Here is a 57,671-nt window from a genome sequence, read left to right as displayed (position 1 = left end):
TCCGATCGAGGCCCAGCGCCTCGGAGAGCAGCAACTCCGCATCGAGGCGCGCGCTCTCGATCTGTCGTCCGCGAAAGTCGTCCGCGGCCCACGCCAGGACTCGCGCCACGGTCCAGTCATCGGTCGCCTGCGCTTCACCCACTCCGCTCATCCGCGCCGGCTCTCCGTGGCCTCGCGCGACGCAGCGAGTGCCGCCTCGACCGTGCTCCGGACCTCGGCCAGGCGGGCCGCTGTCGGTGCCTCGAAGCGCACCACAATCACCGGTCCGGTGTTGGAAGCTCGCACCAGTCCCCAGGCGCCGTCTGGGTAAGTGATCCGGGCGCCGTCGATCTCGTTCAGCTCGCCGGTGCCGCGGAGCCGCTCGATCACCCCCGCGACCACGTCGAACTTCAGCGCGTCCGGGCACTCGACGCGGATCTCGGGCGTGCTCACCCCCTGCGGCAAATCAGCCAGCAGCTCGACCACCGTCTTGCCCTCGCGGGCAAGGATCTCGAGCAAGCGGAGCGCAGCGTAGATGCCGTCGTCGTACCCGAAGTAACGATCCGCAAAGAAGAAGTGCCCGCTCATCTCGCCAGCGAGGGCCGCGTTCTCCTGCTTCATCTTGGCCTTGATCAGCGAGTGCCCCGTCTTCCACATGATGGGACGGCCCCCGTGTTTGCTGATGTCGTCGTAGGTCGACTGGGAACACTTGACCTCACCGATGACCGTTGCCCCCTTCTTTTCCGCCAAGATCCCCCGGGCAAACAGCGCCAGCAGCCGATCCCCCCACACGATCTCACCGCTTGCGTCGACCACACCCATGCGGTCGCCGTCACCGTCCCAGGCGATGCCGACGCGGGCGTGTTTCTCGCGCACCGTCGCTATTAGGACCTCGAGGTTCTCCGGCACCGTCGGGTCCGGGTGGTGATTCGGAAACGCGCCGTTCATGTCGCAATACAGGGCCACGGGCGCAAGTCCCGCGTCCCGCAGCGCGCGGACACCCAGCGGACCCGCTGCCCCGTTGCCGGCGTCGATCACGACCGTCATGTCGGTCTTGGCCAGCCGAATGCCCTTTCTGAGCGTCTCGAGGTAGGCCGCGTCGATCGGACAGGTCTCGAGCGAGCCCTGCGGGCCCAGCGGCTCGGTGCTGGTCTCGGTGTATTCGCGCAGCTTCTGGATGTCGGCGCCGTAGAACGACCCCTTCGCTTTCATGATCTTGAAGCCGTTTTCGTCGCCCGGGTTGTGGCTGCCGGTGATCATGACCCCGCCATCGGCCTCGAGGTGATGCACACCGAAGTACATGAGCGGCGTCGGTCCGACGCCAATGTCCACCACGTCCGAGCCGGCCTCGGTCAAGCCGTGCACCAGCGCGTCGAAGAGCCGCGGACCCGAGCGACGACAGTCCCGGCACACGACCACGCGGGGGGGAGCCTTCGCCGCTGGGTCCGGTCGCAACATCTTGCCCAGACCGCGACCGATCTTCTTGACCAGGTCGTCGGTGAGGTCACGGTCAGCGACGCCTCGAATGTCGTACTCGCGAAACACGTGGGCAGTCATGGGATCGCGGGACCATACACTCAAAATCCGAGATCGTCAGGCGTGCCTCGCTCTGCCAGGCACCCGAGACCGGCCACTCGCACTGGCGCCCGCGCGGCGGCCCGTGCCCGTACCACGCGGCGGGACTGAACCGGCGGCTCGGCTCCCCGTGGCAATCGGCAGAACTTGATAGGCTGCGAACGGCCGATGACCCCGCCTGCACGCATCGAAGCTCGCGCGCTGTCCATCGGCGCCGCGCTCGTGGTGCTCGCGTTGTGCGCCCGCGCGCTGGTCCGACCCGACCCCGAATGGGACGCCTGGGCCTATCACCTGCCCTTCGCTGCACGACTCTGGGACATCGTGCCCCGCTCGAGCTTCGAGCTCGACCAACATCTCGAGCTGCTGTTCCGCGCTTATCCCGTGGCCATGGAGTGGCTGCAGGGATTGCTCTGGAGGCTGACCGGACACCTGCAGTCCAGCAACTTGGTCGCGCTGGGCTCGCTGCTCTTGTTCATCGAGCTGCTGAAGCGCCGCTTCGGCGTGAGCCGACCCAGAAGTGTCTTCGCGCTGCTTGCGATCCCCATGGTGCAGATCCACGCAACGAGCGCGTACGTCGATCTGCCGGCGAACGTCGCTGCGGCCAGCGCAGTCTTGCTCAGCTACCGCGCCGTGACCGCACAGCAAGCCGAGCCGTCGGAGCTCTCCCTGGCGGCGGCGTGTGCGGCCCTGGCGGCGGGTTCGAAGTTTCAGATGCTGCCCATCGCAGGCCTGTCACTGGCAGTGATCCTCTTCGTCTCGCTGCGGCAGAACACGGCCCGCACACCCACCCGGCTCGGGATCTTGCTCCTGGCGCTCGCCTTCGCCGCGTATCCGTACGTGCGGAACACACTCACCTTGGGCATGCCGTTCTATCCGGTCAGCGTCTCGGGCTTGTGGAGCCACGGACCGCTGCTCGATTACGAGGGTCCGCGCGAGCTCGCGAAGCTGCCCGGCGCAGTGCGCTGGTTGGCGTCACTGCTCGGTCGCGGCGAGCTGGACCCGTCCCGCGGTTATTTCAGCGTGGACGCCACTTCCGGCACGGCCGGAGGCCGGACGTACCAGATGGGCGGGTATTTTGCGCCCTGGGTCTGGTGTCAGCTGCCCTTCGTCTGGCGTCTGAATCGAGGAGGGTCGCGCGCCGCGCTCGGAGCGTTGGGCGTCTTCGCACTGCTCACAGTGCTCGTCGCGGTGTCACCTCAAGCGCATCAGTTACGCTATTACTCGTACTGGATCCTGGTCGTCGTTGCACTGAACCTCGCGCGGGCGGAGACCCTGCGCCAAGGAGCGGCGTTCGGCGGACGATTCTACACACGCCTCTCGGTGCTTGCGTTCGCGAGCGTGCTGCTCCTGACCCGCGCCCGCTTTCTCGATCCCGGTTCAGCGCAGCGGCCGCTCGCGCGTTTCCTCGAAGAACGCACACCCATCGAGGTCTTGGCTCGCTTGCGCCCCGGAGGAAATTACTGCCTGGTCGGCGAGCCGTATCCGCCGTTTGCCTTCAGTAGCGAATTCGTGCGGAGCCAGCCGTATTCGCTGAAATCGAGCTACTTCGCCAAGAACTGCGGCGCGCGGGAGATCGTGCCGCTGACCCCCGGCGCGGAGCTCCGGCGATGACCCGAACGCTGACCGTGTCTCTGTTGGTGTTGGGTTTGCTTGCACTCACCCTGCGCGGCCGGCGCCGGGGCATGACCTGGGGAACGACGCTGGGTGTGGTCCTCGCGGTCGGCGCGTCGTTCTCGGTGCTGCAACTGGCGGCGCCGGGCGGCAGGTTCGTGCCCGCGCTCGCCTTTTCTCTGCTCGGAGCCTTGGCCTGGCTCTCCGTCGCGGCCCTTCAGCGCATCGATGACCGCCTGGTGATCGCGATGCGCGTCACGGTCTCACTCGCGATCGCGCTGCTCGAGCCACGCGCCCTTCCCGTGGTGCTGGCCCTGGCCGGTGAGCGCCACGTGGAGCGGCTGCCGTCGTCGGTGGTGCGTGTGCTGCCGCTCGCCGCAGCGGGACTATTGCTGTTCCTCGCTTGGCTCAGCGGCGGGCCACTCTCGACCCGCGCCGTTGGCGCCATGCACGACGCTTGGCTCACGCAGCTCGCCGACCTTCGACACGAACAGGCCAGCCTCGAAGGCGCCATCGCAATGCTGTGCACACTTGCCCTGTTCACGCTTGGCATCACCAAGCGCGGCGAGCTCTGGCTGCTCGCGCTCGTGTGCGAGCTCGCGTGCCTGGCTGTGTTTCCCGCAGGAGAGCAGGCACTGTTCCCTGTTCCCGTCGTGCTCGCGCTGCTGCTCACTCAACGGCCCCCCGACGGCGCAGCTCGCCCCGCGCGCTCGGAGCCTCGGAAGACGGCCTGGGCAGCGGCGGTGGCGCTGCTCGTCGCCAATGGGGTGATCCCGCTGGTAGCCAAGGACCGTGCACTGTTCGCGTCCGCCGCTCGCGCACACACCACATTCAAACCGTCGGACGTGCTCCTGTTCGCGGAGCGACCGAGCTTCGAGCTGACGCTGTACGCCGAACTGCCGAGCGTCGCCTTCTCCGACGCACGGCGGCGCGCTCCCGACCAGCCGCCCATCGAGATCTTGGGCAAAGAACACTGGGCCGCCCATCTCCGGGGAGCGCGACTCTGGGCGGAGGTCGATACCGAGGGCCAGCCACGGTTCGCCGACGCGAGTGATGCCTGGAGTCGCATCGTGTGGGGGGTCACCGTTGCCAGCGCCGGCTCGCGCCTGCGAGAAGTGCGGGGGCTGACGTCGTCAGTGCCCTGCCGAGCGCCGGCGATCGCGACGCGAACGCCTGGCAGGCAGGCTTCGGCCAGCGCGTACCTGGAGCCCGGACCTGTGCGCCGCTACGCGCCCGAGCGAGCCTTCGACGGCGACGCAACGACCGAGTGGCTCGCGCCTGTCATTCCGGTGCCGTGGCTCGATCTCTCGCTGTCCAAGCCTCGTACCGTCGCAGGCGTTCGACTGCTCGGCGCCCAGAATCTGCCGTACCGCGACTTCGAGCCGCGCGGCGTCCGAGTCGAATTGTACCGGAGGGCGACGCTCGCACGCGCGATGGACGCGAGTCTGACCGCGGGCCAAGCTCGAGACGTCGTGATCCGCGGCGACGACATCGACTGCGTTCGGCTCTTGATCCTGTCCTATCGTGGCCGCGGCGGCGGGCTGGCGGAGGTCGAGCTCCGCTGAGCGATGTTCACTTGCCCGGTCGGTACTTCTCGGCAGGCTTCCCGCAGGGAACGGGCGTCGCACAGGCGGTGCGCGCCTTCTCCGGAGTGAGCTCATCGACGTTGTCCGGGAACCAGTGCCAGCGGAGAAGCTGCAGCGCACCCGCCTCGGGCCACGAGAGTGTTGGCCGCGCGAGGAAACAATCCTTGGGAGGCACGACCCAGCCACCCGCGCCCCACACCCAGCGACCGCCGACCCAATCCCAGTGGCCATCGAGCCAGACGCAGGCCTCGTTCTCTGGCTGTTTCGACACCACCTCCGCCTGAGCGGGCGGCGGGGGGTAGTCCACACTCTGAAGCAGGGCGGCCTCCGGCGGCTGCGGACCGAACTTGGGCACCGGCAGACTGGAGGAGCAGGAGAGCTGAGCGGGGGCGACCAGCAACCCGAACAGAAGAGCGCCCCGCATCAGAGAACCCACACGTAAGCGAGGTAGGTATCCACGATCACCCGACCGAACAACATGAACTCCAGGGTCGCGAGCACCAGAAACGGGCCGAACGCCAGTCGAGACTGGCCGAGGCCCGGTTCGGCTTCATGTCCGATCGGATCGAGCTCCAGCTCTGCCTCGAGCTCGGCGCGTTCCTCCTCGGTTTCTGCCTCGGTGATGGCCTGCATGAGCTCTTCGCGTTCCCGTTTCACCGCGTCGGGCTCCTCGATCTTCCCCTGAGCCACGAACACGACGATGGCCGCGATGGTGCCCTGAACCGCCCCGGCGAGCAGCGCGAACACCGCGCCCTGCCAGCCAAACCAAGCGCCTGCGAGCATCGTCAGCTTGGCGTCACCCAGCCCCATGCCGGCCCTCCCACGGAGCTTTCGGTAGAGCACGTCGAAGGGCAGCCAGATCATCACGAAGCCGATGGCCGCACCAGTGATCGACTCGACCCAGGTCAGCTCGTGACGGAGCGGCACGCTCAGCACACCGAGCAGGGTTCCGCCAAGAGTGATCTCGTCCGGCAAGATCATGTGTTCGAGGTCGATGAACGCCGCCGCGATCAGCCCGAGTGCCAGCGCGAAGTACGGCAAGAACAAGAAGAGCGCTCGCCACCACACGGTGTCCGGCGGAAGCGGAGCCACACGTACCTCGAACACGGCCCAGGCGGCGAGCCCGCCGAGCGCTTCCACCAAGGGATACCGAGGAGAAATCCGCGCTCCGCAGCAGCGCGCCTTGCCGAGCAAGAGCAACCAACCAAAGACCGGGATGTTGTCGAACGCGCGGATGCTCTTGCCACACGCCGGGCAACGAGACGGCGGGTGTGCCAGGTTCTGCCCGCGCGGCAGCCGATAGATCACGACGTTGAGGAAGCTGCCGAAGGCGAGACCCAGGGCCACGACGGTTCCCACGATGAACCAGGGCGGGAGGTCGGCGAGCGTGGGCACGAGCTCGAGTTACTCTCCCGCCAACAGGGCGTCGAGCTTCCCCGCGCGCTCGAGCAGATGAAGCTCGAGGTACCCGCCGATGGGGCGGTCGTCGACGAAGATCTGGGGCACGGTGTGCATGCCCGTCACCTCACGGAGCCGGGCTCGCTGCTCGGGATCGCGGCTGACATCTATTTCCTCGAAGACCGCCCCCTTCTTGGTCAGCAGGCGCTTCGCCAGCATGCAGTACCCGCAATAGGGGGTGCGGTACATCACGACCCGGGCCGGCATATTCCGGGGCAAAGCCTACGGCGCTCTCCCCGTTCTGCCCAGGTCGAGATAAGTTCCACGGACAATGCCGAGCTCGGACACGACCACCCTCTCACTCGAACGCTACGCCCCCGATGCCAAGGCGCTGGTAGCCGGGGCGCAGGCCATCGCGGACGGCCGCAAACATCCAGAAGTTCTGCCGTTGCACCTCTTGGCCCGCATGCTGGAGCGAGAGACGGGGGTGGTCGCGGTGTTCCGCTCGGCGAACGTCGATGTGGTGGAGCTCCAGTCGGCCTGCGAACGCTCGCTCGCGCAGCTGCCCGCCGGTCGAGAGCCCGCGTACCTGTCGTCCGGCATGCTCGATCTGCTCGAGCGCGCGGGACGCGAGGCCGAACGAGAGCGCTCCGGCAACGTGCTGGTCGAGCATCTGGTCAACGCGCTGTCGCAAGAGATCCGTGGGCCCGCCGGTGACATCCTGGGCGCGCTCGGCATCGCACCCGGCTCACTCCGAGGTCACCTGGCGGTGCTCCGCTCGCAGCCCCGCAGCGTGCCCAAGAGGCCGAGCAGCGGCGTGACCAACGCGGAGACCTACACTCACGACTGGGTCGAAGACGCGCGAGCCGGTCGGCTCGATCCGGTGATCGGCCGCGACACCGAGGTGCGGCGCCTGACTACGATCTTGGAGCGGCGCCAGAAGAACAACACACTCTTGGTGGGCGAACCCGGGGTGGGCAAGGGCGCGGTGATCTCCGGCCTCGCGCAGCGCATCGCCGATGGCGACGTGCCGACGAGTCTGGCGGGCGTCCGGCTGCTCGAGCTCGACGCGGCTGCGCTGGTCGCCGGGACACGCCTGCGAAGTGACGTCGATGAACGCATGCGGGGTTTGTTGTCGTCGCTCGCCGACGACCGACGCGGCCAATCCGTGCTGATCGCGCGGGGCGTCGAGCAGCTGTTTGGACAGGGGCCGGCCGGATCCGGCGTCGGAGACTTCCTCAAATCGCCGCTCTTGCGCGGAGAAATCCGCATGCTGGCCACGACGACGCCGGAGGGCCTGCGGAAGATCGCCGACAAGGACGCCTCGATCCTGCGCGCGTTCACCAACCTCCCCATCGACGAACCCAGCGTGGACGGCGCGGTCGAAGTGCTGCGCGGCGTCGCGAGTCGTTACGAAGAGCGCCACCAAGTCGAGATCAGCGAAGGTGCGATCAACTCGGCGGTGCGACTGGCCAAACGCTATTTGCAGGACCGTTTTCTGCCGGACAGCGCGGTCGATCTGCTGGACGAGACTGCCGCGGGAAAACGCGTCGAAACGGACGGGATCCCCGCCCCCGTCGATGCCGCCATGCGCCGTGCCGAGTCACTCAAGGCGCAGCTGCACTCGCTGGAAAAGACGGACGACGCGGCCACCCGGGCCACACGCGACAAACTCTCGGCTGAGCTGGCGGGGCTAGAGCCCAGGGTCGTCGAGATGAAGAGCAAGCTCGAGTCCCGGCGGGGCGCCGTGGCCGCTGTCCGTGCGCTCAAGAGCGAGGTCGACGCTGCGCGGGCGGCGCTGGAGGACGCCCGCGCAAAGAAGGATTTCGCCCGCCTCGGCGAGCTCGAGCACGTCACGCTGCCCGATCTGGAGAAGCGCCTCGCCGCCGCCGAAGAGGCCGCCCGGGGCGCGGGGGTGGTCGACGGCTCGCGCGACGTCAGCGAGAGTGATGTCGCGGCGACCCTGGCCATCTGGACCGGCATCCCGGTAGCAAAGATGCTGGAGGGCGAAGCCGACAAACTCTTGAAGATGGAGTCCCGCCTCGAACAACGTGTGGTCGGGCAGGACGAAGCGGTGAAGGCCATCTCGCGGGCGGTGCGCCGAGGGCGAGTTGGCCTCAGGGACCCGGGCAAGCCCATCGGCAGCTTCTTGTTCCTCGGACCGAGCGGCGTCGGCAAGACCGAGCTCGGCAAGGCGTTAGCCGAGTTCTTGTTCGATGACGAGTCCGCGCTCACACGTCTCGACATGAGCGAGTTCATGGAGCGCCACATGGCGCAGCGACTGATCGGTGCCCCGCCGGGTTACGCCGACAGTGACCAGGGCGGATTCTTGACCGAGGCGGTCCGCCGCCGCCCGTACTCGGTGCTGCTGTTCGACGAGGTCGAGAAGGCACACCAGGACGTGTTCAACCTGCTGTTGCAGGTCCTCGACGACGGACGACTGACGGACGGGCGCGGGCGCAGCGCCGATTTCTCCAACACCGTGGTCATCATGACCAGCAACATCGGCTCACAACGCATCCTGGAGACGGATCCGAAGTTGTTCGAGTCCGAAGACGGACGCGAAGCGCTACGCGACGTGTTGCTCGGACAGCTCGGCGAGTTCTTCCGACCGGAGTTCTTGAACCGCATCGACGACGTCGTGGTGTTCCGCTCCCTGTCGAAGACCGACCTCAGGAAGATCGTCGACATCCAGCTGCGCAAGCTCGAGAAGCTCCTCGCGGACCGGCGCGTGAAGGTCGAGCTGACGGAACAGGCCAAGGGGCGCCTCGTCGAGCTGGGCTACGAGCCCGCCCTCGGAGCTCGGCCGCTGCGCCGCGCCATCCTGAAGCAGGTGCAGGACCCGCTGGCCGAAGCGCTGCTCGGAAATCGCTACCCAGAGGGCACCACAATCAAGGTCGACCTGGACGGCGACAAGCTGAGCTTCAACGTTTGAGTGGCAAAGCGTTGACGTTCGAGCCACGCTTGATCGACCATCACTCGGGCAAGAGATGAGCGAAGATTCGGTCAGTAGGCGCAGCGTGCTGGGCTGGGCGGGGGTCAGCGCCGCCGGCGCCTCGCTCGCCGGCGCCGCAAACGCGGCCGAGCGCCCCCCGGTTGGTGCCGGAGCCGAGGCACCTCCCGCCACACACCTCGTCGCCCCACTGCGGGTCGGGTCGAGCCTCGGCGCGTGGACCATCGCCAACCTCGTCGGCGTCACCGACGGCGCGCTGAGTGTCATCCTCAGCGACCGCGCGGGCATCGAGTTCCAACTCGACATCTGCGCGCGCGACCACTCTTCGTCCGCCCCGCGCGGACCGGCGGCCACCGAGTTTTTCGAAGTCTTCCTGGCCAACCGCGGCGACGGCGCCACGGGCACCCACGAAGACCACGGGCTCGCGGCCATGGCCCTGGCAGAAGTGATCCGCTCCAACGAGGCCGCCGCCGATCGCAGCGAGTTCCTCACGCTGGCGGAGCGCACGAGCCCACGACGGCACGTGCGTTGACCGGTTTTCTCCAGCGGATAATCGCCCGTCGCGGGCCGCGAAAGACGCTAAGCTCCGGGTGATGGCGGAGGCCGTGGTGACACAAGCGGACGACGGGTTGCTCGTCGAGCTCGACGAGGCGCTGTATCCGAAGGATGCGATCTACGGAGCCGCCTACGTCTTCATCGACCGTTGCTACGTACGCCTCGACCGCCCCGCTCCGGGTCGCATCTCGATCCGCTTGAAACCCAAGGCCGGTGAGAAGACGCCGGTAGAGCTCTTGGCCGGCGAGCTCGAGAACGAGCTGCTCGGGCAAGCGTGGCGGCGCCTGCTGGTGGAAGACAACCGACAGCTGGTCGAGACCGTCACGACTCAGGCACTCGGGGGCGCCGCCGGGCCACCGGGTCTCGACGACCTGCTCGAGATGGACGCGGACGAACAAGCGGCGTTCGACGATCCACTGGGAATTGCCGTCAGCTGGGAAGAGAAATACAAGAAGAAGCCGCCGAAGTCCGGGGACGGCGAGCCGTGATCGAGCTGAGATTTCCCTGCGATCTCTACTCGGGTGAAGCCGTCGACGCGGCGGTGAAAATGTACGCCGAGTTCGCGCGTGCCGAGCTCGAGAAGACCGAGCAAGCGTTCGTCGTTCGGCTCGAGGCCCTCGCTGACCAGGATCTCGGTCTGGTCGCAGACGAGCTGGCGAACTATGCGCTCGGCGCGACCATCGAGCGGCGCGACGGGTGAGCGCAGCCGTGCGCTCGAACTCCTTCAACCTGGTGCCCGCGCGTGACGTGAAGCGCGCGCCGGGTGAGGCCTGCCCACTCAAGGCGGAGGTGGGGCCAATGACGCTGCTCGAGGTCTCGGACCCGGCGCGCGCGGTCTTCCTGCGCCTGCGCGATCGCATGCGCCTGTTCGTGACCACCAGCACCGATTTCGACACAGCGGAGCTCCGCGAGGTCAAGGCGCTCGGGCAGCTCTACGTGGACAAGAGCAACAAACGCTCACCCGACGATTTCGCGCGGGACCTCGGAGCCCTCACTCGCGCCGACGAGTGTGGGCCATGCCCCCGCGCGGTTCACTGCCCGGGAGCGTATGTTGCCGCCAAGGCCAACGTGTTCGGCGTCGACGACGCCCGCACACGGGAGCTGCTTCGGGGGCTGACCGGTGACGTCCTGGACATTGGTGCGGGAGAGGTCCCCTACGCGGCGGAGCTCGCACCCGCGGTCGTGAGTGGACGCGCGCGTTATCTGGCGCTCGACCCCGACGCGCAGCGCTTGAACCTGGCCAGCCGCGCGCTGCCCTGGCTGGAAGCGTGTGTCGGCTCGTGGGACGCGGTGGACGAACGGCGACACTTCCGCCACGTGCTCTTCCTCCGCAGCCTCAACCATCTGCCGGATCCCGATCAAGCGCTGGCCTTTGCGGTGAGCCGACTCGAGACCGGAGGCTCGCTGCTCTTGATCGACGACGTCGCCTTCGGCCTGATCCGCAGCAGCGAACAGGCGGCCCGCGCCGAGGGCGGCGGCGCCGACTTCGAGCACCACCGGAATGACGGCGCAGAGGCGACGGCGGCGCGTGTCGCAGCGCTGCCCCTGCGCTTGCTCGAACGCCGGGACGTGCGCCCGGGGGGTAGCAATCAGTGGCTCCTGCGTTATGAAAAGCTCGAGGTGAGGGAGTGAGTCTGGAGCACGACGCGACGTTCTCGGACGACCCACGTCCAGGCGGCGCGGGCAAGGTCGTCGCACACGAAGCGGCCGCTCACGAAAAGCGCAACTGGGTGCGCCTGACCTACGACTGCAACAACCACTGCGTGTTTTGCCTCGATACGCTGGCCCACAACGGCACCGTACGCTCCGGCATGGACGTGAAGGTGCAGATCGTCGAAGGCCGAAAGAAGGGAGCAACCCGGCTGATCTTGTCCGGGGGTGAGCCCACCATTCACCCGCAGTTCCTCGACTTCGTGAAGCTCGGACGCCGCGCCGGGTATCGCCGAGTCCAGACCGTGACCAACGGAAGAATGTTCGCTTACCCCGAGTTCCTGGAGCGGGCGGCGGAGAACGGTCTCGACGAGATCACGTTCAGCGTGCACGGGCACACCGCCAAGCTGCACGACGCGCTGGTGGGCACACCGGGCGCGTTCGAGCAGGAAACCGCCGGCCTGCGCGCAGCGCTCGCGAGCGGGCGGTTCATCGTGAACGTGGACGTCGTGATCAACAAGATGAACGTCAAACAGCTGCCGGAGATGCTCGAGACCTTCATCAGCTGGGGTGTGCGCGAGTTCGATCTGTTGCAGGTCATTCCGTTCGGAAACGCCTGGGGCAAGGCCCGCGAACACCTGTTTTACGACCTCGACGGCCATGAAGAGGTGCTCGCCCGCGCCTTTGCCATCTCGCGGCGGCCGGACATTCACATGTGGCTCAACCGATTCCCTCCGCCGTACGCCGAAGGTTTCGAGGAGCTGATCCAGGATCCGTACAAGCTCAACGATGAAGTGCGGGGACGCCGCGAAGAGTTCGACCGCTTCCTTTCGCATGGCGAGAAGCTCCACTGCCGCCAGCCGGAGCGCTGCAAACACTGTTACCTCGAGCCGCTGTGTGACGAGCTCGATCGAGTGCTGGCGGACCGCATCGAGCCGGTGGTCGACGTGCTCGAGCTGTCGGAGCAGAGCCCCAGGGCCGAGCTCTTGCCCAGAGCGCGGGCGGTACACGTGATCGCGAGCAGCGCCCCGGCCGCCGCGGCGCTCGCGGCACGCGCGCCAGAGGCCGAGCTCTGGCTCGAGCTGCCCACGCTCGAGGCGCTGACCGGCCCCGCGCTGCATGGGCGACCGGTGACGCGGGTCTTCCTCGGCGACCCGCGGGACGTGGACCGCGTCCTGTCGTGGCCGGGCGACGTCGAGATCGTCGTCCCGCTCTCGAAGAACATGGCAGAACACCTGCCGCGACTCGTGCAGCTGGGCGCTCGCTTGCTCGTGCAGGCCCCGAAGTACGAGCGGGTCACCGATCAGCGCGAAGGCGATCTGGACCTCCACGCCACCTGCGAGACTCTGCCCACCGAGGTGAGGTCCCTGGACATCCCCGTGTGTCTGGGCGGACGACAGCCAGAGCGCATCGGCAAGAAGCTCGACGCGCGGATGCTGGGGGCCGACGCCCGACTCGACATGCCGCGCTACACCGAGCGCTTCATCGCCGATCGCTTCATGACCAAGAGCCGGCGCTGCAAGAGCTGCACACATGACGCAACCTGCGCCGGAGTTCACATCAACTTCGTCCGGGCTCACGGCTACGCCGCGCTCCGCCCCATCGAGTGACTGCCCGGCGCGAGCGGTCTTGGTATGCTGAGTAAAGCTCGGTGAAGACGAAACCCCTCTCGGAAGTGTGCGGCCCGTGAGCGCAAAGGCCGTCGACTACGACGTGATCGTGATGGGCGGCGGCCCGGGGGGCAGCACGCTCGCAACTCTGGCGGCAACAGCCGGACTGAGGGTGCTCGTGCTCGAGGCGGATCGTCACCCCCGCGCGCACGTCGGTGAGAGCCTCTTGCCCGGCATCATCCCCATCTTGAACGAGATGGGCGTGCTCGATGAGGTCGAGCGCGCCGGCTTCGGCAGGAAGTCCGGGACCACACACAAGAAGTGGGGGCGCACGCCCGAGTGGGATCTCTGGTTCTCCGACACCGAGAGCTACGACCATGCCTGGTTGGTCGATCGCTCGCGTTTCGACGAGCTGCTGTTCCGGGCCGCTGCGCGAGCGGGCGCGACGACCCTGGAGCACGCAGCCGTAAAACGGCTCGTCTGGAGCGGCGACCGACTCGAAGGTGTGTGTTTCCAGAGACGCGACGCCAGCGACCTCGAGCTGGCGACGGCGCGCTTCGTGGTGGACGCCAGCGGGCAGTCCGCACTCCTCGCGAGAGAGCTCGGTCTGCGCGAGGTGATCGACGGGCTCAGACACCAGGCCAGCTGGGCGCACTACGAACATGCCGGCGCGCTCGCCTTGCCCAGGGAGAACCAGGCGCTCTTCGTGGCAGAGGCTGGGCATTGGCTGTGGCTGTTTCCGATGGGGGGCGGCCACGCGTCCGTGGGGATCGTGCGGCTCGATGAACGCGCCGCCGTGAACGAGCGGGACCGCACCGCAGCTTTCGAGCGAGACGTGGCCGCGAGCCCCGAGCTCAGCCGAGTGCTCGGAGCCCGGGCGCAGCGCGTCACCAAGGTGCGAACCGAACGGGACTGGAGTTATCGCATGCGGCGCGTTGCCGGGCCCGGGTGGCTCCTGGTCGGCGACGCATCGGGTTTCATCGATCCGGTGCTCTCGACAGGCGTCTTCCTGGCGATGCACGCAGCCCACCACGCGGCCCGCACTCTGACCTCCGTTCTGCGCGGCGAGCGCACCGAGCTCGACGCCATGAACGCCTACCAAGCTCACCACGCCGAGCTGTTCGGGGATCTGCTGCGCATGGTGCGCTTTTACTACCAACAGAACCTGCACGTAGAAGACTACTTCTGGGAGTCGAAGCGGATCTTGCTGCGCCCCGAGACGGAGCTCAAACCTCAAAAGGCGTTCCTGATCTTGACGAGCGGACTGGTGAAGAACCTCTCCTTCGACGACCTGGAGCAGAGAACCCATGAGCGCCGCTTGGGCGAGGTCGACCAGAGCACCGCCGCCGGCCTGGAACGGGAGGAGCCCTCGCGGCTCGGTTTCGTGTGTTTTCACTTGCAGACGCAGCACGACGGCACCCCCGCACAGCTCTACTTGCTGATCGAACCCACCGATGCCGCGGCACCGTCGCTATTTCGGACGCCGAGCTTCGACGTGAACTGCCTGGCTCCGCGCTTCGACAACGATCCAATCCGTGTCCCAGGGGTCGCGGAGCCGCTCCGGCAGATCCACGAGGCAGTGCGCGCCGCCGACACGACGACCGGCGAAGCACTCGCCAGCTTCTGGCGTCGAAACCGCGCGCGCCTGCTCGAGGCCGTGCGACGCACCGAGCCGAACCTCGTTTTGATCCGGGTGTTCGGTGAGTGAAGGGCGCGCGGAGCTCAGCGTCCTTGCGCGTACTCCGGTGGATCTCCGAAACGCGCTTGCGCGTCGAAGTTGACCCAGCGCACCCGCGCCTCACCCTGATGAAAGAGATCCGATAGCCCTAGCGTGCGTTCGATCACGTAATCCTGCGCACGCCGCAAGTCCTCGCGGGAGAGTGTCGGGGTCGAGAGCACACGGAAGTACTTCGTCGGGTCCAGCTCGAGACCGAGCTCGCGCCGGCGCAGGTGGTACGCAGTCCCGGGTAGCACCAGGAGACGGTTGACCACCAGGCGCGCCTCCGAGTGCGCCAAGAGCTGCTCGAACGTGTCGACGAACGAGCCGTAGGTCTCACCCGGCAGGCCGAGGATCACGCTCAGCTCCAGCGGCCCCACGCCACGAAAGGTCGCGAGGGCTCGCTCCACGAAGCTCGCCCGGCTGCCACGCCGCATTGAACGAAATGTATCCCGGCTGAGCGACTGCACCCCGAGGTGGATGGTGTCCACCCGGATGCCCTCGAGCGCTGCACGTTGGGCGTCGCTGGCGAGGGACGGATAGAGCTGGAATCCGTAGCTCAACTTGCCGCCCGGATCTCCGGCCCGGATCGCGTCGCACACACGACGGAAGAAGGCATCGGTTACGTTGGCCGTGCTCGCGCCGGCGTCGACGTGGCGCGCCTCCGGCCAGCCGGTGACCGCGGCGATGTCCGCGCTGATGCGCTCGAGTGTGTGCTCCCGTAGACCGCCACCCCGACTCGAGCGCGCGTCGCTACAGAAGCTGCACTCGAAGCTGCAGCCGCGTGCCATCTCGATCGTCGGCCGCTCGACGCGGTGGGCCACTCCGATCACAAACGGTGACGCGACCTCACCAAGCTCGAGCGGCTCCTGGGTTGCTCCGCCGAACACCGGACGGCCCTCCGAAAACAGAGCGAGGCCCGCCAGCGGTCCGTCCAGGCGACCTCGCTCGATGAGCTGCCGGGTCAGCTGGACGAGGGTCTGTTCGCCCGAGCCAATGGCGACCGCGTCGATCAGCTCTCCAGCCTCGAACCAGCTGGAGTCTCGGGCAAAGAGCGCGAAGCTCGGACCGCCCCACACGATGGGGAAGTCTGCGCCGAGACGGCGCAGCTCGCTGCACACTCGCGCGTTCTCCTGCAGGTTCCAGCTGTAGGTGCTCATGCCCAGGAGATCCGGCTCGAGTGCGAGCAACTGCTCCGCGGCGCGGGCCGTTGGCACGTTCACCATCAACTGAACGTCGACCTCCACGCGGTCACGGAGCGCCGGCGCGGTCAAGAGCGCGGCCCGCAGGTACTCCGCGGCCCCGGGTCCGTAACCGAAGGTCCGCTCGACCAGGTTCGCAAGCACGACCCGGAAACGCCCCCGAGTCTTGCCGGGGGCCGCTGCACCGCGTTCGGCGGCCAAGCTCGCGGGCGCGGCGATGGGCTGTGTGAGCGGTTCGACGGCGCCCGCCGGCCACTCTGTGAGTTGCCAGGCGCGAAAGCCCGAGCACTCTCGTCGGGCAACACACGGCTCACAAGCCGGTGAATATCGATCGCGCGGTCCTAGCTCGGCCTCGCGCGTTCGGTCGAAGCGAAGCACGCCGGTGTGGCGATGTCGCTCTGGCACCGCGCAGAAGGGCAGACCGCTGCGGGGCAAGATCGCGGCCTCGACGCCGTGCTCGAGCGCTGCATCGAGCACGCGGCCGAGAGCCTCGGACAGCGCTGCTTTGTCAGGGAAACGCAGCCAGGCTGCGCGCGCCGCGTCCGGAGCTTCTCCTGGCAGATGGAGCTCGAGGCCCACGACGTTCGAGCGACGCGCCAGCGCACGATGCGGGTCCTGAAACCCCGCCGCGAGAATCGGCACACGCAACCGCACCGCGCCGGACCAACGCCGAAGCCCGAGCTCGAGCCGTGCCTGCGCGCCGGGGCGGCCGAACAACAGGTCGGCGTCCTCGGGTTCGAGCATCAGCTCCGGGATCGAGAGCTCGTCGATGGCATCGAGGCTCGCCGTCGCGAGCCCAGCGCCATTGGTCTCGACGGCAACACGTCGGCAACCGCGCGCGCGTGCTGCCTCGATCACACTCGACAAGCCGGGCAGAGACAGCGGATCACAACCCAGAATGCGCAGCTCGTCGCCGTGCTCGCTACCGGCAAACGGCTCGGTTGCGCGTTCGATGGGTGTACCACTCCCACCGCGGTCACACGCGGCGCACGCGAGATCACAGGGGCTCGCGAGCCTCAGGCCAAAAGAACGCGCCACGCGGTCCAGTGTCACGCGAGCACCGCGATGACACAAGCCGCTCCGCTCCTCAGCCCGAACCGTTCACCCTCAACCAAGCGGTTGCGACCTCGGTGTGCAGCGAGAACGCGAGCGGCTCCGGCACGGTGGCCACACGGAGCGCGTCGGTCTCATCGGTCGCACGAAACCCGCCGAGCGCAGCCTCGGAGATCGGCGGAACGCTGCCGAACACGATCAGCTCGGCTCCGTTCGGTGTGCTCCTGACGGCGTGAAGACTCACACTCTCGGGGGAGAGCTCGATGCCCGTCTCTTCCATCACCTCTCGCACCGCGCCGACCTGCCAGCTCTCACCCGTGGTCAGGAAGCCGCCCGGCAGGGCGAACGCACCTCGACCGGGGTCGATGGCGCGGCGAATGAGCAAGAGACCGAGACCCGGGCGCGTCGCGACCGGAACCAGCAGCACTCCGACCGGGATTGGATTCGAATAGCTGAAGCGCGCGCAGCTCGGGCACCGCCGCGGCCAGGCTTGCCCTTCGGCAAACTGGGCTCCGCAGTGGGAGCAGTGTGAGTTCCGTGTTGCTTCCATCCCATGACCTCGTGATCAGAACCAATAGCCTGAACGGCCGGGGAAGTGGGTGGCCCGCCCACACACCGACGCCATCGCGAAGAAAAGCGCGCAGTGCTACCTTCGTGGTCTTGGGTTTTCTTGCCGGGAGGCGAACGATGACGAAGCGAAGCTGGGCGGGGCGCGGACTCATTTTGATCGGTGTGGCGGCGGCAGGCGCCTACGGCTGCGGGGGCAGTGATGATGCCGGCCTGAACAACAAGGGTGGAACGGGCGGCAGCGGGACCGGCGGCGCGGCGGGCGCCGGAGCAAGCGGCGGCGGCGGAACCAACGCAGGAGGCTCGGGAGGTGCGGCAGGCGGCGGCGCGACCGGAGGTGTGGCGGGCGCCGGAGCAAGCGGCGGTGCCGGCGGCGGTGGCGGCAGCGGCGGTGTGGCGGGCACCGGGGCCACGGGCGGAGGAGACGCTGGTGGAGATGCCGCGTGTCCCGACGCCGACAAGGATGGCGTCACCACCTGCGCCAATGACTGTGATGACAACGACCCGACCAGCTACCCCGGAGCCAGCGAGATCTGCGGCGACAACAAGGACAACGACTGCGACAAACAGATCGATCAAGGCTGCAGCGCCATCGGCACCTGGGTCTCGGCGGCGATCGGCAACGACAGCAACCCGGGCACTCAGGCCAAACCACTTCTGACGATCGGCAAGGCGTTGCAGAACGCGCAGACGCTCAAGACGGCCGGTGTTCCGAACGTCGCGGTGTACGTCGGTGAGGGTCACTACACCGAGAAGGTCGCGCTGATCGAGAACATCGACATCCTGGGCGGCTACCAGTGCGCGACGGGCAACTGCACCTGGAACCGCGATGCAAAGACCTACGACAGCGCCATCTTCGCCGCCGACGCGCTGGGAGTCACCGCTGACGTGAGCATCTCGCGGCTGACGCTGGTTCAAGGCGTGCGTTTGATGGGACAGAACGGCGGCGGCACGGGCAATGGGCGCGCCGCGGTCACTTTGCAGGGCGGGTCGCCGACGCTCCAGGGCAACAAGATCTTCGGCCCGAACGTGACCTCCGGGGGTTATCCCCAAGGACGCTCTCACGCCATTGCCATCTTTGCGGCGACGGGCATGAACGCGACGGGCCCGCTGATCGACGGCAACGAGATCACGGGCGGTCAAGCCACACAGGCGGCCGCTGCCGTCATCATGGAATCGCCCGGGACCACCGCCAAAGCGTTCGCCGAGATCGTGCGCAACAAGATCACGGGCGGAACGGGAGGCTCAGCGGCCGGCGTCACCACCTGGGCGAGCGGTGCCGGCACTCGCATCGAGAACAACGACATCTTCGCGGGCGTCGCCAACACCAACTCGGCGTTCGGTGTGTCGGGCGGTGGCACCTTCCTCTTGAACGCGAACCGCATCAACGTGGGTGGCACCAGCAGCTGCGCCGCGGCGAGCACGAGCTACTGCGGCGGCGTGGACTCGGAGAGCTCGAACGCCACCATCACCAACAACGTCATCTTTGGCATCAACGCTGGGCGCAGTGTTGGCATTCGGCTGATGGAAGCGGAGGTACCCGCTGGCGTCGCCATCATCAATGGCAACACCATCGACGGCGGGGGCCCCACCGCGTCCGCGGCCAACTCACGCAGCGCAGCCATCGTCGTGGGGATCGGCACCTGCAACACCTGCGGTTTCAAGGGCATCAACGGGCGCATCCGCAACAACATCTTGCTTGGAGGCAAGGCGGCCGCTCGTTTTGGCCTCTACGAAGACGCGCCCACCGGCAAACAGGCGCACCCCGAAGCGCTGCAGAACAACTTCTTCTTCAACGGTCCGCCCGCGGGCGCGGGCGACGGCCTCTACCGCTTCTTCAACGGCAGCGCGCAGACGCTGATCACGGCAATCGCCGGCGTGAACGGCATCACGCAGATCACCTCCAACGGTTCCAATCAGGCCGCAGACCCCAAGGTCGACAACACCTTCCACCTGAACAACTCTTCGCCTTGCATCAACGCCGGAACCATCAACGAATCCCCGCCGAAGGACCTGGACGGGGAAAATCGCCCCAAGGGCTCGGCCATCGACGTCGGGGCAGACGAAGCGGGTTGAGCCGCCGACAACTGCGCGAGCCCCTCACCGGCTTTGGGTGGGCGCCGCGAGGACCGCGGTCGGTTCGTCGACCTGGAGCTCGGAACCCCAGGGCGAAAGCGCCAAGAGGCGCTCCGCGGCGGCCACGAGCTCCGGCTCGAGCTGGCCGCGGCGCACCGCCGGAGGAGCACAAGTGAGTCCGAAGTTCTCGGGCCGACACCCGGGTCGAGCGGGGGTTCCGCGCGCTCTGTTCTGCGGTCGAGGGGTCGGAGGGCTCGCACCCTGCACTCAGGGTCCGTGGTCTCGACGAGTGACGTAGCCCGGACGCTCCTCGGTGAAATCGCGCCGATTGCTTCCTCCATCCGGCACTCGGTCGAGTGCACCTTGGCACCGTCGGCGCCCCGAGCCCGCTGAAAAACACGGCGTGTTGTCTGGTGAGCCCGCGCCGCGTGCTAGATTCGCGGTGGCCATGTCCGCCGAAGCGCCGGCGCCCGGCACCATCGTTGGGGGAAAGTTCAAGATCCTGCGCCGCCTGGGTGTGGGAGGGATGGGCGCGGTCTACGAGATCGAACACGTCTTCACCCACCACCGTCGCGCGCTGAAGCTCCTGCACCGCGAGGTCGCGAGCCATCCGGCCATCGTCGAGCGCTTCCTGCGAGAAGCCTCGGCCGCCGGTCGGATCGGCAACCCCCACATCGTGGAGACGTTCGACGCCGGTACGCTGGATTCCGGCGAGCCGTATCTGGTCATGGAGCTCTTGAACGGCCAAGAGCTGTCTCAGCTGATCCGGACACGCGGGCGCCTGCCCATCGACGTCCTGTCTCACATTCTGAGGCAGGCTTGCAATGGCATCCAGGCGGCTCACGACGCGGGCGTGGTGCACCGTGATCTGAAGCCCGACAACTTGTTCGTGTGCGAGCGTGAGGGTAGGCCGTTCGTCAAGATCCTCGATTTCGGCATCTCGAAGTTCGACCCCACGCTCACGGGTGATCACGCGATGACCCGCGAGGGCTCCGTGCTCGGCACACCGTATTACATGCCGCCGGAGCAGGTGCGCGGCGCCACAGATCTCGACGCGCGCGCGGACATCTACGCGCTCGGAGTGATCGCCTACGAGGCTGCCAGCGGCCGCCGCCCGTTCGACGCCGACACCTTGCCGCACCTCGCGCTGCTCATCCACGAGGGGAGCCCCACGCCGCTGCGCGAGCTGTGTCCGGACGCACCTACGGCTTTCTGCGGCGTCGTCGAGCACGCCATGGCAACGAAGCGCGAGGCGCGCATCGCGACCGCCCGCGCGCTGGCCAGCGCGCTCGAACCCTTCGAGCGCGGCGAGGTGCGCGAGGCCTACGCGGCGACGCTCCTCCTCGAGGAGAGCGCGCTCGGAGCACCCGCAAAACAAGCTGGCGCAGCCGAGATTTCCCAGACCGCCATCCTGGACGCCGCGCCGGCGATCACGGCCAACGCCGCGCCGGCGATCACCGCCAACGCCGCGCCGGCGATCACCGCCAATGCGGCGACGGGGGCTGACAGCAAGCAGGCAAGCGGTGGGCCCCCATCCATCGAAGCGGGCGCGCTGGGCCGAACCGTCGCGCAAACACCAGAGCGAGGGCGCGGGCGCTTCATCGCAGGCACCGTCGCGGCCGTGATGCTCGTCGGCTTCGGCGGCGTGTACCTGGCCGGCGTCGCGCGAAGCTCGAGCGGCGCGGGCCCCGAACCGAGCAGCCAGACGAGCACGCCGCTGCCGGAAGAGTCAGCCCCGAGCTCCGGACCCGAAGTGGTGCCGTCCACCGCGCCAGAGACAATCGCAGACTCGGCTGTGCCTGCGCCATCCACTGCAGCTGCGGCCCACCCGGCTCCGGGTACGAAGCCACCACTGCCGAAGGGCTCGGCGGGCCAGACCCCACCCGCCGCGCCGTCCACGAAAGCCAAGAAGACCGGGCTCGACGAGAACAATCCGTATTAGCTGACCCGCTCCTCGTTGAGGTAGATTCGCCCAGTGCGAACTTCGAGCGGGGTAGCGGGCGGATATTTTCGCGCGCTGCCCCTCGTGGTCGCCACCCTCCTCGCACCCAGTGTGTTGCTCCACGCAGCGCCACTTCGCGCACAGGCTGCCACCGACGCCAAGACCGAGGCCCGCGACCGCTTCGGGCGAGGCCTGCGTCTGTTCAACGACGGGGACAACGCCGGCGCGCTCGCGGAGTTTCGCCGCGCACACGAGCTGTCGCCTCACCCGGTCGTCGCCTACAACATCGGCTTGGTCTACGCGGCGATGGGCCGCGCCGTCGAGGCCGTGGCCACGCTCGACGAGGTCATCCGGAGTCCGGGCAGCCTCCCGGCGGAGAAGCTCGAACGTGCGAAGAGCATGCGCGACGAACAAGCGCAGCGGATTGCCGAGCTCGAGATCAAGGTCGACGTCGAAGGCGCGGAGGTCGACATCGACGGAGTGCGGCTACCCACGAGTAGCTCTTCGCAATCCATCAAGGTCACGGGCGGCTCCCGCGTCGTCGGCGTCACCGCGCCGGGACACATCCCGGAACGCCGAGAGGTCAGCCTCGCGGGCGGTACAAAGAAGACCTTGAGCTTCACGTTGCGCCCGTTCGAAGGACGACTCGCCCAGCTCACCGTGAAATCAAGCATCCTTGGCGCCGCCGTGGTCGTGGACGGAAAACTCGCCGGCACGACTCCGTTGCCCGCGCCGCTCGTCTTGGCTCCGGGCAAACACAGCGTGGTGTTGCAGCGCCCCGGCTACGTCGCGGCGACCCAGTCGGTCGAGCTGGGCGAGGCGGTGAAGGGGGAGGTGCTGCTCGAGCCCGGCGTGGATCCCACGACCCTGACCAGCGCCGCGGGCGTGCTCGCGCTGGACTTGAGTGAACCCGACTGCAATTTCAGCGTCGATGGCAAGCCGCAAGGAAAGTACAGCGCCGGACTGCGAGTGCCGGCGGGGCCTCACGCGCTCCTGGTGGAGCGCGATGGGTTCGAGCCGGTGCGGCGCCGCGTCGAGGTTGCGCTGGGTGGCACCACCACCGTGCGCGTGGTGCTCGAGCCAACGGCGGAGTATCGCCAACGCTACGAGCGCAAGGCAGGGTTGTTCAAGACCTGGGGCTGGGTGGGGGTGCTGAGCGGCGCCGTGGTCACCGGCGCAAGCGCCGGTTTCTTGCTCTGGAACCAGAGCAAGAAGGACGGGTTCATCGACGAAGGCAACGCTTGGCAGGCCGACATCGACCTCGCCAGAGCGGGGACGGTGACCCGGTGCCATGCCTCGGATCTGAAAGTCGGGCCCGCGGAGTGCAACCGGCGAAAGAACCTCGCCCTCGACGACTACGACAAAGCCAGAGCGCGCGACGTGTACGGTTGGCTCGGTGTTGGCGTCGGTTCGGCGGTCCTGGTGACCGGCGCGGTTCTGCTCATCACCGGCGACGACGCCGATCGTTACACTCACGAACGACCCGAGCTCGTCCGCCTCCGCATCCGGCCCACGTTCGCGCTCGGTAACGGGTCCGGCAACCTGGGAATTGCCGGAAGCTTCTGAGCTTCCGGGCAACCGTCGACCGAACGGCGCAAGCGTGCCGAGCTTCCGCTATCGTCGTGGGGGAGAGATTCTCCGGTTGCGACCGCAAGCCGCATGTTAGCTTCGCCGATGCGAGGCTCCAGCAGCATGGCCAAGACCAAACTCCCGCCGGACCTCCACCCCAAGAAGACACCCCCCGACGCCGACTCCGCGATCCGCGAAGCGAACGCTGAGATCGACTCCGCCTCGCGGGACAGACTCGAGCTGCCGGTCACGGTGCTCATTCGCCAGCGCGACCAGGCGATTCGAGATGCGCACGCAGCGACGACGGGCCTGGACGAACAGCTCGCCGCGTTCCGCCGGGAACAGGACCAGTTCGTCGAGACCTTGATGCGGGAGCACGAAGCGCGCGTCATCGAGCTCGAGGCGCGCTACTCGGAGGATATCGCCGCACTCCGAAAGGAGCTGTTGAGCCTGAATCGCAAGCGCCCGACCGAGCCGGGACTCGACGTTCAGAAGCCGGGCCCCGCTCGCGAGGAGCTGCTCTTGCGCGAGCAACTGACCGACGCCCTGAGCACGCTCGAGCTGTCACGCGCAGAGCGGCAGGAGCTTCGGGAAGAGCTCGACGCCGCCGCCGTCGCCTACGACGACATGCGGCAAGAGATGTGGAACGCTGTCGTTGCGGCGCGCGACGAGGGCATCGCTCAGAAGTCCAAGGCCGACGAGCTGAGCCACAGCCTGGAGGACGAGAAGTCGGCCCGCGCCGCCGAGGCGCGTGAGCTCCAAGCCGAGCTCGCCCGCCTGCGAGCGGAGCGAGAGGCAGCCGTCACCGAAGCTCGAAACACACCCTCCCCAGACGTGGTCCCGACGAAACCGCCCGAGCCCACCGCACCCTACGAAGAGGTAGAGCGCGCCAAAGAAGAGGCGCACGTCTTGCGAATGGAGCTCATCGAGACGAAGCGGAGCCTGAGCCGCCGAAGTCAGGAGCTGTCCGCGATCACTTCGGAGCTGAGACGCTCGCGCCGTCCAACGCACCAGATGCCGCTGGTCCAGAGCGCCGAAGAGCTGGAACAGCGCAGCGCGCAGGCGGCTGAAATCCCGGGGTTCCAGCGCTTCATGAAACGACGCGAGCGTGTGCTCGGCACCTATTCCGATGGCGGCGGCGTCGACGTGGTTGCAGCCAGGTCCGAAGCCCCGCCCCCGTCCAGCAAGTCCAAACGCTGAGCGCACCAGTGCGCCTTCCATTGCTACTTCGGAGCAGCGAAGAAGACGCGGCGATAGGCGAGGCACTCCCGATCACCACGCTGGACCTGTCGACAGGGCTCCGCGCGGGTCTCGTAGATCGAGCAGTCGTTGGGATTGTCCGGCGTTCCCTGGTGCACACAGGCTCCACTCGGTCGAGACGGAAAGGCCATCACGCCGAAGTGACCCGGCACGAGCGCGTCGACGATGTCGCGTCTTCCTTCGCGCTTCCAGCGCACGAGATCTTCGGCGCTGACCCCGACCCGCCCATCCGATGCGTCCCGGCAGCAGATCCCGCAGGTCCGGCAGTCGAGCGGCACGAGCTCGTGATCTTGGCTCTCCCCCATGGGCCTGCAGAGCTTGCCATCAACGCCCGGGCCGAGCCAGTCGCCGCGACCTCGAACCAACCGCGCTCCGCCGCGCGGCCTACGGCTGCCCGTACACGATTTCGCCCCCGATGACGGTCGCACGAACCTTCGCGGCCTCGAGGCCTTCGAGGGTCGCGACCGACCCGTCAATCACCACCAGATCGGCGCGTTTTCCGAGACTGAGCGTGCCCACCTCCGCCAAGCAGCCAGTGACCTCGGCGGCCGAGCTCGTGTAGAGCGCAATCGCTTCATCGATCTCGATCCGCTGATCCGCCTCGTAGACCTCGCCTCGCGCAGTCTTCCGGGTAACCGCTGCGACGATCGCTGCGAGCGGGTCGAACCCGGCGACGGGAAAGTCCGAGCTCCCGGCGACGAGCACCTTCGCGTCCAGCAGCCAGCGCAACGGCGCGTTGCGCAGACCGGGAATGGGAACTGCGGTCGAATACGCTGGCAGGCTCATGAAGTTCGGCTGTGTCACGACGGCTGCGCCGATGCCCGCGATGCGCGCGACCAACTCGGAGGTCAGAAAGGTGGCGTGCTCCAGCCGAGGGACACCGGCTCGGCCCAGCTTGGCGCCTGCGGCGTCGTAGGTGTCGAGGGCCAGCTCCACGGCTTGATTGCCAATCGCGTGAGTGGCCAGGGCAAAGCCGCGCTCGACCGCCGCCGTCACGATCTCACGAGCCTCGTCCTGCCGGTAGATCTGGATCCCGGTGCGCAGCTTCACTCCGACCCGCGGCTCGACGGACATCATGGTCCGTAGGGTGTCGAGAGACCCGCGGCGCGCCGACTGGGCCAGCGAGCGCAGGAACGCTCCCGCGGTCTGGATCCACCCGAGACACATGGCGCAGCCCGGTGCACCATCGAACACGAGCTTCATGGGGCCGACCGTGAGCAATCCCTGGGTTTCACCGGTGACCGGCCCGTCGAGCGCATCAAAGGGTGTCTCCAGATAGCCAGTCGTGGACACCGGCATCATCACGGTCGGCACGCTCAGCAGGCCCCGCCGCTCCGCCTCGCGGTAGAGCACCGCCAGATCGCCCGGAACCGTCGCGTCGAAGACCCGCGTAATCCCGGCTTTCGCCAGGGCGCGATGGTGTTCGGCCAGGCGCGACATGAAACCGTCGGCGTCGCGCGCGACCAGGCTAGCTCGGGCCAGGCGCTCGACGGGGCTCATGCCGCGCTCGATGAGCAGCCCGGTGGGAAGTCGGTCGCGACCGCGAACGAACTCTCCGCCGGAAGGATCGCTCGTGTCACGGCCGATGCCGGCGAGCTCCAGCGCTCGGCTGTTCGCCACGGCACGGTGGCAGGTGTAGTGAAACGCGATCAGCGGGTGCCCGGGCACCGCATCGTCCAGCTCTTCGCGCGTCGGCGGACGACGTTCGGTCAGGTTGATCTCGTCCCACTCCGTGGCAACCACCCAGTCGCCCGGGGCGGTCGTTTTTGACAGATCGGCGAGCGCACGCTGCAGGCTCGGGATGTCGGTCACCGCAGGCGCTGTCAGTCTGAGCACTCCGCCGAACAGCGCGACGATGCATGGGTGGTGGTGTGCATCGATGAAACCCGGCAGAACCGCCGCCCCCGCGACGTCCCAGCTCTCCGCACCCGGACCGGCTGCGAGCGCGACCTCAGCGTCCGTCCCCACGGCGAGAATGCGCCCGTCACGCCAGGCGATCGCAGCGCAGGTTACGTCACCCTTGTCTCCGGAGCGGACACTGGCGTTGCGAAAGACCCGTGTGCTGGTGGGCATGAGCCGCATCCTAGCCGGATCCCCGCCCATTGTTCTGGCACCTGCGCGTGCTGGCCGAGGCAACACCGGGTGCTCCGCAGGCGCCGAGGGTCCGCCTCCCGCCCTTTACACGTTCGGGCCTTCGGATGACGCTTGGCGGCGCGATGCCGAATCCCTCGCCACCGAGACGGCTAAAGTGGTTGGAGATCTCGGCGGACTACTCGTGCAACAACCGCTGCATCGGGTGTTTCAGCGTGTCGGACACGGGCCCACGCATGAGCACACAGGAGGTCGTGCGTGAGCTCTTGCGCGGACGGCAGCGTGGCGCCACATCCCTCTGGCTCGGGGGTGGCGAACCCACACTGCGCAAGGACTCATTCGCCGTCGTGAAGAAGGCTCGGGAGCTCGGTTACACCCGCATCAAGCTCCAGACCAACGGCATGCTGCTCGCTTACCCCGAGGTCAGCCAACGCTACGTCAGCGCCGGCCTGACGGAGGTGAGCTTCGCCATCAAGGGCGCAACGGCCGAAACCCACGACCGCCTCACGCGGACCCCTGGCTGTCACGAGCTCATGCTGCGCGCAATCGCCGAGCTCAAACAGCACGGGCTGCCGATGGCCGGCGATCTCCTGATCTACGCGAGCAACCTGGCAGAGCTGCCGGAGATGGTGCGCGCGTACGCCGCACTTGGGCTGTCGCATTTCAACGTCTGGTGTTTCTCCGCAGTCGATCAGGGAGACCGAGATCTCTCGGCTCAAATCCCTCGGCTCGCTGAGGTCGTGTCTGGCGTCGTCGCAGCCATGAACGCAAACCCGAGCGTCTCCCTCACCTCGCTGCACACCCCACCGTGCGTCGTGCCCCAGAGCCACGCGCGCTGCCTGTTCCACGCCGCGGACCTCGATCTCTTCGTCGCCAACCCCGGTGGCTACGGCTTCATGCTGGAAGAGTCGGCCATCGAGGGCGGCAACTTCCTGCCGCGTTGTGACTCCTGCGCTGAGAGAGCGCGCTGTGGAGGGCTCCGGCGGGACTACCTGGCGGCCTTCGGCGACGACGAGTTCCAGCCCCGCTGAAGGCTGTCCGGGTCAGCGGTTGCTGCGCAGATACGCCAGCAGATCGGCGTCCGCCGTCTGTTCGTGATCGTGAAACCAGTTCTCGAGCTGGGTCGCGACCGCCGCGGAGAGCCCGGCCTTCAGGGCGCGGGTCTCCGTCTCGACGGTCTCGAGATGACGCAAGAACTTGGAGTGACGCTCCCGGTGCTCCTCCAGGAGTGGGTACTCCAGACGGTCCATGGTGTGCTCTTCGGCGGCGAAGTGCTGGCGCACATCGGTCAAAAGCACATGCAACAACTCGAACACCTGACGCGGTTCGTGCTCGGCAGACACGATGGCCTTCAGGCGCGCCAGGAGCCCGGCCAGATGTCCGTGTTGAATCGACGGGTCATCAGGAAAGGTGGGTCGGTCCCCGGCTTCGTCGTCGCCCAGCATCTGTTCGGTGACCCTTTGCCACGCGTGCCACAGATCGACAACGAATGGTTGCGCAAGATCTGCGACTTGCCATTATGTTTCGCGGACATGTGGATCCGTGTTGCTGCGGCCTTCGGTTTTCTGGGCGTCGCTCTCGGGGCCTTCGGCGCCCACGCGCTCCGGGGCAAGGTCTCCGATGCCCACCTGAGCGCCTGGCAGACCGGGGTGCTCTATCACCTGCTGCACGCAGTCGTCTTGTTGGCGCTCGGCCTGTACGCCCGGGCAACCGACACCAAGGTCGACGTACCGGCTTCACTCTTTGCCGCTGGCATCGTGCTCTTCGCCGGCAGCCTGTACGCCCTCACGCTGACCGGTATCGGCAAGCTCGGAATGATCACGCCGTTTGGCGGTCTGTCTTTCCTGGCCGGATGGGTGGCGCTCTTCGTCGTGCTCGGCCGTCGGCCAGCGTGAGCCCGCGCTACAGCAAGCCAGCTCGGTCGAGGAACTCTCGCTCCTCGCTTCGATAGTCGATGTCGACGTCGAGGCGCGCGAGCACGGAGTAGAAGCCGAACTGCAAACGATTCATGAAGACCATGCCCTCCGGCATCTGCACGAAGCGCGACTTCCGATCGAGCATCAACTTCTTCATACTCTGGATGTCGGAGACCAACCCGGCGACGTAGTCACGCTCCATGTGGAACGGTGCCTCGAACAATGGGCGGAAACACCGCCGTGTGTAGGCCACGGTGGCCTCTTCCCAGCTTCCTCCTCGAGTCCCGAGCAGGTCGGCCACCGCCCGGCCAAAGGCGGGCTCGTCGCCGACAATGGCGGTGGAGTGGAGCCGCAGCGCCTTTGCTTGCTGCACGGGCTCGATGACCTGCACACAGCCGAAGTCGAGAAACCAGATGCGACCGTCGTCCTGAAACAAGTAGTTGCCCGGGTGTGGGTCGGCGTTGAAACGCCCGCCCACCAGATTGCCTCGAAACACGAAGCGCCAGAGCGTCTTGCCCCACGCGCGCCGCTCGGCCGGGCTCGCGGCGGCGGCCGCGTCGAGATCTGCGCCTTCGACCAGGACGCTGGTCATGACCCGCCGACCCGAGCGGGCGGCGATCACCGCCGGAATCATGACGGCCTCGTCGCCGGCGTGCATCTCGGCGAAACGCCGCTGTTGTTCGGCTTCGAGCCGATAGTCCAGCTCCTCGCGGAAGCGCGCCTTGACCTCCTCGAGGACACGCTTGGCCTCCAGGGTCCTTGGGCCCATGCCGGCGATGAGCGAGGTCAGCATGCCCGCGTTGGCCAGATCACTCTCGATGGCTCGCTCGATGCCAGGGTGCTGCACCTTGACAGCAACGGCGCGGCCGTCTTCGAGCACCGCACGATGCACCTGGCCGATGGACGCGCTCGCGAACGGTTCCTCGTCGAACTCGGCGAAGAGCCGGTCCACCGGTGCGCCGAGCTCGTCCTCGATGACACGCCGGATCTCCGTCGCGGACGAGGTCGGTGCCGCCATCTGCAACGACTTCAGCGCCCCCTCGTAGAGCGTGCGTTGTTCCTCGGGGACGAAACCATCCACGTAGCTCGCCATCTGCCCGACCTTCGCCGCCAGCCCTCGCAGCGTGCCCAGGACCTCGGCGGCTCGCTCCGCCGCCTGCTCCGCGCCGCGGCCCGAGAGCAAGCTCACACCCGTTCGGGCGCCGAGCGTGGCCAGGCGGGTTACCCGTCCGAAACGCCCCTCCGGCAGCCGACGATGACGCTCGGACACGGCCTCTCGTGTAACACGGACGGCGGGGCCGATGCGCCCAGACGCCCGCAGACGCGCCGGGCGCGCTAACCTGGCAGGCGTGGCCTCGATCGCGTTCGTGCTCCCCTTCGGCGAGCCCGAGGAGGCTTTCTTCGCGGACACCCTGCTCTGCCTGCTGGCGGCAGATGCGCGACGCTTGGGCCATGACGCCCATGTGCTCAGAGTTTATTACGATGGGCGCGACCAGGACAGAGATCGGTCGATCCGCGCGCGCCTGCGCGAGTGGCTGGGCGAGCGCGACGCAGCGCTCATCGTCGTCGAACGACTCTTCGATCCCGAGCCCGTACTGGCTCACGCGCAGGCTCGACCTGGGCGCAGCGTTCTTCAGGTGACCCGCGGGGACTCCGTGGAGCCTGCCTTCGGCATCGACCATGTGCTCGGGGCCGTCACCGCAAGCGTGCCGGGCAGTTCGGCACGGCGCACGCCGAGCATCGCCAGCTTGCGGCACGCGTTCGGAGCGCTGCTCGAGGTGTTCGAGCGGGGTGACGACCTGAGCTCCGTGCCGGGGGTTGCTCACCTGGAACAGGGCGAGCTCATTGCTCGTGCGCCGCTCGACGACACGAACGACGAGGGGCCGTTCGATCCCGTGCTGGATCACGACGTGATTGCACCGGGAGCCCCCCCCACCATCTGGCAGAAGACCTTGCTCGGGAACATCGGCTGCCCGTTCGCCGACGACCCAATGAACAATCCACACTACGCGGGGGTGAGCTTGCCCGCGGCACTGCCGGTCGCGCGCCTCGGCTGCGCGTTCTGCCACATGGGGGGTGACTACGAGAAACGGGCCGATGGCGAGGTGGTCAGCCGCTTGGTGGAACAGGCGGCGTACTTCGCCGAGAAGCTACCCGCAATTCACGCCTACACCCTGAGTGACCAGCACGCCCACCGTTACCTCGCGGCGCTCGTGCGAGCCGCCGCCGAGCGCGGGTTGCAAGGCCGACGCTGGCTGTTCCCGGCGCGGCCGGACGCCTTCGTGCGCGAACGCGCGCGGCTCGAGGAGGCGGCGCGGGCTGCGGCGGACGTCGGACATGTGGTGGAGGTTTACCTGTCCGGCTTCGAGGCTTTTTCGGACCGCGAGCTGCTTCGTTACAACAAGGGCTGCACCAAGGCGCAGCTGCTCGGCGCGGTCGACACAATGCGTTCCCTCGGGCGCGACTGGCCCGAGAGCTTCGAGTACGCCCGCGCCCGCGCTCACAGCATGATCCTCTGGAATCCGTGGACCTCGCTCGAAGACGTTCGCGAGAGTGTCACGGCCATCCGGGAGCACGAGCTCGGAGAGCTCTTTCACGAGGTGTCGCGCAATCGACTGCGACTGTACCGCGAGCTTCCGATCTACTGGGCCGCGCTCCGCGATGGAGCCGTGCTCGATGCGTGGCAAGACGGCGACGAAGGAGCGGCGCGCCGCAAGGGCTACAGCAGCGAGCTCCCCTGGCGATTTCTCGACGCTCGCACTCAGCATGCTCACGCTCTCACGGCCGAGCTCGGTGAGCGTTTGGGGCGTGAGACGGAGCTCGAACAATTGAGCGCCGCGCTCGACTTCGCGGAGTGTGGGGGGACTGCGCTGCCCACACTCGGTCTTGACGAGCTCGAGGCGGCGTTGGCCCTTCTGCTGGACAAGACCCGCAGCTCTGCCCTGCCAGCGCGGGGCTCACAACAACGTGCCGTGGTGCTCCGGCTCGGCGCCGGAACCCGCGCAGTCGAGCTCGCACCCGCGTTAGACGGCGCAAGGGCGACGGGTCAGCCGCTGTTCGTCGTGGGCAGGGACGTCACCTCTCACCGCTTGTTCGCCGACACGACCCGGCGTGCGCGGGAATCCGCCGTGCCACTGGGGTTCCTGTTGGCGAGTGACGTGGACCCGAACCGCACCGGTGCGGAGCTTCCGCGCGGCTCTCGGGTGAGCCTGCGCGTGGGCCCAGCGCCCAGCGAGACGGTTCGCCACCTGGTCGACGCGTTGCGCAGCGCGGACGCCGTGCTCGAACTGAGAGTTCGCCCGTTTGCCGGCATCAAGCTGACTGACTGGGCGCTGTTCGCAAAGAGTGTGGGGTTGTCACAGCTGCGCGTCGAGCTCAGCCTCGCCGATCTCGGGCTCGCTCACTTGGAAGAGGGAGCGGCAGGCATTCGACGTCTCGCGGACGAATGCCATCGACTCGGCCTCGCGTTGGAGGTTGCGCCGCTCAGAGCAGGCCTCGGCGACTTCCGCTTCGTGCCAACGGCGACCCACACGGTCGGCCCGCCCTGAGCCGCATCACCGATCGCGTTGCCCGGCTGCTCGGTCGTCCAGAAATGCTCGTCGGGCGCCGCAAGCCCTTGACTCTGGCTCGCCCGGAGACGACACGCTGATACGGCGTGCGGAGTCGCTGGTTTCATCGGGCGTCCTTGTGGGTGCCCAAACCCGGGCGGGAGCGAAAGGTCGGCTGGCTCGAGCTCTTTTATGATCTCGTCTACGTCGCGGCCCTGGTTCAGCTCGGCTCGGCCCTCGCATCTCACGTCAGCATGTACGGCGTGCTGGCCTTTGCCGGCCTGATGATCCCGCTGTGGTTCACCTGGACCGGGTTCACCTTCTACAACAACCGCTTCCTGGTCGACGACGCGGTGCACCGCCTGTTGGTGTTCGCGCAGATGCTGGCCATCGGTGCGGTCGCTGCGAGCGTGCCGCGGGTGCTCGACGGGCATTTCGGGACCTTCGCCGTTGCCTACGGCATCGTGCGCGTCGTCCTGGTCCTGATGTACGCGAGGGCGCACGTCCAGGTCCCCGATGCGCGTCCGATGACGCGTCGTTACTCGATTGGTTTCGCGCTCGGCGCAGCGCTGTGGCTGGCCAGTGCATTCGTGCCGCCGCCGTGGACGTTCTTCTTGTGGGCGATGGCCCAGGCGGTCGATTTTTCGACGCCGCTGGGGCGTAACGCCATCGGGATCATCGAGCGTTACCCGCCCGACATCGGGCACGTGTCGGAGCGCTACGGCATCCTGGTCTTGATCGTGCTCGGCGAGTCCTTCGTCAAGGTCCTGAGCGAGCTGGCGGAGCGCGGCCTCACCCGCGAGACCGGCATTCTCGGCGGCCTCGGACTGCTCGTCACCTGCACCGTCTGGTGGATCTACTTCGATGACGTGGCGGGCGCGCGAATCAAACCGCGGCGCCTGGGCACTGTGCTCTGGGTCTACGCCCACCTGCCGCTCGCCATCGCCGTGACGGCGCTCGGGGTCTCGCTGAAGAAGGCGGTCAACCTCAGCTTCGAGGACATTGGCAGCGCCAAATACCGCTGGCTCTTCTCCGTCAGCTTGGCGCTCTCTCTCGCCGCGGTGGGGTTCATCGACTGGCTGACCGAGCGCCGCGAGTCCGACTTTCCGGACGACGCCCGCGTCACGGCGCGCTTCGTCTCGGCGGGCCTGGTGTTGACCCTCGGTGTGGTCGGCGGCTTCGTCCCGACCTGGGTCTGGCTCGCCTTGATCGCATTCGTTTGTGTGGCGCAGGTGGCCTTCGACATTTCGATGTCACCGCGCGAAGCGGACCATCACGCCCACACGAGCGCCGAGCACCACGCGGCGAAAGAGGAGGCCACCCCGGAGAGCGCAGCTCCCGCTTGGAGCACGCCGCCCGAGTCCGCGACGCCACCGCGGCGCTGGGATCCGAACGAGGCGGTGCGTCGCGGCGCGCCGAGCGCGTTGCGACGAGATCTCTACATCTATTTCATCGAAGGGTCCTGGTGGCGGCTGTTCGGAGCGTGTGCGTTCGCCTACGGGTTCGGCAACCTGGTGTTTGCGTCGCTGTACCTGCTCGACCCGAGCGGGATCGCCAACGCCAAACCCGGATCGTTCCAGGACGCCTATTTCTTCAGCGTGCAGACCATGGCCACGATTGGCTACGGCAACCTGCACCCTGCCAGCACCTACGCCGACGTGCTGGTCACGATCGAAGCAGCCCTGTCGTTGGTCAGTGTCGCGGTGGTGACCGGCTTGGTCTTCGCGAAGCTCGCACGGCCGAGCTCCGGCGTGCTGTTCAGCAAGGTCATGACCGTCGAGATGCGAGAGGGCAAACCGACCCTGATGTTCCGGGTCGCCAACGCCCGGGGCAACGACGTGGTCGAGGCGAGCCTGAAGGTCACGGTGCTCCGGGACGAGGACACGCCGGAGGGGCACAAGATCCGGCGACTGCGCGATCTCCCGCTCGAACGCTCGACCCAGCCCTTGTTCGTGCTGTCCTGGCTGGTCTTCCACCGCCTCGACGAGACGAGTCCGCTCCGAGACCTGACGCCGGAGAACGCCACGACATCTCTGCGAGGGTTCGTTTGCACCCTGATGGGCCACGACGGGACCTACGGCACCACGACGTACGCGCGGAAGCTCTATTATCCCGAAGACATTCGCTGGGGCCATCGCTTCGAGGACGTCATCAGCGACCTACCCGATGGCCGTCTGGTGATCGACTACGACCGCTTCGACGCAACACGACCGGTCGAGCCGCAGACTGACGAGTCATCAGCCTGAGACAATCCCGGGAGCTCTCACGGCGCGTAGACGTCCGCGTCCCATCTGCCGAGCACAGTTGCCCCTTGCTGCAGCTCGAAGTGCCACTTGCCCGGCGGGTCGCCGGCTTCGAAGAACATCTCTTGGCAGAAGTCTCCAGCACTGCCCTCCAGAGGCTGGAGCTTCATTCGAACTCCGTCTCCGGCCTTCTCTTGCTCGAGCTGGACGCTGCCCGTCTTGATGGCGGAGGGAGGCTTGACCAAGATCGAGAGCTCACCGATCGCGGCCGGGTTCTCGTAGTGAAAACAGATCCCGAAGTTGTTGGCGGTCTGGCCGCTGCTGCTGGGGATGAGCGGCAGCCGCGACGTCTCCTTGGCCAGCTTCAGGTTCGGCATGCTGCCGCTGATGGTCCCGAGCTTCGCCTGGGTGACGCCGCCCTTCGAACCGCCCTTGCAAGCCAGGAGCGCGGCGCCGAGGAGCAGGATGAGCCAGGCTCTGTTCACGTGCGTCGAATGCATGCCGCGTCTGGTAGTCGAACCCGCGGGCGAAACGAAGCGGAATCTAGCCCAAGCCGTGCCCCTGCCGCGGCACTCCGTCCGTTGACGGCAGCGGGCGCCCTCACTACCAATCGGCGCATGACGGCAACGACAACGGCCGGGGACCGCAAACCCGTCGAGCTGATGCGTGAGTTATTCGAGCGGGTCTTGAACCAGAGGGACGCCGACGCACTCGTCCCGTACTGGGCTCCGGACATCGTGGAGGAATTCCCGATGGAGACCCTGCGCGGCCGGGACGCGGTCCGGCGTTATTTCGCCGAGACCTTCGCGGCGCTGCCGGACTTCGAGATCAAAGCGAAGAGCATCGTCGGTGAGGGAGAGACGGTGTTCGTGCGCTGGCGAGCCACGGGGACTTTCAGCGGGGCGCCGTGGATGGGCATCGAAGCCACCGGCAGCCGCATTCAGCTCGACGGCATCGACTGTTTCACGATCCGCAACGGCCTCGTCGTCTCCAACTTCGTCGTCTTCGATCAGCTGGCCTTCGCGCGGCAGATCGGCATGCTGCCCAAGTTCCGTTCTGCCATGGACCGCGCGATGACCCGCGCGTTCAACCTCCGCACCAAGCTGACCCGCCGTCGACGTTGACGGCCCGGGCGTTGGCTTTGGGCTCACCCGCGATGGTCCGCGCGAAAGCGCACACGAGCCGCGGCCGGCGCGGAGCACGGCACGACGCGTGGGAACGGTTCACACACGAGCTCGAGCGCATCCAGCTCCGTCGCGCAGGAAAATGCGCGCCCGTCCGCGTCGATGAGGTGCAGGCGCCGAGCCAGGTGGCGCCAGCGCGCTCGAAAGCCCGGGCACGCGGCCTCGACGAGCGACAGCGTCGCGGCACCCAGAGCGAGCGTTGGCTCGCAGTCGAGCGCACACGGCGCGTGGGACACCAGCGCGAGAGGGCCAAGCAACCACGCCGACTCGGGAGCAAAGGGTCCGCCAGTCCTGGGCAAGAGCGCATCGAAGAGCGAGGCGTCGTCTCTGAGCTCGAGTCGAAGGTAGGCCTCGACGCAACACGATGGATAACCGAGTAGCCCGCCCAGCTCGCGCACAGCCGCAGAGTCGCGGTCGCCGGCGGCGTCGAGGTCGCGCGCGCGGTCGAGCTCTGGCCTGTCTCGAGCCGCCAAGATCACGGGACCGCACTCGATGAAGTCGAGCCCGCGCGAGCGAAACCACTCGACGGCAACCCGCGCCTCCTCGGCAGAGCGCGTCTCGCGCTTGATCACCCGGCGCAGGCCAGCCTCGAACTGGAGGAGCTCCGGATCGAACGGCCAGATTGCGCCCTCCGCCGGCGATCCGGAGCGCGCCAGGCTCGACCAGCGGGGAACTCGCGCCCGGTCGGGCATGGGTGTCACTCGGCTGCCGCGTGCACGACCGGGACCATCTCGTCCCAGCCGTAGCGCGCGAGGTAGTTCTTCCAGACGCCCTCACACACGGCGTCATAACGGCAGGTCGCACACTCCGCACGTTTGACCCGCTCGGCCCCGTCCAGGTCGGCACGCGTCACGAGCGTCAGTCCCCTGCCCTTGCCGTCGGCGCGCCGGGCGTCGCGGTTCTCGAGCGGCATCTCCACCCGACTGTCGAGGTCGAAGTGCCGATACTTCTCCACGTAGCCGCGGTTGAAATCCGGGATGCCTTCCGTCGTGCAGAGCGGAATGTCCACCAAGAATGCCATCGCGCGCGGCTCGGCAATGGCCGCAAGCGCTCGGCGCGCTTCGGCGGCAATCTCGGTATAACGCGGGAAGAGCTGGTCGAAGAAGGTGTGCGCGCGACCGTTCGCCTGCATCACGTTGAACACGACCTGGTGCACGCCCAGCCCGCGCAGGAAGCGGTAGATCTCTTCCAGGTGCGGCAGGTTGCGCCGAGTGATCACGGTCGAGGTGTGCAGCTCGACGCCGTGGGGTGCAAGGCGAGCGGCGGCGCGAAGTCCGGCCACGGTCTGCCCGAAACTGTCGGGTGTGCGGGTCAGGCCCTCGTGCAACGCCTTCTCGTGGCCATGAATGGAGACGTAGATGCGATTCAGGCCGCGCTTGGCCAGGGCAACGGCGTAGGGCAGATGCCCGATGCGCCGGCCGTTGGTCATCATGCTGATACGCCGGTACCCGAGCTCTTTCGCCAGCTGGATGAAGTCCGGCAGATCTTCCCGGGTGGTCGGCTCGCCGGAGGTGAAACAAATCTCCTCGGACCCCTGATGCGACTCGAGCACCCAGCGCACCCGCTCGGCGGTCATCGCGGAGTTGTTGACGTAGCGACCCTCGCGATCCTCTTCCATGCAGAAGATGCAGTTGTTGTTGCACACCGCGCCAATGGCAATGTGCACCCGCTCACTGCTCCCCCGGATCCGCTCGACGATGTTGGGCTCGGAATCCACGCGCGCCGAAATCGTCGCGCGTGAGCCACTTCGGGTCAAGCTAGCGCTCGAGCACGATGGCAAAGCTCCGGTGATCGCGCGCATCCGGCGGGCGCTCACCCTCCCAGATCACCTCGTAGCCCGTCACCAGATAACTCCTGCCGTGCACCAGGACGCGCTTCCATTCGTGGGGCATCGCGGTGAGGCGAGCACCCTCCGACTCGAACCTGAGCGCGTGGGTGTGCTCCACGGATTTCTGCTGGGTGGGGCGCACCTGACTGGTCGCGAGCGCCCCGCGCTCGACTTTCCAGCCGGGCGCCGAGTCCTGATCACCGCTGCCCGAGATCACGAGCAGTGTGCGGCGCGCCATGTCGCGCATCACGGCGTCACACACGCGGTGCCACCCACCCTTGCGACAGTCGATCTCGAGCGTGACACGCTCACCCACCGCAAACGGCAGCGCGAGCGCGGGCGGCGAGTGAAGCAGGTAGAACTTCTCCGGTTTGCCGAGCACACTCAGCGTGACCTCGGTCCAGGCGTCGAGACCGCTCTCGCCTCTCGGAGCGCGCACTTGCTCGACGTTGCCGACGAGAGAAACGGGCTGGCGCCGGCCGGGCTCGACATGGATGGCAAGCTCCGCCGGGCCCTTCGGTTCGGGCGGGCGCACGACGGGCGGTGGCGCACTCGGCGCCGGGGTCGGAGCGGGAACGCTGGAGCTCGGCTCTGGTGCCGCCGTGGCCACGTGCGGAGGTGGTTTGGCGGGCTGGGTGGAGGTTCCACCGCAACCCGCCAACGATAGTGCGAGCCAGGCACGCTTCATCGACGTGCAGCGAGCGTCACTTCTTGCCAGCCGGGGGCGCCGGCGGTTTCGCGGGCACCGGGGCGACCGGAGCCTTGGCTGGCGCAGGCTGCACCCCGGTTGCCGGCGCGCCCGGCTTGATGCCTGGCGGCGGCAGCGGCGTCGTGGCCTTTGGTTTCGGGGCCGGTGCAACCCACTTGCCGGGCGCGGGTGCCTTCGTCGTCGGGGCGGCCTTGACGGCCGGCTTCGGCATCAAGCCGAAGGCGCCCGCGAACTCGGCTCCGGAACCGTAACTCCAGCCATGAACCATCTTGCCACCGCTGGTCTTCATGACGTCGAGGCCGTGAAGCGTGCCGTTCTTGTTGGTTGGCTTGAGCGGCCCGAGCGCACCCTTGAACGTGCCGTTCATCTCCGCCTCGATCACCACGTAGTCGCCGGCAGCCCAGACGTTCTTGTTCTCCATCTTGATGTCGGGGAACGCCTTCAAGAAAGCATCGAACTCCTTCTTCGCCGCGGCCTTGCCCTTGGGCGAGTCCTTCGGCTGCGAGAAGTCGGTGTGCTCGGCGTCGTCGGCCAAGGTCTCGAGGAACGCCTTCGAGTCCTTCTTCGCCCAGGTGTCGTAGAACTGGGTTACGAGCTCGACGTTCTTCTTCTCCGCGTCGTTGTTGCCAGCCACCACCCACTCGGGCTGATGGTCTGCGGGCACCTCCATCACCGGTCGGCCCTGCATGCCCTTCGGTGCGGCACCGAGCTGCGCCATGAAGGTGACGTGGTCGAAGTACATGTGCTCGCGCTTGACGCCCTTGTCGCCGAACCAGAGCAGACTCACGCCGCGGTAACCGAGGCGTTTGCCCGTCGGTTTCATGCCCATGAAGTCGCCGCTGTGGGTGCCGTTGAGTACCCACTCGAGCACCAGCACGTCGCCCACGTGCATGCCGCGCATGGTGGTCACCTTGGCGTCGGGGAAGGCCACGAAGAACTCCCCCATGTTCTTCTCGAGCTCGGCGCGGCCCTTGGTCTCGCGCCAGCCCTCCATCGACGGGTAACCGAACGCAACGTCGTCTGCGTACAGCGCTGCCAGCTTCTTGGCATCGTGCGCCTGCCACGCGGCAACGTTTGCCGTCATGTGCGCCTTCTGCTGATCCAACATGCTGAGCTTGACGGGCTCGGGGGCAGGCGGCGGCATCGCCGGCATCGGTGCCGGCATCGGCGCCGGCATCGGTGCCGGGGGCGGCGCGGGCGGCGACTCGGTCGTCGCAGTACAGCCCAACGGGATCCAGGTCACCATCAACACGCCGAGCAACGCTCTCCTCATCGAGTCCTCCTCAGCTGCCTTGCAGCTCGGGTCTCACTCACCCAGCAAGGCAGCGGAGTCAATCGGTGGGGTCGAACTGCGAGTCTGGCGCGAGCTCTGGCGGGGCGCTGACTTACCCTGTCGCGCCCCACCTGCTCCTGGCATCAGAACGTTCCGCCAAAGCTCATCCCACCCCAGCTCATGTAACCACCCTTGCCAACCAGCGGCGTGTACCCGACGCGGAAGACGAAGCCGCCGTCGGCAGGGGAGTAGCGGTAACCCACGACGCCGGTTCCGGCCACGCCGACACCCTCACCCGATGCGCTCGCCGCGCCGCCTGAAGCGCTCGCCGAGACGTAGATCAGCGTCGCTCCGGCGCCCATCTCCAGCTTGTGGTTCTTGCCACCGACCATGTAGTTGAACATCGCGGGGGCGGTAACCAGGCTGGCTTTTGCGGTGGACGTCTGCCCGTCGCTCGAGGTGCCGCTGGCACTGATCGAGAGGTAGCTGAAGCCAAGGCGCGCGCTCAGGTCGTTGGTGAGCATTCGCTCGTAGTTGATCGAGTAGAGCCCGCCGTTGCCCAAGAGCTCGAGGTAAACCAGGTTCTTCGCCTTGCGATCGTTGCTCGTGCTCTTCGCCTTCGGAGCGTCGCTCGGGCGATCGGCAGTGGGAGGCGGCAGCGCGTCATGACCACCCAGATCGCCGTCCCCCAGCGTTCCCGCAAGCGCGGTCGCCGACAGGCTCGTGAGCATGCTCGTGCAGACGCCCAGACCAACGATGATTTTTCGCAGCTTGATGTTTGCCATGGTGATTGCTCCCCGTGTGATGAAGAAAAGGTCGTTGTCTCGAGCATCGAGCCCCGGCTCCCTGCTCTTGAAACGGAGACAATGCAGGTGCGATGCCAAGCCACATCCGGTGTGGTTCACCCACTCTTCGACTCGGGTCGGGGAAGCACTCGGTGTTCGGCGGAGTAGGAGGCCCGCCCTGCGATCTGCGGTCCTTCCGCCGCATCCACGGGGATGCACGTGGATCCGAGCGTCACTCGCGGCGTAACAAGCGTGACGTCTCGCTACGCTGGCAGGCTCACGGGCACTGAACGCCAATGCTCGGCGCGCTGGATTGAAAGCTCGCCAGCAAGGTGGGGCACACCGTCGAAGGTGCGATGCGCATCGACCCGCAGATGCGATGCACCGAGGGGTCACCGCCGCTCTTTTGATAGAATTTCAGACAACAATCGGCAGCGCGGTCGCAGTCCGGACCGCCGCGAGTCTGGCCGGGACCCCCGAACGAACCCCACATGTCGTCGGGAGAGCCTGGCTCCGAACCCATCGCCTCTTCCGGCACGACGGGCGTCTGGCGCATGCCCGATGGTGGCACGGCGTCCTCTTTGGCCGCCTTCTCCTGGGCCGGGGTCACATCTGGAATCAGGACGTCCGGCCCCCGACTTGGGGCCTCGCGCGTGCCCGACGCTGCTCCGCAGGCAGTCGCGACCAGGAGGCCCAACGACCAACCGGCGCGGCGCCAGCTCACAGGATCATCCCGACGCCCAACTGAGCCGAGAAGCTCGAGGCAAGCTCAGGAAACCCGGCCATGCGAGCCGTGCCCCCGGCTCCGTCAGCGACGGGTTGTTCGTGAAACAGATCTCCCGACTGCTCACCAACGAGACCGCCGGACACGGACAAGGTCGCGGCGAGCCAGTGCGGAATGAAATCCCATGTCGCACCCAGCGCCGCGCTGTATTCGAGAAAGACTCCGGAGCGATCGGCGTAGCGGATCTGATTGGCGCCGGTGCTCGACGGCTCCGGAGCTGTCGCCCTCGCCCACGCGATACCAACGCCGCACCAGACCCGCAGCGTTGGCAGGGGCATGAAGGTCGGCTCGGCGCGCGCGCCCAGCTGAAACACTCTCAGATCAGGTTGGTCGAGCTGTGTGTCCGGGAGCCCGAGGGAGCCCCGAGGAACATCGACGGCATGCGTCGCGTTGTTGAAGTAGATCCGCAGCCCGAGAAAGCGCCAGAGCTCCGCCCGAGCGTGAACACCGTACCCGAGACCGGGTGCGTAGCTGACGTCATCGCCTTTGGCGGTGCGCGCCCAGAGGCCGACGTCGGGGCCGAGCTCGAGATGGCGGTCGGGATCGCGCTCCATGGGCTCGCCGAACACCGGACGCGGTTCCTGTTCGTCCGCCCGCGCATCGCCGGGCGGCGGCAGCGTTTTGTGGACTACCTTCGGTGGCTCCGGAGTCAGCTCGACCTTCTCGCGCGGCTTCGCCTTGTCGTCCTCGTCGTCGAGAGAGTCGGAGTCGGCCGAGGGCGTCGCCGAATCAACCGGGATCTTGGCGGGCTCACCGGGCTTGGTCGGCCCCTTGGGCGGCGCACCCTGCGCAAAGGCGCTTGGGGCCGAGAAGGCCAGCAGCAAGCAGAGCGCCAGGGGCCGCATGGCTGTCACGCTACCCGAAGTCTCGGCGCCGCGCACGCTACGCACGCAGCTGTCCACCGAGGCGCTCGGTTGCTGCCTTGACCACTTCGGCATGGCGCTGGTCGACCTCGCGGTCGGTCAGCGTGCGCGCCTTGTCGGGCTCCGTTGCGGCCTTTGGATCTCGATAGACGAGGTGGAACGCGAGCGAACGCTGTCCGTCCGGGACCGAAGCACCGCGGAACATGTCGAAGAGCTCGACCGACTCACATAGCTCCCCAGCTGCGCCGCGGATCACGGCTTCGACCTGCTCGGCGCTCACTCCGTCGTCGACGATCAGCGCAACGTCACGCGTGACCGGGGGCAGCCGCGGGATCGGACGATAACGCGGAGTCTTCTCGCCGAGAGCCTCGATGGCCGCGAGATCGAGCTCTACGACGAACGCCTCGCCCCCGAGATCGAACGCGTCCGTCACGTCCGGGTGCAGCGGACCGAACACACCGACCCGCACTTCGTCCACCAGCACCTCGCCGGCCCCGCGCGGGTGCAGGTGAGCGGTGCCAGGTGTGCCCGCTGCGAGCCGACCCCGCGCCGACCGCCCGGTCAGACGCTCGGTGAGCTCGACGGCCAGCCCCTTCGCGTCGAACACATCCACCTTGGCCGGCACCGCCAGGTAGGTTGGCCTGGGCCCAGCGACGATTGCAGCGAAGGTCGGTCGTTCGGCGGGCAGGTCTTGCGCCTCGTCCGCGTCGCGCGGGCGCGCAATGCTCGTCGTCTCTTGCGCCGCGGGCAGAAACCGAGCGCCGACGGCGAACAGTCGCACGGACTCTTCACCGTGGCGCCGAGCGCGCGCGAGTGAGTCGAGCAATCCCGGAAGCAAGCTGGTCCGCATCACGGTGCGCCCCTCGCTGAGTGGGTTCTTGATCTGCACGACCGGCGGCGGCGCGCCGAGCGCCTGCAGATCGCGCGGTGATACGAAGGCGTAGGTGAGTGCCTCCGACAGCCCCAGCGCCGTCGCTTCGGCGGCGACTCTGCGCTCCAGGTTGCCGCTGGTCCGGGGAGTTTGTGGGGCGATCGCAGGCAGTCGAGTCGGGATCTCGTCGAGCCCCCGCACTCGCGCGACCTCTTCGATCAGGTCGGCCTCGCGGGAGATGTCCGGGCGCCACGAGGCCCCGCGCACTCGAGCCTCGGTCTCCGACTCTTCGAAGACGTCCAGACCCAGCCGGCGCAGGATGGACGTGGCCTCTTTGAAGGGCACGTCGAGGCCGAGCAGCGCGTCGAGCTTGGCCTTGCGCAAGCGCACCTCGGGCAGCGGCGCGTCGGCGGACTTCGCGTGAATGGCACCGGACACCGCCGCTCCGCCGGCCAGCTCCGTCAAGAGAACCTTGGCGCTCTCGAGCACGCGCGGCACGGCACCGAAGTCGACCCCGCGCTCGAAGCGAAAGCTCGACTCGGTGTGGAGAGCGTGACGTCGTGACGTTCGCCGAACCCCTCGCGGGGTGAAGTAGGCACACTCGAGCAGCACACGCCGGGTGGTGTCGCGAATTTCGCTGTCCTGCCCGCCCATCACTCCGGCCAGGGCGCTCGGCCCTTCGCCGTCGCAGATGACCAGATCGTCCACGTCCAGGCTGCGTGCCGTTCCATCGAGCGTCGTGAAGGGCTCTTCGTGTCGCGCGCGCCGCACGACGACGCGAGCACCTCGCACGCGGTCGAGATCGAATGCGTGCATCGGCTGACCCCAGCCCAGCAGGATCAAGTTCGTGATGTCGACGACGTTGTTGATGGGGCGCACACCGAGCTTGAACAACCGCCAGCGCAGCCACTCCGGCGAGGGGGCAATGCTCACGTCGAGCACCGCCGCGGCGCCATAGTGCGGACAGCGTTCGAGATCCAGATTTTCGATCGTGATCAGGCTGTCGAGGGCGTCGCTGGCGATACGCCGCGGCGTCCCCTGCTCTGGGAGCCGGAAGTCGAGGCCGAACAGCGCTGCCACGTCGCGCGCTACGCCGACGTGTCCGAGAGCGTCGGGGCGATTCGGAGTGACGCCAACGTGAAAGATCGTGTCACGGGCCTCGGGCAGCACGTCGAACAGCTTGGCGCCTGGGGCGCCGAGCGTGGGGTCGAGCACCAAGATGCCTTCGCTCGACTCCGAGAGCCCCAGCTCCTCTTCACTGACGAGCATGCCCTCACTCTTCACCCCCGCAATCTCTCGCGGGCTGAGCGGGCCGAGCCCGGGGATCACCGTGCCGAGGGGAGCCAGCAGCACACGTCCGCCCGGTTCGGGCACGTTGGCTGCGCCACACACCACTCGCTGCTCTTGCCCACCGCGATCGACCGTGACCAGCCGGAGACCGCTCTTGGTCGGGTGCGGTTCGATCGTGCGAACCTCGGCGACGACGATCGGGTCCAGGCCGAGGCCAAACTCTTGCACTGCCTCGACCTCGAGTCCGGCATGGGTCAGGCGTTTGGCGACCTCCGAAGCGGGGGCAGCCAGAGTGGGAACGAGCTCACAGAGCCAGCGATACGAGACCAGCATGGGGGGCGAGGATCTAGCACGCGTGGGCGGCGCCAGCGAGACGTGAGGGGTGGCGAATTTCCGGTCCGGCGTCGCGAGCGGCGAGCTCAGCGCGGCGCACGTACGAGCGCGCTCGCGAGCTTCAGCATGCTCGGAAACGAGAGGGCCTCGGACTCCTCGGCCCGAGGCCGCCGGCGTCGCTGCCGGACCACGACCAGCTTCGACTCCGGGAAGACGGCGAGCCGCTGCCCCAGGGAACCGTCCGCGTAAAAACCGATGGCGTGATCCGGGCGTTCGCTCGAGAGTTTGCCGCCGCTGGCAACCCAGGCGCTCAGGTGCTCGCGCTGGGGCTCTGAGAGCCGAGAACCGAGCTCGAGCCAGAGCGCTTCGCTCGAGCTGAACTTGCGCCCCACGAGCGGAGTCACCAGGTCCTTTGGCAGCACGAAGTCGGCGCCGGCTTTACCGAGATCGATTTCATGAACCGTGCGTTCGTAGCGAAGCCACCAGAGCAGCCCGTAAAACGGACTCTTGTCACTCGGAGTGTGCAGCGCACGCACGCTCTCGGGCGCGAGCAATTGCTTGCCTTGGAAGCGTCCTTCGTCGAGGAGCAGCTGGCCGATGCGCGCCAGATCCCGAGCCTGGAGCGCCAGGCCGTAATAGGTCTGGACGTTCTGTCCAGCGTCGCGATCCCACTGCCAGCCGCGAATGCCGAGCGGGCGGAAGAGTCTCTCGTCCAGGAACGCGTCGACGGGTTTGCCCGCTGCTTGCTCGACCACGACGGAGAGCAGCTGGGTCGCCTCGTTGTTGTAAGAAAATAGCGAACCGGGCTCGTCGACCACCGCCGCACGGCGCGCGTACGCCGTGCGATCTTTCTGTCCGTTGAAAGCACGAGCGTCCTTGCCGTGGGCGAGGCCCGACGATTGCGTGAGCACGTGACGGAGCGTGACCGCCGCCTTCTTCCCGCTCTTGAACTCCGGCAACCAGGTCGAGAGCGGGGCGTCGAGCGAGCCGATCTTCTTGCTCTCCAGCAGCAGCAAGATGGCGAGAGCCGTCATGCTCTTCGTGACGCTCATGGTCTCGATCGGGCCGCGACGAGCGCCGAAGTAGCGCTCGGCGACGACCTGCCCGTCCACGAGCACCAGCAACGAATCACTCTTGGTGCGCTCCGCCTCGCCAATCAGTACGTCGAGTGACGCGCCGTCGACCCCGAGGGCAAAGGCGTCGCCGCGCGGGAGAAACCCAGCTTCAGCGAGTCCGTCGTCGAAGAGCTTTGCAGTCGGCTTGGCGCGCGGGGGCGGGGCGGGAGCCGGCGGCGTCGCGGAGGCAGCCGGCACCGATGCAACGGCCGGCGCGACGGCGCTCGGCTGCACCGCCGCGCTCGCAGAGCTGCAGGCGGGGACCGGCGGGCATTGAGCAGGAGGGACCGCACAAGCAGAGAGCAACAGACCGACGAGGAGTCCCCACGGGGCGGCGCGCAGCATGTTGGGGACGGTAGATCGAAATCGGCTGACTGCGTGGGTTCCGCGGCAGTGGCTGGTGGCGGTGACCCAGGCGAGAAGCCGACCCATGCGAGACCTCTAGCCATGATGCTACGATCATCGGGCCAACCCAATGGCAAACCCCATTCGTCCGCTGCCCACCTACGCAGAGCTTCTGGAGTTGCCGTCGGATGTCCGCGCGGAGATCTTGGACGGCGAGATCGTGGTGGCCCCGGCCATCCGCTGAAGAGTGAGCCGGCCGCGCATCACCCGCTCACCACCCCATGAGCTTCTTCAGCTCCGCTGTCAGCGCAGCCCCCATCGAGGCGTGGGTCTTGGCGCTCGGATGCCAGTCGCAGCCCCAGCCGTCCTGGGTGAACGAGAGGGTCACGGCGACGACCTTCGTATCACCCGCGCTCTTGCGCTGGCCGACGGCCTTCTCGATGTAAGCCTTGGCCGTCGACAAGTCAGTGCCTGAGAGCAGCGTCGGCACGAGCGCGACGAGCTCGGCGTTCGGGTACTTGTCGCGCAGGTGTTTCAGGAAATCCTGATACGCCCCCGTGAACTCGGCGTCCGTTGGATCGCCGCCGGTGGAGAAGTCGTTCGTGCCGAGGTTCACGACGACCGCGTCCGGCTGCCAGGAGAAATCCCAGACGCTCGTGGCGCTGGTTGGGATCGCGCGATCGTAGAGCGCCGGGAGTGGGTCGGTCTTGTTCGTGCCGTAGTTGAAGATCACACCCTTCCCTGACCACGCAACCGTCACCAGATCAGCCCCAAACGACCGCGCCGCGACCGCCCCGTAGGTCAGGTAGTGGTTCTCGGTGTCCGCGCTGAAGTTACAGTACTGATCCGCACCTTCATTTCCGTAACCACAGCTGATCGAGTCACCGATCACCTCGATCTTCTTCGTGGCCTCGGGCGGCGGCGGGAGCAGCGTGCCCGCCCCGAGATCGACTCCGTAGAACTTCGTCGCTCCGTACGAGGCCTCGGTGCGCCGGAAGAGCCAGACCTCGTGCTCGGCCTGAGCGAGTCCCTGTGCAACCACGTACTTCTTTTGTCCGGCCGTGGTCGCGAGCCGCGGTTGCTCCTTGCCGTCGACGAGCAGCGTGAAGAAGTGCGCCGGGTCGTCCAGCTCCACCGAGGCGTCGGTGCCCGAAAAGCGAAACGCGATCCCGCTGCCGGACCAGGCAAACCGCGTGACCCCGGCCTGACTCGTATCCGTGCGCCCGATGAAGCGCACCGCGGGAGTACCCGTCGTGCCGCCCACGCCCGCGCCGCCGCCTAGGCCGCCACCGCCGCCCGCCGCTCCCCCGCTTCCGGACACCCCACCTGCCGCGCCGACACCACCACCGGACGCTGCACCCGAGCCGCCCGCACCCGAGCCACCCGAGCCGCTCGAGCCACCGTTGCCCGAGCCGCCAAGCCCGGCGCCACCGCCCGTTCCCCGGCTGTCGTCCGACGAGCCACAGGCGACCGCCCCGAACAACAATGCCCAACAGCTCACCCGCATCAACCAGCGCATGCGCCGATGTTTGCAGATGGCTCACCGCCGCGCCACCGCCGCCAGCATTACTTCGGCGGAGCCAGCTGCGTCGCGCAACCGAACTGGACGTCGATCTTGCCCGCCGAGTCGCTCTGGATCGCGTTGCAGGTGTCCGGGCACACCAGCACCATGTTCGGATTCTGCTCGTTGTCGTAGTGCCAGCCGCCATTCGGACCGCAGTCCGCGGCGCTCGCGACCTTGCCGAAGGTCGTCTGCTGACCGCCGCCGGCCGTGAACATCACGTTGACCTTCTGTTTGTCGAAGTTCTCCCCCGGTGGCGCAGCCGGAATCTTCCAGCCGCAAGAGAGCTTGCTCGACGCGACGACGCCTGCCGCGAGCTGATCGAACACGGGCTTGAAATTCTGCGTGCACAGATCGCCCGCCACACCCGTCGTCTGCTGCACCAGCTGCTGGTACACCGAGCCCTGTTTCGCGGCGCTCGGGCACTTCGAGAAGCAGTAGATGCCGTACATCTTCCACAGCCCCGGCGAGATCGTCCCCGGATCGAGCGCGTCGAACTGCTGGGTGAACGAAGCCGCCGGGAGTGACGAGTTGTCGTCCGTCACCACGGTGAGGATCTTGAGCGAGTCCGGCCGGAGCGCGTTCTTGTAGCTCGGATACGTCTGCAAGATCAGCTGCAGCGCATTGGTGCTCGCGACCTTCTGGAACACGTGGAGGAAGTTGGGACCAAGGTTATCGTCCGGGCATTTGCCCGAGCCGAGCGGCGCGTCGATGCAGATGCCCTTGTCCGGGAAGCCGGGGACTGGCGGCGGCTCGTATTGCTGGGCAATCAAGATGACGCGCACATCGACACCGGCCGCGGTGATCTGCTGCGAGAACGCGTTCATGTTCTGCCGCACGGCCGCGGTCTCGGCGGTCATGCTGCCGGAGGTGTCGATGGCCCAGATCACGTCGATGGGCAGGACCGCGTTCGAAGCTTGCTGGGAGACACCGGCGCACTCCTCGGCGCCGCCTCCTCCTCCGGCGTTGCCGGAGCCCCCGAAGGAAATCCCACCCCCGCTGCCGGACGTGCCACCGCCGGCACCGCTGCCACCGCCGCCCAGGTTCACGCCGCCCCCGGGCCCGCCGGCGATGTCGTCCGCGCTCGGATCAGGCGCCGCGGAGCAGGCCGCCAGGAATGCCAAGCCCGAGACCCCGAGGCCAGTCACCCATTTCGACACGTCCATGGCTTGCCCTCAGCAAGACACGCGCCAGCCCGGGCCTTGCAAAGGTTCGCAGGTTTTCGGCGCACGGAACGCCGACATCCCGCGGAGTCCGGACGCCCCGGGGACCCAGTCTGGACTGACGCTCTGCCCGCGACGCGCGCTCGTCGCGCACGCGCGCCCGCTCAGGGGTTGTCGTCCATGCCGGGAGGCGCGCCCATGCCGGGAGGCATGCCCATGCCGGGAGGCATGCCCATGCCGGGAGGCATGCCCATGCCAGGCGGCGGCTCGGCACCCGCGTCGCCCTCGGGCTTCTGGAACTTGTCGGCCTTCGCGAGGGCCCAGTCCGCGGCCCACGAGCCCATGCTGATGGTCTCGGTTCCACCTTCGACCTTGGCCCAGCGGCTCGAACCCTCGGCCGTCTTGCCGATGTGCAGCGTCTTCTTGGCGCCGTCTTCCATCGTGAAGGTGATGGTCGCCGCGGCCTTGTCGAGACCCGTGTCTTCGTCCGACTTGCCATCAGCGAAGTTGTCGGCGTTCAGACCCTTGTACGCACGGATCGCGTCCTTCACCTTGGCTTCATCGAAGCGAGCGATGGCCTTGGCGCCCGGATCTTTCGGGCCCTTGTGCTTCGCGGTCCACTTGTCCTTGTCCTTGGCGAAGGCAAAGGTGCCGTTCTCGTTCGTGATGTCGACGGCCTTGACCTTCTCTTCTTCGAACTTGAAGACAGCGCGGTCGCGCCAATCTTTGACCTCGCGGTCGTAGAGGAAGCTCGAGTAGCCCTTGATCGAGTAGACCCCGTCGCGGCCGGCGATGCGTGTCATCTGCCCGCGGGACCCGCTGTCACCCAGCCACAGCTCGGTGATCTTGTCCGCGCCCTTGAACAGCGTGACGTGCAGCCCCTTGCCGTCGGCCACGCCGTACTTCTCGTAGGCGGCCGTCGAGGGGTCGATCACCTCGGTGAGCTTCAGGGTCTTCAGGTTGCCGAGCAGGCTGGTGACGTTGGTCTGGTTCGCCGCGGCGGTGCTCGGCGCAGTCAGCTCCCAGCTCTCGCCCTTCTTCTGCAAGGTGACGTCCACACCCTTGCCCGCGTCGCCGGGGGCCTTCGAGAGCACGATCTTGTCGATCGTCTTCGTCTGCTCTTCGCTGATCTCCAGCTTCGGCAGATCCGCGCTCTGTTTCTCGGCGGTGTAGGTGGCCGCCTCTTCCTTCTGCTTCTTGTTCTGCATGTAGACGGCGCCGCCGAGCACGGCGAGCACACCTACCGCGATCATCAGTTTATTTTCGGTGCTGAGAGCCATGGCCGAGTCCTTTCAGACTTTCTTCTGCGACCGCTTGCCTTCGCGGTAACGCCAGCGGCCGAAGCCAAAGAGGGCGAACAGCACAGGCACACCGAGGGTGAGCGACCACTGGACCTTCTGCTGCACCGCCTTGCGACCCTGGCGGTACTCTTCGTCCTTCTTCTTGATCGCGGCCTCGTCGTCCTCTGCGGCGATCTTCGGCTTGGCGATGCTGGAGTAGGTGAGGTTCGGCTCCGACAGCAGCTTGGCGCTGGCCGCCAAGAGATCGGCGTCGCCGCTGATCCAGTCGAGGGTGTTCTTCACACTCAAGATGGTGCCCGTCAGGTAGTCGCGCGCGTAGGGCTGCGCGATCATCTGCAGCTGCTGATCACCGCCCACTGCGCCCATCATGGCAAACTGTCCACCCAGGTCGGGGCCGTTGCCCGAGTAGGCGAAGGGGTTGGTCAGGAACAGGCTCGAGGCAACCAGGAGCACGCGGGACGATTCCGGCGCGCGTTCGTTGGCCTTGATGGTCGCGTCGGCGGCGAAGGCACTCTTGAGCTTGCCCTCGGCGACCGCGGCCAGAATGTGCTGGGCGTAGGGGGGCTTCGGCGCCCACTCGGCCCGCAGCTTCATGTCGATGTTGTCGCCGGTCGCCACGCTGGCAGCGGGCGTCGAGCGAGCCACTGCGTACAGCTTCACGTCGTCCGGCTGTTTGTCCTTCGCGAGCTCGATGCTCGACGGGAACGGCAGCGCGACCTGGTCCATGCGGAAGAACCCCGCAAAGCCGGTGTCGAGCAGCTTCTCGTCACCCTCGAAGCGCGGGTCGTTGATCACGTGGGCAATGCCCGGGTGGCGGATCGAGCTGACCCCGCCGGTCGCGGTCATCACGCCCACGCGGAACTGCGCGCCGAAGTCGAGCACGGCGTTCTTCTGGACGTTGAAGCCGTAGCCGAGCAGCAGTTTGTCGAGGCCGTGCCACGACAGCGACGCCTCCATCTTGGGGTCCTGGGGCTTGAGCGTGACCGCCGAGGCGTACACGACCAGCGCCTTGTTGCCGCGCATCAGGAACTGATCGACACGGCGCAGCTCCTTCTCGTCGTAGTCCTTGCGCGGCTGCGTGATGATCAGGCCGTCGAGGGCCGCGTCGATCTCACTCTCGCCACCCTTCAGGTCGACGGTCTCGAGCGCGTAGAACGGAAACGCCTGCTCCAGGATGCTCTGAATGCTCGGCGCGGCGCCCTTGCCCTGGCGCGGCACCAGGTTCGGGTCCGTCATCTTCAGCTCGTCCTTACCGGTGACGACGCCGACCCGGTGTTTGACGTTCTCGGCCTTGTCGCGGACCTCACGGATCTTGTTGGTGATCCAGAACTCGAGCCCCTCGGCGCGGTTCGGCGCAAGCTGGGGGATGACCCCCTTCTCGCTGCCGTACTTGAACACCAGGCCCATGTAACCCTGGGCGATGCTCGCCTGATCGTCGCCGGTGGCGCTCGTCTCTCCGAACGCCATCTCTTGCAGGCCGGCTTCCTTCGCCGCTTCGCGCTGTTCGTCGGTCTTGGCCTCGATCAGCGTGAACTTGAGCTTGCCCTTGCTGGCCCGCTCGTACTCCTTGAGCAAATCGGTCAGGTCGCGCACGAAGGCGTCGACCTGCGCGAGGCCCTTGGTGACGTAGGCTTCGACCTGGATCGGGCTGTTCAAGTTCGCGACCAAACGGCCGCTGCCGTCACTCAGCGTGTAGCGCTTGGTGTGGGTGCGATCCCAGCGCTGATTCCAGCCGACGCTGAGCACGTTCGCAACGACGGCGATGGCGAGCAGCACGACGAGGTAGAGCCCGGTCTGGGCTGCGGCTTTGCGCTTCTGGTCTTGGGTAGCCATGTCACGCCCACTTGCGGCGCTCGAGCGCCCGGAACGCGATCACCAGAGCAACGACGGTGACCGACAGGAAAAAGATGACGTCGCGGGTGTCGATGAGGCCTCGATTGAAGCCCTGCATCCGCGACTGGAAGCTCACGTAAGCGAGCACCGTGCCCAGAGTTCCCGGCTGAGTCTCCGCAGCGGTTCCGAGGAACCAGAGCAGCACCAGCACGAAGAAGGTGATGAAGAACGCAACGGCCTGACTCTCGGTCAGCGCGCTGACCAAGAGGCCGATGGCCGTGGCCGCCGCGCTGAACAACAGCAGCCCGAGGTACCCGGTCATGATGGGTCCGTAGTCGAGCGAGCCGAGCACCCACGGGAAGCGGAACATCGCGATGGGGTAGGCCAGCGTGGCGAACACCAGGATCAGCACCAGGCCGAGCGCGCCGAAGTACTTGCCCAAGATCACGTCGCTGTCCTTGACGGGCAGGGTGATGAGCATCTCCAGCGTGCCGCTGCGCTTCTCTTCCGCGACCAGGCGCATGGTCACCACGGGCACGACCAGGCACGAGAGCCCGAACGGCACGTAGTCGAACAAGGTCTGCATGCTCGCGCGGTCGACCTGCCAGAACCCGCCTCGGTACATGAAGAACATCAGCCCGAGCGCCAGGAAGCTCAGACAGATGACCACGTAGGCCAGCGGTGAGTCGAAGTAGGACCGGAACTCACGCCGGGCAATCGTCACCATTGCCGTCATGACTACTTCTTCTTCCTCTCCGAGGACGGTTCGTCGTCCTCGTCATCGTCGTCGTCGTCGGACTCTTCTTCGTCGGACTCTTCTTCGTCCGACTCGTCCTCATCCGACTCGTCTTCGGACTCTTCTTCGTCGGACTCTTCTTCGTCCGACTCGTCCTCGTCCGACTCGTCTTCATCCGAGTCGTCGTCGTCCTCGTCCACCCAATCGCCCCCGCGGTCGAGTCGCTCGTCCCCACGGGTGAGGTCGCGGAACACGACGTCCAGGCTCTGCGCGTCGCGCCGCAGCTCGAGCAGCGTCCAGTTCTTGGCCACCATCAGCCGGAAGATCTCGGCGCGCATGTCCGAATCCTGGGCGCCGGACAGCTCGAACTTGTGAGCCGTCTCGTCCGTCGGTAGCTCGCGGATCGCAGCGGCCCCGTCGAGCCGACCCAGGGCCTCCTCTATTTCGATGGCCTTCGGGGGTTTGTTGCCCGCCTCCGCTCGGGTCTCGTCGATGGTCACGACGTAGCGGACGCGCCCGGTCTTGGCCCGGATGTCGTCCAGCTGCCCGTCGGCGACCACACGACCCTTGCTCACGATGATGGCGCGAGCGCAGGCCTCTTCGACCTCGGCCAGGTTGTGGGTGCTGAGGAGAATCGTGCGGTCCTTGCCGATCTCCTTGATGTACTTGAGCACCTCGGCCTTTTCGTTGGGGTCGAGGTCGCTGGTCGGCTCGTCCAGGATCAAGATCGGCGGATCGTGAATCAGCGCCTGACCCAGACCCACCCGCTGACGGAAGCCGTGTGACAGCGTCGAGATGGTCTTGCCGAGGGACTGGCCGAGACCACAGACCTCGATCACCTTCTTGAGGCGTTGTTTGAAGGTGCCGTCGTCGAGCCCGCGGATCTTCGCCACGAACTGCAGGTACTCGTACACGTTCATGTCCGAGTAGAGCGGCGCACGTTGCGGCAGGTAGCCGATGGTTCGTCGAACCTCGAGCGGGTCGTCGAAGACGTCGTGCCCGTGAACCTTCGCGGTCCCCGTGCTTGGCGAGATGTAGCAGGTCAAGATCCGCATCGTCGTGGACTTGCCAGCGCCGTTCGGACCGAGAAAACCCACCACCTCACCGCGCCGGACCTCGAAGCCCACCTTGTCCAGGGCGCGAACGCTCCCGAAGCGCTTCGTGAGCGCGTTCGCAGAGATCATCACGTCGGTTGTCATCCGAGCTCCAAAAAAAGCGAGGGAAACCCTCGTTGGGAAGGAAACGCCGAGACTCGACTGGTCTCCCAGCCGGCTCGGGCCGCGGCATCCTAGCGACGACGCGATCCGTGTCAACAAGCCGGATCAGCCCGGCGAAGCACCGCAGAAACCCTGCGCTTCTCGGATTATTCCCGGGGATCCGCAAGATTTTTGCGGCGAGCCGGGGGCGGCCTCGGCGCTGCGCGGGCCGCTCAGCTGACCCGATAACCGGTCACCAGCGCCTGAGCCAGGAGGCCCCAGCCGTCGATGGCAACGAACAAGAGGAGCTTGAAAGGCAGGCTCACCTGCGTCGGATTCATCATCTGCATGCCCAGGGCGAGCAGCACGTTCGAGACGACCAGATCGAGGATCAAGAAGGGTAGGTAGATGGCGAAGCCGAGGGCAAAGGCCTCGATCAGCTCCGTCACGACGAAGGCGGGGATGAGGATCACCATGTCGGCGCGCCCCACGTCTTTGCGCTCGGCCTCCGGGCGCGCGGCCCGGGCAATCTCGTAAAAGCGGTCCAGCTCTCGCTGGGAGGCGTTGGCCTTCAGGAAGTCCCGCAGTGGGTCGCGGGTGGCCTCGAAGGCGCCTTTCACGAAGGCCGTCGTGTCGGTGATGGTCTCCGCCTCGATCAGGGGTTTTGCCCGATCGTGGATGCGCGAGCCGACCGGCGCCATTGCCAGCAGGGTCAGCGCGCCGGCCAGCGCCATGATCACCGTGTTCGAGGGCACGTTCTGCGCGCCGATCGCGCCGCGCACGATCTGCAAGACGGTGGAGATCTTCACGAACGCGGTCAGGGTCATGAACGCAAACGGGAGCAGTGAGACCAGCGCCAGCGCAACGACCAGCGCGAGCGGCCGGCCGAGCAGGTCGTCTGGCGCGGTGTTCTTGGCCTGAGCGACAGCAACGGCCGGGGTGAGCCACACTGCCGCTAGGAAGCCGAGGCGCACGAGCTTCTTCATGCGTCCTGTTCCTCCGCGTCGCTGGGCTCCGCGCGCGCGACCGCGGCGGGCGCGGGCTTCTGTTTCACCCGCGCCAGGACCTCGGCGAATTTCGCGGGCGCGGCGGTCTCGCTCGACAGGTCGAGTCCGTCACCCGGGAGCTCCCCCAGTTTGGCGAGCCCCGCTTCGCTCGCGCCCACCACGTAGACGGTCTTGTCGACGCGGACCAGATAGATTGCGCGCCGCCCGTCGAGCGGGAGCCGACCCACCAGGCTGACTGGCCCCGCCGGTCGCCCAACGCCCAAGCGCCGCGCGCCGTACAAAACGAGCACTGCCAACGCGATGACGCCGAGCAGCGTCACGAGCGTTTCGATCACGTATTTCGTGAGCGGGCTCATTCCCCAGGGCGCGGAGCCTACACGAGTTGGGCAGACAGGGAAGTGACGGGTGGGGCGCACCGCGGAAACGAGCGCGCAAGGCGGCGAGGGGCGGCGAGGTGGCCGCGATTCGGCGGCGGGGGGGCGCGCGGACGCGCATGCGCGATGGAGAAAGAAGAGAGGGCGGGCGGGGGCGGGGCAGGGGCAGAGGTCAACGCGCCGGCGGGTGTTCGCCAAGCACCAGTATCCCCGCTACCCCGCGACGCATAACAGCGGCCCCCACGCGGCCCAAGGGGACCAAGAGGGGAGGCGGTCCAACAAGCGGAGGTGCTATCCCCCAAGTCGCAGTAGAGATATTGGTTGGACGAAGCCGCTGGCGCAGCAGGAGTAGCGCCGCGTGACGGGCGGCGTCTGAGCGGCTGCCCGCGGCGACGTCGCGTCGCGGCGATTCCTGCCGGCTCGAACATGAGCGGCGCCGCGCTGTGTTCGTCGGCGATCTGCTGATCGCGCCCCGATGGCCGGGGTGCGCAACGCCGGTTAAAGCGGGACAGCTGCGAAACCGATAATGAGACATCAGGCTGCGCGGTCTTTCGCCGCACGCTCCAGACCTCTCTGCGTTGCCGAAGTTTTCCGTGAAACTGCCACGGCAGTCACCGACGCTGATGGGCAAGGCCGAGGTTGAGACTTCTTTGCCGCACCTGGTCCGAGGACCCGCAGCGCTCGCCATCGGCGTGCAACGTCTGCGCCGCGGCGCTGAAGTTTCTCATGCGCACCCTGGAGCGACCGGAAGAGAGGTCGCCGGATCCAGCAGATGCGCGTGCCGCATCGACTGCCGCCATCCTGAGCGGCGACGGATCGACAACTGCTCGGTGACGCAGGGGTCGCTCAGAATGCGGCGGCGATCGTGATGCCGCGTATGGGGCCGGCCTGCGGGATCAACGAGGTGCTCAACTTGCGAGTTGCGGGACATCGACGTCCGTCGCATGGTGATTCACATCAGGCAAGGGCAAGGTCGGCGTGACCACTGCGATGTTGCCCAGCTCGTGCTGCGACCGCTCCGCCGCGTGCTGGAGCAGGCAACCGCCGGGTCCCGGGCTGTTTCAGGGAAGACGCGGGCCGCGTCCTGTGCCGGGACACCGTGGGCGAGGCGTTGGCGCGGGCGGCGGTCCGCGCAGGGATCAAAAAGCCGTGCACCCTCGTGTCCTGCGCCATGCCTTCGCCACGCATCAACTCGGGACCGGGACAAATCTGCGCGTTGCGGGTCCTGCCACTCGGTCCGCGCTCCATCAGCACGACCTTCGCTACGCTTAGTTCAGCCCAGTAATGGTCGGAGGACCAAGACCCCAGCGGACCGGCTGCCGAGACGGCCTCGCCGGTGCCCAGAAAAGCGGTCTCGAAATCGGCCGCGCTGGGCGGCGAACGCCGCCGGCGCCGTGCCATATCTTCGAACCAACCTGAAGGCAGGCCGTCGCTGGAGCTCGCGGATGTCGTTCGCGCGTTCCGGCCGGTCCCCGAGCAACAACATGCACTGACCCTCGCCGAGCGCGCTATCACTCAAACGCCGTGCGCGCGTTGCCGCCCGGTGACGCTACCGGTGAGCGTACGGCGGTGTGTCCTCGTCCTGAGCTTCCCCGTCAATCCTAAGTTGACTCCATCGCCACAACCGACTTTGCCCGAAGTGCCCGGCAGGTGGCTTGCAGAGCGAAGTGGATCATGGCAGGCGGTTGGAGCGCGTACCGCCAGAAAAATCTATAACCACGTCGTCTTCACACCCCCTCGCTCCAGTTGCGGAATCAAAATCTCGCCACTCAAAGATATCCCCAAAAATTTGCTCTTCCGTTGTGCATCCGCCACGCCGCCCAACTCAACGTGCAGATCCAAGCATTGCGGCGGCGAGCTCGGCGGCGAACTGGCGGTGTTTTTACGTGGACGCAGAAGCTCGAATACCATCCGCCTCTTCTGTCAATGGCTGAGGGTGCAAAATGCGCTCAAGCCGGACGACTTCGCTGGATCTACCCGCCAAAAACTGCCGCCCGGCGTAGTCATGGGTCGGCTGTTCCCGCAGAAGGGTACCCGACGCCCTCCGCGCCTCGACCTTTTACTCCGGCACGTTGCGCATCGGCCATTCCACCCGTTTCGCCCGCGCTCATTGCGAACCTTCATCGCAAGAGCTGGAACCATTTCGCCGCACAAACGCCCCGCTAGCGGCTTACCCAGGTGATCCATGCCTATGGCCGATACACTCACCGCGTCCCCATCACCAACCCTCGACAACACGCGATGGACCAGCGCGGCGTCACTTCTCCGCACCAAGAGTGGCGAGCACATCACGCTCGGCTGGCGTCCGCACGACCATCATGCGGAACTGGCTTCGCCCACATCCTGCCGCCCGGCTTCACCGGATCCGACACGCCGGGCTGTTAATGGCGACGCACCCCCCACCGGCAAACTCGAAACCGCGCGACATCTACGACCCCCCAAATCCGCTCCGAACCCCACCGCTTCGCTTAGCTCACTCGCGACTTCCCTCTGCGCGCCGCCAAGTGGCTGAAGTGATCCCGCATCCCGACCGACATCAGAAAATCGACTGCCCGCGCTATTGTCCAGCCGTCGTGCGCTCCAGCGCTGCGACGTTCGCCGCGCTCGGCTTTGACGCCGGAGCCTCCCCAAGCCCCAAAGACAAACGCTGCAGCCAGCGCACCGAGATCATCACCGATTGGCCGCTCGCCCTCGGTGGTCCTGCCCCACGTCCATCCTCTGACGCGCAATCCGCGCCGGTCACCCTCCGCTCGACCCTCGGACCACCTCCGGATGCCGCCTCATCACCAGCGACCGGCCGCGCGGAGCCTCGACGTCGAGCCGGGCGAGCGAATTTTCTCCATACCAGACCTGTGGCCCCCCATCCCGGCGCCGCACCAGCGGCTCCGTCCCAACTCGACGATTGCGGCACCGGACGCCACAAGGCCCAATGACCTCGTACTCACACGCAACGGCTGAACCGTGGGCCCGCTCCCGCAATCGCGCTATTCTTTGTACAGCCGGACATTTCGGGCTCTCC

At 67.1% G+C, this 57,671-nt stretch carries 47 protein-coding genes (1 of these 47 running past the window's edge); 18 read left to right on the top strand and 29 right to left on the bottom strand.

Annotation, left to right across the window (positions count from 1 at the left end; translation table 11 throughout):
• Together prmC and IPI67_36100 are read right to left on the bottom strand one after the other, a co-directional pair.
• Positions 1–151 carry the beginning of a peptide chain release factor N(5)-glutamine methyltransferase gene (gene prmC, locus IPI67_36105; protein MBK7585596.1) on the bottom strand. The gene continues 740 nt to the left of window position 1, outside the view, so 151 of the gene's 891 nt are visible here — the first part of the coding sequence; it begins with the start codon at positions 149–151; its stop codon lies off the left edge, out of view.
• Positions 148–1,536 (bottom strand): phosphomannomutase/phosphoglucomutase, encoded by a 1,389-nt coding sequence (locus IPI67_36100; protein ID MBK7585595.1) that lies wholly within the window; start codon positions 1,534–1,536, stop codon positions 148–150. The genes prmC and IPI67_36100 overlap by 4 nt, the downstream gene beginning before the upstream one ends.
• A gap of 186 nt (positions 1,537–1,722) precedes the next feature.
• Between IPI67_36100 and IPI67_36095 the strand changes: the two genes are divergently transcribed.
• The gene (locus tag IPI67_36095; GenBank protein ID MBK7585594.1) at positions 1,723–3,165 is read left to right on the top strand and encodes a hypothetical protein; all 1,443 of its coding nucleotides are present in this window, start codon (positions 1,723–1,725) and stop codon (positions 3,163–3,165) included.
• The gene (locus IPI67_36090; GenBank protein MBK7585593.1) at positions 3,162–4,730 is read left to right on the top strand and encodes a discoidin domain-containing protein; all 1,569 of its coding nucleotides are present in this window, start codon (positions 3,162–3,164) and stop codon (positions 4,728–4,730) included. Before IPI67_36095 ends, IPI67_36090 begins: the two co-directional genes overlap by 4 nt.
• A gap of 7 nt (positions 4,731–4,737) precedes the next feature.
• Here the strand turns inward: IPI67_36090 and IPI67_36085 are convergent, their stop codons facing one another.
• The 3 genes from IPI67_36085 to grxC are packed head-to-tail and all read right to left on the bottom strand — an operon-like array spanning position 4,738 to position 6,416.
• Complete coding sequence (locus IPI67_36085; GenBank protein MBK7585592.1) at positions 4,738–5,175, bottom strand: YXWGXW repeat-containing protein; 438 nt, start codon at positions 5,173–5,175, stop codon at positions 4,738–4,740.
• Positions 5,175–6,146, bottom strand: a complete 972-nt coding sequence (locus IPI67_36080; protein MBK7585591.1) for a prepilin peptidase — start codon at positions 6,144–6,146, stop codon at positions 5,175–5,177. Before IPI67_36080 ends, IPI67_36085 begins: the two co-directional genes overlap by 1 nt.
• Before the next feature lie 9 nt (positions 6,147–6,155).
• Positions 6,156–6,416: a glutaredoxin 3 gene (gene grxC, locus IPI67_36075; protein ID MBK7585590.1), complete on the bottom strand. Its 261-nt coding sequence runs from the start codon at positions 6,414–6,416 to the stop codon at positions 6,156–6,158.
• Positions 6,417–6,480: 64 nt separating this feature from the next.
• Between grxC and IPI67_36070 the strand changes: the two genes are divergently transcribed.
• From IPI67_36070 to IPI67_36040, 7 genes are all read left to right on the top strand, one after another.
• Positions 6,481–9,084 (top strand): AAA family ATPase, encoded by a 2,604-nt coding sequence (locus IPI67_36070; GenBank protein ID MBK7585589.1) that lies wholly within the window; start codon positions 6,481–6,483, stop codon positions 9,082–9,084.
• Positions 9,085–9,139: 55 nt separating this feature from the next.
• A complete protein-coding gene (locus IPI67_36065) occupies positions 9,140–9,634 on the top strand; it encodes a hypothetical protein (GenBank protein ID MBK7585588.1) in 495 nt (164 codons plus the stop codon).
• Positions 9,635–9,695: 61 nt separating this feature from the next.
• Positions 9,696–10,145, top strand: coding sequence for a His-Xaa-Ser system protein HxsD (hxsD, locus tag IPI67_36060; GenBank protein ID MBK7585587.1), 450 nt, complete (start codon positions 9,696–9,698; stop codon positions 10,143–10,145).
• The gene (locus IPI67_36055) at positions 10,142–10,357 is read left to right on the top strand and encodes a hypothetical protein (protein MBK7585586.1); all 216 of its coding nucleotides are present in this window, start codon (positions 10,142–10,144) and stop codon (positions 10,355–10,357) included. Before hxsD ends, IPI67_36055 begins: the two co-directional genes overlap by 4 nt.
• 8 nt (positions 10,358–10,365) lie before the next feature.
• Complete coding sequence (locus tag IPI67_36050; GenBank protein MBK7585585.1) at positions 10,366–11,289, top strand: hypothetical protein; 924 nt, start codon at positions 10,366–10,368, stop codon at positions 11,287–11,289.
• A 2-nt stretch (positions 11,290–11,291) separates the two neighbouring features.
• Positions 11,292–12,917, top strand: coding sequence for a radical SAM protein (locus IPI67_36045; protein ID MBK7585584.1), 1,626 nt, complete (start codon positions 11,292–11,294; stop codon positions 12,915–12,917).
• A 76-nt stretch (positions 12,918–12,993) separates the two neighbouring features.
• Entirely contained in the window at positions 12,994–14,625 is a 1,632-nt protein-coding gene (locus IPI67_36040; protein ID MBK7585583.1) for a tryptophan 7-halogenase, read from the top strand.
• A gap of 14 nt (positions 14,626–14,639) precedes the next feature.
• Here the strand turns inward: IPI67_36040 and IPI67_36035 are convergent, their stop codons facing one another.
• Together IPI67_36035 and IPI67_36030 are read right to left on the bottom strand one after the other, a co-directional pair.
• Positions 14,640–16,874, bottom strand: coding sequence for a radical SAM protein (locus tag IPI67_36035; protein MBK7585582.1), 2,235 nt, complete (start codon positions 16,872–16,874; stop codon positions 14,640–14,642).
• A 49-nt stretch (positions 16,875–16,923) separates the two neighbouring features.
• The gene (locus IPI67_36030) at positions 16,924–17,439 is read right to left on the bottom strand and encodes an NUDIX domain-containing protein (protein MBK7585581.1); all 516 of its coding nucleotides are present in this window, start codon (positions 17,437–17,439) and stop codon (positions 16,924–16,926) included.
• A 137-nt stretch (positions 17,440–17,576) separates the two neighbouring features.
• On the opposite strand from IPI67_36030, the gene IPI67_36025 reads away from it, so the two are divergent.
• The 4 genes from IPI67_36025 to IPI67_36010 all read left to right on the top strand — a co-directional run bounded on the left by IPI67_36025 (position 17,577) and on the right by IPI67_36010 (position 24,243).
• Complete coding sequence (locus IPI67_36025) at positions 17,577–19,532, top strand: putative metal-binding motif-containing protein (protein ID MBK7585580.1); 1,956 nt, start codon at positions 17,577–17,579, stop codon at positions 19,530–19,532.
• 448 nt (positions 19,533–19,980) lie between these two features.
• The gene (locus tag IPI67_36020) at positions 19,981–21,474 is read left to right on the top strand and encodes a protein kinase (protein ID MBK7585579.1); all 1,494 of its coding nucleotides are present in this window, start codon (positions 19,981–19,983) and stop codon (positions 21,472–21,474) included.
• 33 nt (positions 21,475–21,507) lie between these two features.
• A complete protein-coding gene (locus tag IPI67_36015; protein ID MBK7585578.1) occupies positions 21,508–23,040 on the top strand; it encodes a PEGA domain-containing protein in 1,533 nt (510 codons plus the stop codon).
• A gap of 126 nt (positions 23,041–23,166) precedes the next feature.
• Complete coding sequence (locus IPI67_36010) at positions 23,167–24,243, top strand: hypothetical protein (protein MBK7585577.1); 1,077 nt, start codon at positions 23,167–23,169, stop codon at positions 24,241–24,243.
• Positions 24,244–24,266: 23 nt separating this feature from the next.
• On the opposite strand, the gene IPI67_36005 is transcribed toward IPI67_36010, so the two are convergent.
• Positions 24,267–24,608 (bottom strand): YkgJ family cysteine cluster protein, encoded by a 342-nt coding sequence (locus IPI67_36005; protein MBK7585576.1) that lies wholly within the window; start codon positions 24,606–24,608, stop codon positions 24,267–24,269.
• A 79-nt stretch (positions 24,609–24,687) separates the two neighbouring features.
• Positions 24,688–26,376: an amidohydrolase gene (locus tag IPI67_36000; protein MBK7585575.1), complete on the bottom strand. Its 1,689-nt coding sequence runs from the start codon at positions 26,374–26,376 to the stop codon at positions 24,688–24,690.
• Between the two features lie 143 nt (positions 26,377–26,519).
• On the opposite strand from IPI67_36000, the gene IPI67_35995 reads away from it, so the two are divergent.
• Positions 26,520–27,425 carry a radical SAM protein gene (locus tag IPI67_35995; protein MBK7585574.1) on the top strand — a complete coding sequence of 302 codons (906 nt, stop codon included), beginning with the start codon at positions 26,520–26,522 and terminating at the stop codon, positions 27,423–27,425.
• A 12-nt stretch (positions 27,426–27,437) separates the two neighbouring features.
• On the opposite strand, the gene IPI67_35990 is transcribed toward IPI67_35995, so the two are convergent.
• Positions 27,438–27,839, bottom strand: coding sequence for a hemerythrin family protein (locus tag IPI67_35990; protein MBK7585573.1), 402 nt, complete (start codon positions 27,837–27,839; stop codon positions 27,438–27,440).
• Between the two features lie 87 nt (positions 27,840–27,926).
• Here IPI67_35990 and IPI67_35985 point away from each other — a divergent pair, with 87 nt between their 5' ends.
• Positions 27,927–28,289 (top strand): DUF423 domain-containing protein, encoded by a 363-nt coding sequence (locus IPI67_35985; GenBank protein ID MBK7585572.1) that lies wholly within the window; start codon positions 27,927–27,929, stop codon positions 28,287–28,289.
• Positions 28,290–28,296: 7 nt separating this feature from the next.
• Here the strand turns inward: IPI67_35985 and IPI67_35980 are convergent, their stop codons facing one another.
• Entirely contained in the window at positions 28,297–29,580 is a 1,284-nt protein-coding gene (locus IPI67_35980) for an AarF/ABC1/UbiB kinase family protein (protein MBK7585571.1), read from the bottom strand.
• Between the two features lie 79 nt (positions 29,581–29,659).
• Here IPI67_35980 and IPI67_35975 point away from each other — a divergent pair, with 79 nt between their 5' ends.
• Positions 29,660–31,858, top strand: a complete 2,199-nt coding sequence (locus IPI67_35975; GenBank protein ID MBK7585570.1) for a hypothetical protein — start codon at positions 29,660–29,662, stop codon at positions 31,856–31,858.
• Positions 31,859–31,965: 107 nt separating this feature from the next.
• Positions 31,966–34,104 carry a low temperature requirement protein A gene (locus IPI67_35970; GenBank protein ID MBK7585569.1) on the top strand — a complete coding sequence of 713 codons (2,139 nt, stop codon included), beginning with the start codon at positions 31,966–31,968 and terminating at the stop codon, positions 34,102–34,104.
• Between the two features lie 17 nt (positions 34,105–34,121).
• On the opposite strand, the gene IPI67_35965 is transcribed toward IPI67_35970, so the two are convergent.
• On the bottom strand, positions 34,122–34,601 hold the full coding sequence (locus IPI67_35965; protein MBK7585568.1) for a hypothetical protein: 480 nt from the start codon (positions 34,599–34,601) through the stop codon (positions 34,122–34,124).
• A 117-nt stretch (positions 34,602–34,718) separates the two neighbouring features.
• Between IPI67_35965 and IPI67_35960 the strand changes: the two genes are divergently transcribed.
• Entirely contained in the window at positions 34,719–35,225 is a 507-nt protein-coding gene (locus IPI67_35960) for a nuclear transport factor 2 family protein (GenBank protein MBK7585567.1), read from the top strand.
• Positions 35,226–35,248: 23 nt separating this feature from the next.
• Here IPI67_35960 and IPI67_35955 read toward each other — a convergent pair whose 3' ends face one another.
• From IPI67_35955 to IPI67_35875, 17 genes are all read right to left on the bottom strand, one after another.
• The gene (locus IPI67_35955; GenBank protein MBK7585566.1) at positions 35,249–35,977 is read right to left on the bottom strand and encodes a hypothetical protein; all 729 of its coding nucleotides are present in this window, start codon (positions 35,975–35,977) and stop codon (positions 35,249–35,251) included.
• A gap of 5 nt (positions 35,978–35,982) precedes the next feature.
• Positions 35,983–37,002, bottom strand: a complete 1,020-nt coding sequence (locus IPI67_35950; protein MBK7585565.1) for a radical SAM protein — start codon at positions 37,000–37,002, stop codon at positions 35,983–35,985.
• 40 nt (positions 37,003–37,042) lie between these two features.
• Positions 37,043–37,801, bottom strand: a complete 759-nt coding sequence (locus IPI67_35945; GenBank protein ID MBK7585564.1) for a hypothetical protein — start codon at positions 37,799–37,801, stop codon at positions 37,043–37,045.
• A 16-nt stretch (positions 37,802–37,817) separates the two neighbouring features.
• Entirely contained in the window at positions 37,818–39,095 is a 1,278-nt protein-coding gene (locus tag IPI67_35940) for an ester cyclase (protein MBK7585563.1), read from the bottom strand.
• A 143-nt stretch (positions 39,096–39,238) separates the two neighbouring features.
• Positions 39,239–39,880: a hypothetical protein gene (locus IPI67_35935; GenBank protein MBK7585562.1), complete on the bottom strand. Its 642-nt coding sequence runs from the start codon at positions 39,878–39,880 to the stop codon at positions 39,239–39,241.
• Positions 39,881–40,157: 277 nt separating this feature from the next.
• Positions 40,158–40,604, bottom strand: coding sequence for a hypothetical protein (locus IPI67_35930; GenBank protein ID MBK7585561.1), 447 nt, complete (start codon positions 40,602–40,604; stop codon positions 40,158–40,160).
• Positions 40,601–41,509, bottom strand: coding sequence for a hypothetical protein (locus IPI67_35925; protein ID MBK7585560.1), 909 nt, complete (start codon positions 41,507–41,509; stop codon positions 40,601–40,603). Before IPI67_35925 ends, IPI67_35930 begins: the two co-directional genes overlap by 4 nt.
• Positions 41,510–41,546: 37 nt before the next feature.
• Positions 41,547–44,021, bottom strand: a complete 2,475-nt coding sequence (locus IPI67_35920; GenBank protein MBK7585559.1) for a phenylalanine--tRNA ligase subunit beta — start codon at positions 44,019–44,021, stop codon at positions 41,547–41,549.
• 86 nt (positions 44,022–44,107) lie between these two features.
• Positions 44,108–45,481 carry a beta-lactamase family protein gene (locus IPI67_35915; protein MBK7585558.1) on the bottom strand — a complete coding sequence of 458 codons (1,374 nt, stop codon included), beginning with the start codon at positions 45,479–45,481 and terminating at the stop codon, positions 44,108–44,110.
• 271 nt (positions 45,482–45,752) lie between these two features.
• Positions 45,753–47,000, bottom strand: coding sequence for an endo-1,4-beta-glucanase (locus IPI67_35910; GenBank protein ID MBK7585557.1), 1,248 nt, complete (start codon positions 46,998–47,000; stop codon positions 45,753–45,755).
• Between the two features lie 47 nt (positions 47,001–47,047).
• On the bottom strand, positions 47,048–48,208 hold the full coding sequence (locus IPI67_35905) for a VWA domain-containing protein (protein ID MBK7585556.1): 1,161 nt from the start codon (positions 48,206–48,208) through the stop codon (positions 47,048–47,050).
• A 161-nt stretch (positions 48,209–48,369) separates the two neighbouring features.
• On the bottom strand, positions 48,370–49,485 hold the full coding sequence (locus tag IPI67_35900) for a DUF4340 domain-containing protein (protein MBK7585555.1): 1,116 nt from the start codon (positions 49,483–49,485) through the stop codon (positions 48,370–48,372).
• 12 nt (positions 49,486–49,497) lie between these two features.
• A complete protein-coding gene (locus IPI67_35895; protein MBK7585554.1) occupies positions 49,498–51,339 on the bottom strand; it encodes a GldG family protein in 1,842 nt (613 codons plus the stop codon).
• A 1-nt stretch (position 51,340) separates the two neighbouring features.
• Complete coding sequence (locus tag IPI67_35890; GenBank protein MBK7585553.1) at positions 51,341–52,075, bottom strand: ABC transporter permease; 735 nt, start codon at positions 52,073–52,075, stop codon at positions 51,341–51,343.
• A 2-nt stretch (positions 52,076–52,077) separates the two neighbouring features.
• The gene (locus IPI67_35885; GenBank protein ID MBK7585552.1) at positions 52,078–53,259 is read right to left on the bottom strand and encodes an ATP-binding cassette domain-containing protein; all 1,182 of its coding nucleotides are present in this window, start codon (positions 53,257–53,259) and stop codon (positions 52,078–52,080) included.
• 245 nt (positions 53,260–53,504) lie between these two features.
• A complete protein-coding gene (gene sctR / locus IPI67_35880; protein MBK7585551.1) occupies positions 53,505–54,257 on the bottom strand; it encodes a type III secretion system export apparatus subunit SctR in 753 nt (250 codons plus the stop codon).
• Complete coding sequence (locus IPI67_35875) at positions 54,254–54,634, bottom strand: flagellar biosynthetic protein FliO (GenBank protein ID MBK7585550.1); 381 nt, start codon at positions 54,632–54,634, stop codon at positions 54,254–54,256. The genes sctR and IPI67_35875 overlap by 4 nt, the downstream gene beginning before the upstream one ends.
• Positions 54,635–57,671 lie beyond the last annotated feature (3,037 nt).

The organism is Myxococcales bacterium (assembly GCA_016706225.1).
Classification (GTDB): Bacteria; Myxococcota_A; Polyangia; order Polyangiales; family Polyangiaceae; genus JADJKB01.
This window is presented reverse-complemented; position numbering and strand designations above follow the sequence as displayed.

Coding starts and splice junctions, on each gene's coding strand:
- IPI67_36100 (MBK7585595.1), bottom strand. CDS start 1,536: ATGACTGCCCACGTGTTTCGCGAGTACGACATTCGAGGCGTCGCTGAC.
- IPI67_36095 (MBK7585594.1), top strand. CDS start 1,723: ATGACCCCGCCTGCACGCATCGAAGCTCGCGCGCTGTCCATCGGCGCC.
- IPI67_36090 (MBK7585593.1), top strand. CDS start 3,162: ATGACCCGAACGCTGACCGTGTCTCTGTTGGTGTTGGGTTTGCTTGCA.
- IPI67_36085 (MBK7585592.1), bottom strand. CDS start 5,175: ATGCGGGGCGCTCTTCTGTTCGGGTTGCTGGTCGCCCCCGCTCAGCTC.
- grxC (MBK7585590.1), bottom strand. CDS start 6,416: ATGCCGGCCCGGGTCGTGATGTACCGCACCCCCTATTGCGGGTACTGC.
- IPI67_36070 (MBK7585589.1), top strand. CDS start 6,481: ATGCCGAGCTCGGACACGACCACCCTCTCACTCGAACGCTACGCCCCC.
- IPI67_36065 (MBK7585588.1), top strand. CDS start 9,140: ATGAGCGAAGATTCGGTCAGTAGGCGCAGCGTGCTGGGCTGGGCGGGG.
- hxsD (MBK7585587.1), top strand. CDS start 9,696: ATGGCGGAGGCCGTGGTGACACAAGCGGACGACGGGTTGCTCGTCGAG.
- IPI67_36030 (MBK7585581.1), bottom strand. CDS start 17,439: ATGGAAGCAACACGGAACTCACACTGCTCCCACTGCGGAGCCCAGTTT.
- IPI67_36025 (MBK7585580.1), top strand. CDS start 17,577: ATGACGAAGCGAAGCTGGGCGGGGCGCGGACTCATTTTGATCGGTGTG.
- IPI67_36020 (MBK7585579.1), top strand. CDS start 19,981: ATGTCCGCCGAAGCGCCGGCGCCCGGCACCATCGTTGGGGGAAAGTTC.
- IPI67_36010 (MBK7585577.1), top strand. CDS start 23,167: ATGGCCAAGACCAAACTCCCGCCGGACCTCCACCCCAAGAAGACACCC.
- IPI67_36005 (MBK7585576.1), bottom strand. CDS start 24,608: ATGGGGGAGAGCCAAGATCACGAGCTCGTGCCGCTCGACTGCCGGACC.
- IPI67_36000 (MBK7585575.1), bottom strand. CDS start 26,376: ATGCCCACCAGCACACGGGTCTTTCGCAACGCCAGTGTCCGCTCCGGA.
- IPI67_35995 (MBK7585574.1), top strand. CDS start 26,520: ATGCCGAATCCCTCGCCACCGAGACGGCTAAAGTGGTTGGAGATCTCG.
- IPI67_35990 (MBK7585573.1), bottom strand. CDS start 27,839: ATGCTGGGCGACGACGAAGCCGGGGACCGACCCACCTTTCCTGATGAC.
- IPI67_35985 (MBK7585572.1), top strand. CDS start 27,927: ATGTGGATCCGTGTTGCTGCGGCCTTCGGTTTTCTGGGCGTCGCTCTC.
- IPI67_35965 (MBK7585568.1), bottom strand. CDS start 34,601: ATGCATTCGACGCACGTGAACAGAGCCTGGCTCATCCTGCTCCTCGGC.
- IPI67_35960 (MBK7585567.1), top strand. CDS start 34,719: ATGACGGCAACGACAACGGCCGGGGACCGCAAACCCGTCGAGCTGATG.
- IPI67_35955 (MBK7585566.1), bottom strand. CDS start 35,977: ATGCCCGACCGGGCGCGAGTTCCCCGCTGGTCGAGCCTGGCGCGCTCC.
- IPI67_35945 (MBK7585564.1), bottom strand. CDS start 37,801: ATGAAGCGTGCCTGGCTCGCACTATCGTTGGCGGGTTGCGGTGGAACC.
- IPI67_35940 (MBK7585563.1), bottom strand. CDS start 39,095: ATGAGGAGAGCGTTGCTCGGCGTGTTGATGGTGACCTGGATCCCGTTG.
- IPI67_35935 (MBK7585562.1), bottom strand. CDS start 39,880: ATGGCAAACATCAAGCTGCGAAAAATCATCGTTGGTCTGGGCGTCTGC.
- IPI67_35925 (MBK7585560.1), bottom strand. CDS start 41,509: ATGCGGCCCCTGGCGCTCTGCTTGCTGCTGGCCTTCTCGGCCCCAAGC.
- IPI67_35920 (MBK7585559.1), bottom strand. CDS start 44,021: ATGCTGGTCTCGTATCGCTGGCTCTGTGAGCTCGTTCCCACTCTGGCT.
- IPI67_35915 (MBK7585558.1), bottom strand. CDS start 45,481: ATGCTGCGCGCCGCCCCGTGGGGACTCCTCGTCGGTCTGTTGCTCTCT.
- IPI67_35910 (MBK7585557.1), bottom strand. CDS start 47,000: ATGCGCTGGTTGATGCGGGTGAGCTGTTGGGCATTGTTGTTCGGGGCG.
- IPI67_35905 (MBK7585556.1), bottom strand. CDS start 48,208: ATGGACGTGTCGAAATGGGTGACTGGCCTCGGGGTCTCGGGCTTGGCA.
- IPI67_35900 (MBK7585555.1), bottom strand. CDS start 49,485: ATGGCTCTCAGCACCGAAAATAAACTGATGATCGCGGTAGGTGTGCTC.
- IPI67_35895 (MBK7585554.1), bottom strand. CDS start 51,339: ATGGCTACCCAAGACCAGAAGCGCAAAGCCGCAGCCCAGACCGGGCTC.
- IPI67_35890 (MBK7585553.1), bottom strand. CDS start 52,075: ATGACGGCAATGGTGACGATTGCCCGGCGTGAGTTCCGGTCCTACTTC.
- IPI67_35885 (MBK7585552.1), bottom strand. CDS start 53,259: ATGATCTCTGCGAACGCGCTCACGAAGCGCTTCGGGAGCGTTCGCGCC.
- sctR (MBK7585551.1), bottom strand. CDS start 54,257: ATGAAGAAGCTCGTGCGCCTCGGCTTCCTAGCGGCAGTGTGGCTCACC.
- IPI67_35875 (MBK7585550.1), bottom strand. CDS start 54,634: ATGAGCCCGCTCACGAAATACGTGATCGAAACGCTCGTGACGCTGCTC.